The organism is Pedobacter psychrophilus, assembly GCF_001652725.1.
In the GTDB taxonomy this organism is placed as follows: domain Bacteria; phylum Bacteroidota; class Bacteroidia; order Sphingobacteriales; family Sphingobacteriaceae; genus Pseudopedobacter; species Pseudopedobacter psychrophilus.
Genome location: NZ_LWHJ01000022.1, coordinates 115,344 through 173,014, shown reverse-complemented (window position 1 = coordinate 173,014; position 57,671 = coordinate 115,344). Strand labels below are relative to the sequence as shown.

Genomic DNA, 57,671 nt, shown 5'->3' with positions numbered 1-57,671 from the left:
TTGTTTTTACGATTTCCCATTGATCTGTTCTAAATGGTGATGCAGGTAAACCTGCTGAATTATATAAATTTCCTATAAAAAAATCTTGAAATCCATAACGCACAGCAACTGGTTTTTTTACTTCATCACTTTCAATAATCAATTGATTTTTAGAAACTATTTTTGCTTTGGCAGGATAAAATTTTTGATCCTCTCCAGCTATCTCGAAATTTGACGAAGACGATGGATTCATTTCTAATCCATTAGCAACATTTACAAATTTGATAACTGCTTTATCATCATTCATCTTTACTTTTTTAACTTCTGGACCAAGCCAAACCACATTTTTTTGGTGATAATCATTAGCTAACGCTATCTTCAATAAACGTTCAGCAACTTTTGTCTTATCCGGCGGATGGATGGATTTATTAGAGCCAATATCTGCAGTGACAGCCATCCCCGTATTTTTTATAAGGTGAGAAGCTTTCAGTTGAGATTCTCGAAGATAAGGAGATGACATGTACGGATCTGATGAATATAACCAAGGGGCAATCTGAACAAAATAAAATGGCAATTTCTCGTTATTCCAATCACTTCTCCAACCGTTAATCATTGCCTCCATGAGGTATGGATATTCCTTATAGTAATTTTTATGGTCATTTTCTCCTTGATACCACAGAAATCCTTTGATGCTATATGGTGCTAAAGGAGCAATCATTCCGTTATATAAAACAGATGGATTTGAGGGAACCTCTCCTTTGTTTTTCGCTGACATATCAGGAAATTTTTGCAGCTCATTGCTACTCATCCAAGCTCTTATGGGAGTGCCGCCCCAAGCAGATTGAATAATTCCAACAGTAACGTTTAATTTTTTACTTAGCATACTTGCAAATTGATAGCCTAAAGCACTAAAATCTTTGGCATTTGCAGGATTGCTTTGAACCCACATTCCCTTAACATCTTTTTGTGGTTCGTTTGATATGGTTCTTTCGGCTTTAAAAAATTTAATTTGTGGGTTGGTAGAGTTTGCAATCAATGAATCGCTGTTTAAAATAGGTTGATTTGGTTTGCCAGAAAGTGCCATCTCCATGTTTGATTGTCCTGAGCACAACCATACCTCTCCTATCATCACATCTTTTAAAATAATATTTTGATTACCAGATTTAAAAGTTAGCGTATATGGGCCACCAGCAATTGGAGTTTTTAAATTAAAAGTCCATTTATTATCTGTTGCTATTTCAGAAGTATATTTTTTATTATCCCAACTAGTTGTTAATTCTACCTGTTGGTTATCATCAGACCATCCCCATAATTGTGTTTTTGCTTTTTGTTGCAAAACCATTTGGTCTCCAATGATAGATGGCAAATGAATTTGTGCTTTTAAATAAAATCCACTCGATAAAAAAATGAACAAAAAAATTATTCTTTTCATATTATTTCAATTTGAGATGATTAAATCGCTTTCAATTCTTCGAAATGGAAAATTGATATAACGATACAGTATGATATTTTTTATCAGGATTTAATACTGTTGAAGGAAATGATGGTTGGTTTGGAGAATCAGGGAAATGTTGGGTCTCTATAGCAAAACCAGAACGATAGGTATCTCTAGAACCATTTTTCAAAGCATCTTTGCCTTTTAAATAATTTCCACTATAAAATTGCAATCCGGGTTCATCTGTGTAAATATCTAACTGAATACTAGATTTATCTCCAACAACAGTGGCTGCATGTATTTTACTATTTACTTTTTTACCATTCAGCACAAAATTATGGTCATATCCTTTCCCATACTTTAACTGCTCATTTTCTATATTTATTTTAGAACCTACGGAAATTGGTTTTGTGAAATCAAATGGGGTGCCTTTCACATTTGCTAATTCTCCAGTTGGAATTAACGCACTATTAACCGGCGTATATTTATCGGCATAAATAGTAAGTTGATGATTAATTATTTCGCCAGAGCCTTCACCGTTTAAATTGAAATAAGAATGATTAGTTAGATTTACGATGGTTGGTTTATCAGTTGTTGCATCATACTCTAATTTAAGAGCTCCTTTATCCGTAATAGAAAAAGTCACTTTAGTCTTTAAATTTCCTGGGAAACCCTCTTCACCATCTTTAGCGAAATAAGTAAGAATTAATTTAGTAGAATCAGGCTGTTGCACATCCCATACCTTATTGTGAAATCCATTTTTGCCACCATGTAAAGTGTTGCCTCCGCTATTGATATTCAACTGAAAGTGCTCTCCATTTAAATCAAACTGTCCTTTTGCAATTCTATTTCCAAACCTACCAATGGTAGGTCCAAAAAATGGTTGATTTGCCTGAAGATAATCTTTAACAGTTGCAAGCCCTAAAACAACATCAGTAAGAATACCGTTTTTATCTGGCACCCAAAGACTAACCATTCTAGCTCCATAGTTTGTGAAAGTAGCCTTGATTAATCCATTTTTAATGGTATAAATATCAATTTTCTTCCCTTGTAAAGTATCTAAATCCCCATAATTAATTACATTTTTAGGGTTAGAAACTTCAGTATTAAATTTATGGTAGTTAAGATTACAAAATCCATTGAGTGCAGCAAAACTTAAAACTGCCATGCAGATTAATGGTCGAAATCCTTTTGAACTCATCATGTTACTTCTTATTGTTTAATTGCTTAATCAATTGGATTTCGTCTAATCTATAAGGCGTACCATCTCTCTTAAAAACATCATGAAACCATTCAATTGGCTGTTCTCCATTAGGATATGGGGAATCCCAAGCATAAATGGTATTGGTTTTACCATCAACTAAACCCCAGCTAATTGCACCAACGTTTTCTTTTTTAAGTAAAGGCATAATATTGGCAAATCGGCTATTAAGTGTTCTTGCCATATATTCTGTGCAAATTAATGGTCTGTTATGTGTTTTTAGCAAAGAAATTACTCTTTTATGCCAATCTGGTTCTTCATAATCATGATAGGTGATGATATCTGAATTTATAATCTGGAATGCATTCAACTTTTCAAAATCCCATCTCCAAATTCCGCTAGTAATTGGCTGGGTAGGATTTGACTCCCTAGCCCATTTAAATACATTGCTCAGTAAAGGGAATGAGGTTTCTAATTTTTTAGAATTTCCTGGTTCATTATATAGATCCCACATCAAAACCCTTTTATCTTTACCAAAAGTTTTTAAAACGTCTTTGACATATTTTTCCAACTCTGGATATATGGTTGCGTCTTTATATCCTTCATTAGGAGGGTCTTGTATCCATCCAGAATTATGGATACCAATTTTAGGTATGGGCTGTTTACCTATCTCAGCTTTGTCATTCCAGCAATCATCAAAAAATACAAAAATGGTTTGGATGTGATGTTTCTCTGCAATAGTTAAATATTGATCAACTCTTTTTTTGAAACCCGCAGGGTCTTGTTTCCAAGCTAAACTATATAAAAATACCCTCATGGTGTTAAATCCAATTCCTTCTGCCCATCCTAATTCTCTATCAATTGTTGTAGGATCAAAGGTGTCTGCTTGCCACATTTCTAACTGATTAATGGCAGAACTAGGAATAAAGTTGGCACCACTCATCCAAGGATGTTCAGCATACCATGAATTGGCTTTTTCTACCGACCATTTGCCAGGAAGCTCTTGTGCTTTTAAAGAAAGTGCAGTCATTAAAAAAAGGACTACAATTAAATAATAGGTTTTTTTCATATTTTCTATATTTCTCCCGAAGGTTTTTTAATTTTTGTTCCGGCTGGTAATGGATTGCCAAAAATTGGATTTCCAGCTTTATCCCAATAAAATTGTTGTAATCTTAAATCTCTTTTCCAACCTGGTGTTTTATCAATTTTACTATGATAAAATATCCACCATTCCTTATCGTCTGGAGATTTGGTAAAGCTAGCATGCCCTACCCCATAAACTTCTGGGTTACCCATAAAAACAGGACCTGATTTTATCCAACTTTCTGCCTTCATTGGATCTGCATTAGTTTTTAACCTTAACTGACCTAAGCGATATTGTGGTGTCCAAGATTCTCTGGCAGAATAAATGATAAAAACATCTTTACTATGAATAAGCAACTGCGGGCCTTCATTTAGATTTAAAGGTCCGCCAATTTCCCAACCTTCACTTGGTTCTGATATTTTTACCCTTTCTGAGCTAATTAGAGTTGGGCTATTCATCTTAGCAATGTATAAATATTGCTTCGTCTTATCTGATTTTTGGTTGTTTTCCCAACCAGACCAAATTGCATAAAGTTGTCCTCTTATATCAGAAACAGTTAAATCTATAGCCCAATAGGTCCCACTAAAATCATTTTCATCTGTTCCTGTTTTTAGCATTCCCTTATCAACGTATTCACCTTGCGCATCATCGCTAACAGATTCTAACACTCCACTTCTTTGAAAAGCATAAGGAGGCCCAGATTTTCCCGCTGCATAATAAATATACCAGTGATTCCCAATATGATGAAGTTCAGGCGCCCAAACATTGGTGCTGTTCCATTGATTTTTTGGTGCTTTCCAAACCTCTTCTCTCTTGCCCATTTTAATTAAGGAGCTAGATTTTTTTATGGTAATTACATTTTCTCCAGCTTTATTCAATCCGCTTTGACAGACATAATAAAACCCATTATCTTTTATAACCCATGGATCTGCCCCTTTCCCAATCGGATTAGTGAAATAGTTGGAGGAATCAATAGCGATTGATGAGTTATCATTTTGATAACTAAAGCTTGTTGAAAGATTAGCTATACTGAAAAACATCAGTAAAGCAAAAAATGTAATCTTAAAATTTTTCATCTATTCAAATATCACCAAGATTTTAAATCTTCTTTTCATCAATATTTTGCTTTCACCTCTTTTCTCCAATCTTCTAATTCTATGGCGAGCTGTTTAACCTTATCGGGATATTGAGCCGCAAGGTTGTTTTTCTCTCCAATATCATCTTTAAGATTATAAAGCTCATTGGTATGATCATCAAAAAATTCAATCAATTTCCAATCTCCATCTCTAATACTCCCTGCAGATCTGCCACCGAGAAAGTGAGGATTGTCTAAAGGATAGTGCCAGTAAAATTTTCTCTCAGGAAGTTTTGCTGAAGTATTTTGCAATTTTTTGGTGATGTCTATTCCGTCTAATTTTTGTTGATTTGGTTTAGCTCCAATTAAATTCATAAAAGTTGGATAGAAATCCATATTTACAGCAGTTTGATCTACAATACCTGGTTTAAATATTTTAGGTGCCCAAACAATACAGGGTTCAGTAACACCACCTTCATAAAGCATACTTTTTCCGCCTTTTAATGGAAGGTTATTGGTGATGGTTAATTCACCACCGTTATCACTTGTAAAAACAACTATGGTATTTTCATCCAGACCTAATTCTTTTAGCCTAGCCATGATCATACCTACACCTTGATCTACTACAAACAGTTGCGCTGCTAAATGCGGATTATTTCCTTTCGATTTTGAATCTGCTGGCCATCTTTTATAAGGATCGTTTTCCTCATTTCCTTTAGTTGGTGGAGAGGTCCCTGCCCCTGCTTTGTTTCTAAAATGATCCACCAGTTCAGGTTTACCATGAACGGTGGTATGTATTGCGTAATGACTTAAATAAAGAAAGAAAGGTTTGTCTTGATTTCTATCAATAAATTCTAATGCTTCCTCATTTTGTCTATCAGTTATGTATTCATGGTCTCCAGTGAGTTTTTTCTTAATCTCTTTATTAAATTGATAAGGATGAAAATACCAACCTTCCGCAATCCCTCTGTTCTCGCTTACCATAACTTCATCAAAACCGTGTTGATCTGGGAGAGTTTCTTCTGCCGCACCTGCTTTGGTATATCCTGAAAGATGCCACTTACCTACGATACCCGTATGGTAACCATTTTGTTGAAACATTTCTGCCATGGTGGTATGTGATAAAGCCAAATGATCTGGCGCATCCGGACGAAGATAGTCTGTAATACCCACTCTTGCTGGATATTGACCAGTCATTAAACCAGCCCTATACGGTGAACAAACAGGTGCTGGTGCGTAAAAATGATTGAACTTTACACCTTGCCCAGCCAGCTTATCTATATTTGGAGTTTCGTTAAATTTATTGCCATAACAACCTAAATCAGCATAACCTAAATCATCAGCTAAAATATAGATGATGTTATATTTTTTTTCTGACTTTTCTGCTTTTGTAGAATTATCAACCTTTAATGGAGAGCATCCACCAATAATCAATAACATTAAGCAAAAGCCTAACTTTTCAAATAACTTCATAATTGGTTTAATAAGTAGTTATAGTTTGAAAAACTAATTGTTTTTCAATTTAATCATTAGAAATTATATAAGCCAAAATCAAATTGAGAATCAGCTTCAGAATTTTTCAATTCAAATCCTAAAACGTTTTTTCCTTCTTTTAACAAATTTTGATAATCGCTTATGTTAAATTCATCGTAATGTCTTTTGGTTAAAATCTTATTATTATAGATTTCTGTACCATTTAAGTAAATCTTTAAATCTCCTTGGGCTAAAAGTTTCATAGCCATTTTTTCTGGCTTACCCTTTATTATAAAACTATTTACCGCCCACAAATCTTCTCCTTTCTTTACACTATAAGGCCCTTCATGAGATTTAAAATGAGCATCAAACGGATTATGCAAATTCCAGCCATCAGCAGGTTTCAATTGACTTATTAAAAGAGTTGAGTTTTTTATTTCAGAATCATTGATTACAAAATTGGCTTTTTTAACTGTTTCAAATAACGGCTGAGACAATTGATACATTTCTTCATTTGTGATTTTTTGAAATTTTCTATCATAGGTAATCAATCCGTTAACTTCTCCTTCCACATCAGAAGTTTGAGTGTAAATAGCAGCAGAAAGTCCTCGTGATAATAATGGATATAGATTATTTATTACTTTGCTAAACTCATTATGAAAAGTGCTCTTATCAAAATAAGTTCTATAACCCCAATTTCTTTTATCTTCGTTCCATAAATGTCCTTTAACTGGCCATCCCAAACCTCCAAATTCTCCTAAAACAACAGCCCTGCCTTTGTTTTGAATAGTTGGCTCCATAGATGGACCAGGATATTGATGGGCGTCAAACATATTTCCAACACCTCTATCGGTCCAACCGCTTGTGGCATCCACCAATCTATCTTTATCATATTTTTGAGTCCAGTCGGTAACTTCTTTTGTTTGAAATTGTCCCCATCCTTCATTAAAAGGCACCCAAACTACAATTGATGGGAAAAATCTTAGGTTATCCATGATAGATTTCCATTCCGCTTTAAAATCTTTTGCTGAAGCTTCTGGACGATCCCAATCTTTTTCAGCATCAAACTTTACATGTTGCTGAGGATCGTTTATAGATATAAATCCGGTTGGCATATCTTGCCATAACAGCATACCCATCGTATCCGCATGATAATAATAACGAGCTGGCTCAAGTTTAATATGCTTTCTAATCATATTAAAACCCATGCTTTTCAGCATTTCCATATCATATTTCATCGCTTTATCACTTGGGGGAGTTAGTAAACTTTCAGGCCACCATCCTTGATCTAAAGTTCCCCATTGAAAGTATGGTTTGTTATTGAGTTCTATTCTCGTAAATCCATTCTTATCTTCTCCTAAAGAGATTTTTCTCATCGCAAAATAAGAATCAAATTGATCTAATTTTTTTTCATTTCTTGAGATGATCATCTTCACTTGATATAAGTTAGGTTGCTCTGGAGACCATAATTTTATATCATTTAACTCTGCCTTTAAATTTGGCAGGTAATTAGTTTTAATTTTTTTTATCTGCTTCCCGTGATATGATATTTCTATCTCTGCTTGTTCATCACCTTTAGAATTATTTAAATTAGAATTAAATGAAATGATACCATTATCTATATCTGCAACAGGATTTAAGACAGAAATACTTGTTGTATTAACAGGTTCCATCCAAACTGTTTGCCAAATACCAGATACTGCTGTATACCAAAACCCTCTTGGATTTAATGTTTGCTTGCCCCTTGGTTGTATATCACTATCCGTAGGATCAAAAACTTTTAAAGCTATTTTTTGGACGCCAGTTGTATTTAAAAAAGTGGTAATATCATAGGAAAATGGATCAGAACCACCAGTATGTTGTCCAACGTGTTTTCCATTCACATACAAGTCAGATTGCCAATCAACCGCCCCAAAATGAAGTATGATATTTTTCCCTTTCCAATCTGCAGGAACATTTATTTCTTTATTATACCAAAGTTCTTGTTTGGGGCTCAAACTTTTTTGAACACCAGATAAACTAGACTCTATACAGTAGGGAACCAATATCTTACCTTGAAAGCTTGCAGGTTTTGCAGTTCCTTTATTAACCACTGCATAATCCCACAATCCGTTTAAATTTTTCCATTCTTCCCTAACAAGTTGTGGCCTTGGATATTCTTGCCATGCATTGCTTTCATTAATTGAGGAAGCCCAAGGAGTAGATATAGAAACAGGTTTCTGTTGATATTGAGCATCAACGGAAAAAAACAAAGTGCAAAGCGAACTCGTAATAAATAACTTCTTAAAATTAAAATACATCTGATCTATAATTAGTCTCAAATAAATCTTGAGGCCAAGATTTATGAAAACAATATTAATACAACGGCATTTTAATCGTTGTCAATTTTGTAGCCGATATTAATAAAATTGTGTTTAAAAAGATTTAATGGGTAAAAAAGCTAGAAATCTAACATTTAATAATAATTTCTTATCAGTTTTATAAATGATTATTATTTTCCATAAAATAAATTCGCCCGTTCCAAGTCAGGTCTTAGTTTGTTATTTTCCCATTTCACTGGCACAATTGCTGGTCGGCAGGTCACAGGAAATTTAGCGCCCATAATTCCTCTCGGGTTAAAAAATGTAGTAGACCACCATTCATTTTTATCATCCTGAAATAAATTGTTATGACCTCCTTGTAAAATTGCTGGGTACCTTTTACCATAAGGGCCATAAATATGATCCGATTCTGCAACAATTACGTCATAACTATATACATTGTTTTCATCTTTGGGCCTAAGGTAAGTGTAGCCACCTCCAGGTTTTGGTACTGACCATACTGTTTGAAGAAGCTGATATTTATTATGATGTTTTACAATAAAAACACCTTCAATATAAGGCTCGGGTTGGTAAGGGGTTTCTTCAATTCGTTTAAATGGCTCTTCAATATCACTTAAATCATCTTTCATTTTGGCTATGAAATGATTATGACCTATCAAATAAACTTCACCATCTGTATCTTCAAATATGCCAAGGTCAATTTGATTGAATATTGGCTTATCCTTGCATCCTTCTATATTTCTATATGGACCTTCTGGTTTACCAGAAATACTTTCTAAAACAAAAGAGCCATTTCCATTATTCATGCAGGCTGCTATTAGCCATTTCTTTTTACTTTTTATATAATGAAGTTCTGGTGCCCACAGAGCCCTTTTAATTTCGTCTTTGGCATCATTTTTTAAAGCATTTGATGCCAAAGGTTTACCTCTTTTTTGCCAATCTGCACCATCATCAATAAATGACCAAACCTCACCCATTGCAATCCAATTTTTCAAATCAGTAGATTTCCATAATCTCACTCCAGTATTGTAATCTTTGGAATTTGCTTTATCCTTATTAGTTTCATCCATATTAACAGTACCCGTCATGTAATAATAACCGTCAGGTGCTCTCATGATATAAGTATCACGCATCCAAACATCTAAGATTGGCTTAACAACTTGGGGAACAGTTAATGTAGTATCATCAATAGGAGCATTGGGATCACTAAAACTATCATTAATGGCTTGTGCATAGCTTCTATAGCTGATAGAAGTTATTATCAAAGTAATTATGCAAACATAAATCCAAGCAGATATTTTAATCATGTTATTATCTTAATTAAACCACTATTTAATATTTATGAAAACCGATGGAGCGTATTGAAAGTTACTAATAATATAAATTTTCTAAAATTATTCTGAACAAAATGTTCAACGTTTAGAAAATAGGTTTTATAAGCCTATAATTTAAATTTAAGAAAGTCCTCCAATAGAATATATATCATGTGTTGTGTTTTTCTCTATTAATACACTTTTATAATTATCAAATACTTGCTGATGATAAATTATTAAACAATAATAGTTTAAGATACTTTATAATATCATTTATTCAATTAAATTAATTATCTCAATTTAATCTCCTTCTTCCTTTTTTGATTTTGCCTGTTTCCCAAATTCAACATCCATAGCAGCACCTGAATCTCCTTGTTCTTTCATCCAAGCAGCAAGCTTGATCTTAAAATCCTTTATTTTTGCCTGATACTTTGAATCATCGGCCAGATTATTCAATTCATAAGGATCTTTTTTCATATCATAAAACTGCACAGCTGGTCTCTTGATTATTCTATTTGTTAGCACTTGTGCCTCAGGCGATGTTTTTGCCTTTTCAGTCCAGCTAGCCCAGACAATTCCATTGGGATTCATTACATATTTTAAGAAATAATCATCTTTTGAATTCAAGTTAAGTATCATTTTAAAATCATTATCTCTTATACTTCTCATAGGATATGCTTTCCCTTCAGGAATGTTATTATATATCCCATATGCGTAATCTCTATGAGTTTTATTCTCTTGCTTAATCACTTTTAAAAAGCTATTTCCGTCTAAAGAATCTATTACTTTTCCACCTGCAATGTCTATTAAAGTTGGAGTAATATCCTCGTACTGAACAATTGCATTACTGGTAGTCATTGGTTTTACGGTTCCCGGCCATCTCACAATCATAGAACTTTTTTGACCATAATTCCAACTATTCCATTTACCTCCAGGAAATTGCGGTCCTTGCTCACCTAAAAATATAACTACAGTGTTTTTATCTTTACCTGTCTCTTTTAACAGTTTTGTAATATCACCAACTTGATCATCCAACCTTCTAACTTCTGCCAAATATTTGCAAAATTCTACCCTAGATTCTTTTGTGTCGACCCAGTTTGGTGGTAAAACTAATTTTTCAGGATTAAATTTTGAAGGATCTCCGACCGTCCATGGTGCATGTGGATTTATGCTCATTACAAAGAGACAGAATGGTTTATCATCCTTTGTGATGTAATTTTTAATACTATCTAAAAAATAATCATCTGTTTTTGAAACGCAATTTTCTTCAAATCCTTTGATGATATCAAAAGGGAATGTAGACTTTGGTTTGGTACTATGGTCTTTACCGGTTAACCCTACTTTATAACCCAAATTATTTAAATACTGATTAACGCTACTTTTAAAATAAGGATAAACACTTTTATGATTTTGATAAGAACCATGCCTCGCAGGATAAACACCTGTAAACAAAGAAGCCCTGGTAGGGATACATATCGCCTCAGAACAATAAATATCATTAAATAGCATCCCTTCTTTTGCTAACGCATCAATATTAGTAGTCTGTAGATTCTTACCACCATAACAACTTAATTGCCTCGTATCCAAATCATCTGCCATTACAATGACCACGTTTGGACGAGTTTGTTGTGCCAATGATAAGATTGGAGATAGCATTATTAAAATGCCGAAAAACTTTTTTAGATGGTTGATAATCATAGTTATTTATTATAATATCTCTGAAATCCTGAACCCAGTAAATATTAAGGTTTACTTTTTAACAATTTAAAATTATTTCAAGGTTAAATTAAACCTTGAAATAATTTTTTTTACTTTGAAACAGAAAACTCATAAAGAGAAACCGTATGATATTTCTCGCCCGGTTTCAAAAGAGTTGATGGGAAAGAAGGTTGATTTGGAGAATCTGGAAAATGTTGTGTCTCCATTGCAAAAGCTGTCCTAAAATCATCCTTCGAGCCATTTTTAAACGTATTTTTACCGCCCATAAAATTACCACTGTAAAACTGCAGTCCAGGTTCCTCAGTAAAAATATCCATCTGAATTCCAGATTTATCCCCAACTACCGAAGCAGCATGAAACATCCCATTTTCTTTTGCCCCTGTTAGCACAAAATTATGGTCATATCCTTTTCCATTTTTCAGCTGTTCGTTCTCTGTCTCAATCCTTGCGCCTATCGTTTCTGGTTTGGTGAAATCAAATGGGGTATTAGTAACAGTTACCAATTGTCCAGAAGGTATCAATGTGCTATCCACTGGATTATATTTATCAGCATAAATAGTAACATTATGATTTAAAATAGTTCCAGAACCCTCTCCATTAAGATTGAAGAATGCATGATTGGTTAAGTTTACGATGGTTGTTTTATCAGTCGTTGCCTCATATTCCATTTTCACACTTCCATCATCTGTGATAGAATAAGTTACTTTGTTCATCAAGTTTCCAGGAAAACCTTGTTCACCATCTTTTGATACGTAGGTAAAGACAAGACTGGTGGAGTCTGGTTGTTCAACATCCCAAACTACAGCCTGATAACCCTCTTTACCACCATGTAAAGTATTTGGGCCATTGTTTACGCTCAATTGGTATTCATTTCCATCGATGCTGAATTTCCCTTTTGCTATCCTATTGCCGTACCTTCCGATAGTCGCACCAAAATAAGGTTCTGAAGAATTCACATAATCTTTTACGCTTCCAAAACCAACTACAACATCCGTTGGTGCTCCATTTTTATCCGGTACTAAAAGGCTAACCAACCTTGCCCCATAATTTGTGAAGTAGGCAGTGACCGCTCCCTTCTTTATCATGTACAATTGTGTTTCCTTACCGTTGATGCTATCGACAAAATTTTCCTTTTTCAAGTTCCCGCTCAGATTTTTCGACTCGTCCTCATTTTTTGAGGTTTGCTGGTTACAGGCTACACTTGCCATTATTAAGCAAGCAATAGCTGATGAAAAAATGGGTCTGATTAGTTTTAAGTTCATGATGTTTTTTTCGTTTTAATTCTTATTTAATTGATTTTTATTTATCTAATGATTTTATGCTAATCAAATTTTGTAGGTTGCTCATCATCAGGAATTATGCCCTTTTCTCATGCACCTTTTTAACAGACTCAACATCAGCATTTTTTATACCTATTTCTTAAGCTGAAACTTGCCATCTGTCTATCATTTGTTCTGACTTATCTGCTTATAATCAGCTAAATTTTTGGTCTCCCTTTATTTTGGAATATATCCTAAAGCTCCCAATCGCCACCCTTTAAGACGCCTATCTTTTGTATCCATACTTATTTTATTGACCATTATTTTTAAAATTTAAAACAACCAATCCTACTACATAATTATTCATCATTATTTACTTTCTTCCGTTTTAATTTTTCTCCATTTATATTAGATAATGGAGTACTCGGCCCACTGTAGGCTAAAGATGTTTTGGTGGCATCATCCATTTTTAAGCTATGAGTTCCTTTTCTTAAACCAATTACTCCATAGCGTTCATCTTGTTCATTAGCTTTCAATTCTGTTTTTACAACCTCTCTATTATCAACTTTTAATTGCCCTTTTCCATTAATATAGAAAGTGTAGTAACCGTCAACAGGAACTTTAATGTAGTTAGCATCTGCTAATTTTAATGGTTTTTGCATCACAGTATCTATCACCACCTTAAAACCGGTTTCGTTTTTTGGCATGTGCTCAAAAGCCAACAGCTCAGTTTTAATTCCATTATCTCCAGTTTTCTCCATCCAGAGTTTCAATTGCTTTTTTAAATCGGATTTTACTGTTTGAAGTTTGCTATCGTTAATTAAGTTAAATTGATTATATGGATCTTTTTCATCATCAAATAACTCCTCCTTTGGTCTGTATATGTATTTATCAACTAAGGCTTTTGTTTTTGGATTTTTCTGAGCATCTTTTATCCACTCTCTAAAAAAAGCACTGTTATCTACAGCGTTATGAAATTGTACATCTGGTGTTAGGTTGATGATATAACGATATTTACCATTGCTTACCGAGCGAATTGGAAAATAGTCTGAACCTCCAATAACGCCTCTAGTGGTCATTTGACCGTAACTGTATTTCTTATGTTCTGTTGTTTTACCTGTAAGTACCGGAACAATACTTTTACCATCTAAACTATCAATCGCCTTGCCTCCGGCTATATCAATAAAAGTTGGAGTAATATCTGAATATTCTACCAAAGCATTTGAAACAGTATTTGGTTTAACTTTCCCTGGCCAACGGACAATTAATGCAGATTTTAGCCCTACATTATAACAAGTCCATTTAGCAAATGGAAAAGAATTTCCTTGTTCACTTGCAAAAACAAAAATCGTATTATCAGAAAGACGATATTTTTCTAAAAGGTCTAAAGCTTGTTTTACCTGTCTGTCCATATAATTAATTTCAGTTAAGTAAGCTTTAAAATCAGAACGTGTTCTTGGTAAATCAGCATAAAATGGAGGAAGTGTTAATTTATTTTTATCGAGTAATGTTGTATCACCTTGGTTCCAGGGTGAATGAGGCTGATTAGACATTACAAAAAGACAAAATGGTTGTTTTTGAGTTGAAGCCTCTTTTAAGAAAATATCAACATTATTAAAATTAGGATCAAGGTCTTTTCCTTTCGCTTTACCTAAATATTCTAGCGGGAAATTTTCTGAAGGGCCATAATGTTGTTTACCGCTTAATGCTACCCTATATCCCAATGGTTTTAAATATTGAGCTATGCTATTTACATTTCTATTTACATTGGTATGGTTTGGATATGCTCCAGATCTGAAAGGCGATAAACCCGTTAATATGTTTTGCCTTGTGGGAGAACACATTGGAGATGATTGATAGCATTTTGTAAACATCATCCCTTGTTTTGCTAAACCATCAATTGTTGGTGTAATGGCATCTTTACTTCCATAAGCACCTAAATCCCATGAGCTACAATCATCGGCCATCATATAAACAATGTTAGGCTTTTGTTGAGCTGAAAGTTTTAGTGTAATCGCACCTAAAACTAAAATTAACTTGATTATTTTATTTGTCTTCATTTTTAATTTTCTTATTTATTTCATTTTATACTTATTGAAGATGTTATTATCAATGAATCCTCCTCATTTATTTAAACTTAGAACCTCAATTTCTGATACACCTAATTCAGTATTTGAGCCATTTCCCTCAAGTATTAACTGAAATCCCTTTGTATTTAAATTTAAAGGCATTTTAATGATTGTTGCTTTACCAATGGTTTTGCTTATGCCGATATTATCAATCACTGTCCCATCGTCTATTAATAGTTTAGCTTTTTCAGCTTGTCTATTTGGGACTATTGAATTGTATAACCAAATTTCTTTAATTGCCTTTTTAGCTTGCCAAGCAAATGAAATGGTAGCTTTTTCCCCGGTTGCAACCCATTCATATTTTTCGAAACGTTGATACATGCTAAACTCACCATCTGTCAAACCATTAATTTGATAACCGTTTTTTGTTTGCATTGAGCTTACGTTTGCTTCTTTAGCTATCATCATGAAGCCTTGTTTATTTGAGGATGGATATAATTGATTTTCTTTGGTTGGTCCGTTTACATACATGGTCCCATCTTCGCGAAATCCCATTCTGTCAATGTTCATCATCCGTTCTGATCCTTTCTTCTCTAAATCTATGTGTGAATGATAAATGATAAGTAATTCTTTATTATCTGGAGATTTTACAACCGTATGATGGCCAGGTCCTGAAACTAAATCTGGTACACTTTCATTGCTTAAAATTGGATTGTTTGCATATTTAACAAAAGGCCCTAATGGACTTTTGGAGGTAGCATAACCGACAGAATAATCACTTCCACAATAACAATTTGCAGAATACATCAGATAATAGATATTTTTATTTTTTAGAACTACTGTCCCTTCATTCCACATCATTTTTGCAGATGGACTGTATTCCCAATCTTGAACAGGCTGTGTTAATTTTTTTGCTGATCCAATAGTTCCTAATAAATCTTCTTTTATTTGAACTACCCAAATTTCACTGGCTTTTTGATTTCCTATCTTGTTAGATGAAGCAGCATTAGAATAATACATGTAGATTTTACCATCATCATCAAAGAAAATATGAGAGTCAATCACTGACTTAGGAGGCGTTGAATAAAAGCCTTTATCATCAATATCTATAAATGGACCGGAAGGACTATCCGATATTGCCATTCCTATTCTTTTAATCCCGTCTGCTGCTTGCCCTGTATAATGGATATAATATTTTCCTTTAAACTTGACAACTTCGGTTGCCCAAAAATCGCTTACTGCCCATTTATATCCATCCTTTAACATGGAGGGTCCTAGAGAAGTCCAATTGATTAAATCTTTAGACGAATAAACTTTAAATCCTTTTAAAGTATGGTATAGATAGTAGGTCCCATCATCATCTTTGAATACAAATGGATCAGCAACGTTTTTAATTAAACCATCATTATGATAAACATTAAAGTTACTACCTAGTTGATTCTGATTAATATTCTCAGATTCAGATTTTATTTTTTTTGAATTGCAAGAAACTATTATTGCAGATAAAATAAACATCGCGAGATTTATTTTAAAGGCCAATTGTATATTTTTTAAATAATAATATATTTTCATTTAATTGTTAAATAAGTTTTACCAGATTCAGCAGGAATGTCTCAATCGTCATTTGAATCTGATTTCCCTATCATCATCATGAATCAGTATTTAAAAGGATTAACATTATATTGTCATATACTTTTAGATTCTTATAATTGGCGTTTTCTCATTTAAAAAAAATCAGAATATTTTCCAGCTTGGAATATAAAATACACCATCAGAAAATAGAAATTTTAAAAGTTCGCTAAAAGGTTTGCAATTCTCAAATTTAACACCCTTTTCACTTTACTTCTGTTATATTTATTCCTAAAGCTGTAAAATTTGTAGAATGATTGATGTATCATCTTTTAATTTATCTAGATTTTGATTAACATAATTTTCTTTAAATGACACACGTAGAAAGGATTATTCATAAAAAGATTCAATAATCACTCACCAGAATTATGATAAAATTGAATGTTTTGGCATATTCATTAAATAAAAAAACCTACAATCATTTGATTTGTAGGTTTTAAATATTTGTTGTTTTTCTAAGTAGCCAGTAAAGTAATTGAACTTTATTGATCTCATTCAAAATTTTACAGAGTAAAACTTAAATTACTTAGGATCTTCAAAAATTGGTTTTGCAAATTGATGTTGAGGGACGTTTTCGAATTGGTTGGGTAAATTTCTTTTTTGAAGATACGGCGAAAATGTAGTAACAGTCATTTTATTTTCTTTTACCGAAAATGTCATCATCCTAAGATAACCGTTCCCACCATTAGTCATTTCTGTAGTTCCATCGCTAGATAATGATTGAAAATCTGAAATATAAGTTCTTACCGGGTTCATTCCTTCCCTTGGGATAGAAAAATAATTTACGTCCCCAGTCTTATTTCCTACATGACCTCCAAGAATTATTGCCAAATTTGGTTGACCTTTCAACAAATCATAAAACATTTGGGCTTGTATTCCTAATTTCTTATCTCTGATGTTACCTGCATCATGAGTGGAAATAATCGCAGTACGATTAGGATATTTTTTTAAAATACTCAAAGCCCAGTTGTTACGTTCAGCATCGTCTTTTATGTTTTCTGTTCTATCAATATCAAATTCAAGATAAATTACAATCCAATCTTTTCCGCCGGCGCTAAATAAATCGTAATGATCATCATAGCTATCTTTTTCTCTGCTACCACCAAAAAAAGATTTTCCAACAAAGCGAGATTTTCCTTTTCCTTGGTTTACAAACCATTTGTAAAATAGAGAGGTGCTACTTCCAGTAGCATCTCCTTGATAAGGAAACTGATCATGATTGCCAACAGCCACTCCGTAAGGTATATTGGCCTTATCTAATGGGCTCATAATTGTATCACATGCCCTAAATCTTTCTGCACTTATTTCACGGCATTCTTCCATATCTAAAACTGCATTGGTGCTTTTAGACATGTTTATACTTTGACTTAAGTCTCCTAATTGTGTAACATAAGCAATATTGTATTTTCTCTGATTAGCAACTATCCATTCAATTTGATCACGAAACATATCGCGATTAGCTACACCTCTTAAATTTTGGATATAATTCTGAGTGTCTGGAAGTACAATTATGGAAAATTCATCATTATCCACCTTAATAGCAGCCTTTGTTAGATCTTCTGGCTTTACACATAAAAAAATAATCATAGGCACTATTAACCAATGGAACCCAGATTTTTTCGCTGAAAAAGCAAGGTTATTTCTTTTGTTGGTTTTCATCATTTTCAATTTTATATAATTTAAATTTAATTAATTGTTGTTAAGGGATTATGAAAAAATATTAATCTTAATATTATTTGTATCAAAAATTATCGCTTTAAAATTCTTATTAAAACATGTGCGTAATTATTGATTTTCATAAAATTATTCAAAGTGTATTTTACCAAAAAATTCAGGAAGATGAAAATTTGGCTCAGGAGCATTTATCATATTCCAGCATAAAAAATGAGGTTTTGGCAGGTCATCTCCACACTTATAAAAATTACAGCTAAAGATTTGGCCAGCTATTTTTAAATCTTGTCGATGAATAAATATATCTATAGGAATGACTGTGGTTAATTCCCAATAAAAGTAAGAGAAGTTGCTATTTGGCTTATGTTTTAGCATATATGATGTTTTTATTGTTTCTAGTATTTCGATAGGTAAATTTTGCCTTTTGGTTTTATCTTCTCCATAACCTACCAAACAATTGCCGATGTAATTAAATTCTATGTTGTAATAACCCTCACCAAAAGAAATAAAAAATTCTACACAGGTATCACGATAAACCGCATCATTTATTTTTTTATACTCTGCTTTAATATTGTCTTCGGATACATACCATTTAACGAAAATATTATTGTGGTTATGTGCAATACAGAAGCTAACGTCTGGTAGGTATGGAAACTTACTTTTCCATGGAGAATTAGCAATTTTAGATTTTTTGATTTCATCTAATTTTGCAGAAATAACATCAGGCGTAATATCTGCACTATCCAAAAATGGTGCATAAAGCGCTTCCTTAATATCGATATTATTTAGAGTTAACACCAAGTTTTAAATTTACTGATTCTCATTTCCTAATGTGCGACTGCAAAAGTTTAATTTATAATAATCAAATTATCTTTAATTGGATTACCAAATACAGCGCTTCCGCTTAATATGAATAAGATAAAGTTTAAATAAATTATCATAAATGAAATCCGTATTTTAATCTTCATGATATCAAATTTATTTACATGTGATTAATCACTTAATTGCTAATTTTAAAGTTGATAATATGAGAACTCTTAAGGGAAGTTGATTTTGATTTCAGTATAATGCGTGAAACACTTTCTCCCCATACATTTTTTAATCGTCCGGGATCAATTTCTTTTTTTTCTATTTTAACGTCAAATAGCTTTGGGTCAAATTCCATTATAATTGATGAAGAACTATCGCCAAATTTTACTGTTCCTTTTTTAAGTGTCTCCACTTTTTGGTCTGTCATAAAATTGAGCTCAAACGGACTTATCAGTTTTTTTAGTATATAATTTTCTTTCAATTGAAGTTTGCTATTTGCAGGAGAAAAAACAAAAGTTCTTTTCCAATTCTGCACCTGAGCATCTTCAGGATATGCATCTGAAATATCCATCGAAAATATTTCATCTCCTCCTTTTTTTACATACTCTACATCCTTTGCCGCAAACTCACGACCATTTTGTTGCTCCACTCCGTTTATTGTAGGACAGTTATGCCATGCAGATTGCATGTTCCATAATTTATAACGGTCTTTACTAAAAGTTTGCTTAGTATATGTATCTACGCCCAAATCTATAATCACGGGCTTACCATCAAGGTAAAGAATAAAGTTTCCGATATCATTATGATTATGGCTCTCGGCGTTGTGTCCGCCTTTAGCTGCAAAGGTAAGTCCATTAGTATCTCCTGCTTTTTGCCTCAATGTTAATACCTGTAAGTCGGGTAAAAAGTTCTCCGCCAACAGTGGTGCTACAGCTTTTTCTTTACTAATTTCATCTGCAGTTTCAAGATTTTTAATAAAGATATTAAGATTAGAATACCTTAAGCTAGCCCCAAGCTCACTATTATCCTGCAATTGACTCAGGTAAGCTGAAAATTCTTTCAAATATTGGTCGTTAAAAATCCTACCAAAAGTGTAAACCGTTGCAGGTGATGGAATATTCTCGGCAAGCGCATCTGAAAAGTTAACAAACTTATTATCAGCAATATGCATCTTGTAGATATAAGTCCCCATGTTATGAATAAGCTGATTATCATTCCATCTTAATTTATTGTTTGAAGCTTCGGTTAATAAATTAACGAATTGGATTAGTCTACCTCCCGCTTCGCCCCAATAGGTAACTCCTTCATCACAACCACCATCATTAGGATACCTATTCAGAAAGTTGTCGGCACTCCGGATGGTTTTTTCTATTACCTTATTTCTAGTTTCTTCATCATCAACTGCAGTTATAGCAGTAATCAAAATATTTGTATTGATCCAAATATTCCAATTGTTAACTTTTTCTGGACCATATCCGAGCCAGTGTAAATCATTCCTGTTAAGAAACGGAGAGATTATTTTCCTGTTTAATTCGAAATCTATCCTAGATAATAATATTGGAGAAACTACCTCCAACTGCTCACGAAACAAGAATTTTATCCAAGCTATCATTGCAGAAACATCTCCCGACATTAAGTCGATAATTTGATCATTGGGATCTGGCAGACCTTCCCCTTCTTTCTGCAAAAAAATATGATGTGGAGATACCCAAGTGCTTTCCTCAAGCATTAACCAAAGCCCGTTCGCTATTTCCGGAAGGTATTTCCCTTTGCGGCCACTTACAAGTTCTCCTATTACTAAGTTAGTTAAATGAGTTTTTCTTTCACTGCTTGGGGTATAATAAGCCAAGAGATTCCCTTCGTTTTTATACTTAAGAAAATCGGTAAGCCGAAGCGAGGGCCAGTCTTTTTGCAAAGCTTTATCTGCCGAAGCTAGAATTGCTTTCTTTTCCTGATCCGGTAGCTCCGAAATTTTCTTGTAAAGGTTCTCTACCTTGCTCTTCCTCCAATCGCTAACATTTAAACTGCCAGCTTCTCCTTTTTTTTTATATTCGGTTAAAAGGAAGTTGCGTTCAAGATTTTGAGCAAACACCGTAGTGAATGTTAGTAAGGTTAACACAAATACTGTAAATCCTTTAATATATTTCATTTCTATAAACTGTTGCCCATTAATTTTAAAAATTAACCCAAATCAATCATCACTTTCTTTTTCTTTACCTAAAGCAGTCCATGCCTGTGGTGGTAATTTCTTTTTCCAAGCTAAGAATTTATCAGTAAGATTTTTCGCAATAGCAGGTTGCTGTTTAGCTAAATCATTTTTTTCAGAGATATCGTTTTTAAGATTGTGCAGTTCCGCAGGCTGATCCCGAAAAAATGACATTTTCCAGTCGCCTGATCTGATTGCACCTTGTCCATAACCAATGTCCCAATAGAAATCTCTTTTTAATAATTTCTTCGAACTTTTTGCATTTAAAATAGTCATCAAATCTTTACCTTCTAGTTTTGGAAATTGTGATGCTTTACCGCCTGCTGCGTTTATAAACGTAGGTAAAAAATCGAGTGTAGTTACTGGAACTTCTGACACAATACCTGGTTTAATTTTTCCTTTCCACATTATTGCCATTGGCACTCTAATACCGCCCTCATAAATCTCCCCTTTTCTCCCTTTTAAAGGATAATTATCTGCAAAACTCTCAACTATTTGTCCCCCGTTATCATTAGTGAAAATGACCAATGTATTATCCAGAAGATTAAGTTTTTTCAATTTCTCCAAGATTCGACCAACGTTTTCATCCAGACTTTCGGTCATTGCAGCGTTTAATGCCCTACCTTTAGGGCTAAATTTGTCTTCATACTTTTTTAGCACTTCAGGCTTTGCCTGCATGGGTGTGTGAGGCGCATTAAATGAGACGTAAAGAAAAAAAGGATTTTGAGCATTTTTCTCTATAAATTCTAACGATTTATCCCCTATCGCGTCTGTCATATAGGGAATATTTTCTGCGGGAATATGACTATTATTTTCTTCTACAAGTTTCGCCTGACCTGCATAATAAGGACTGCTTCCCCATAAAAAACCCCAGAAATAGTCGAACCCACGGTTGTTTGGATGAAAACGTTCAGAAAAGCCTTCATGCCATTTACCTACAATTCCAGTTGTATAGCCACAGGGTTTAAGGTATTCCCCAATCAGCTTCTGATTAGTTGGTAATCCTAAACTATTAAGAGGAATAGTATATTTAACATTTTGGACAAAATTAATTACATGGCCAAAAGTTGCCTGATTTACTCCAGTAAGAATACCAGCTCTTGAAGGACTGCATACTGCTCCTGTTACATAAGCGTCGGTAAATTTCACTCCTTCCTTAGCTATAAAATCGATATTAGGCGTTGGTATTAAACGGTTACTTTGAAAACTAAAATCTGCATATCCAGCATCATCTGATAGAATTAGAACAATATTAGGCTTTGAAGTCTTAACTTGCGAATTAACTTCAGGGATAAGACTTAATAATACCAGCACTGTTAAAACCAGTTTCAAATATTTAATTAGGAATAAATTCACTTTCATTATTTTAATTTGACCATCCGGGATTAGGACCTAATTTAGGATTACGTTCAATTTCAACTTGCGGAATTGGCCATGTATATAATTGATCCCCTAAATAGGTATAAGACCACTGATTTACCCCCCAAATATCTTTAGCACCGTTTCCTGGATAAAATACTTTTTCTTTTAATGACTTCCAACGCATTTCATCAAAAAAACTAATTCCTTCCGTTGGAAATTCACGCCTGCGTTCATCTCGTATTTTTTCTTTCATAACCGTTTGGTTATTAACATAAGTTGGTAGTGAAGGATTAACAGATTGGAGGATTGCTACACCCGCTCTACTCCTAACCTGATTAACTAGACTAACTGCTTCTTGAGTGAAACCTTGTTCATTTATAGCCTCAGCCCACATTAATAAAACGTCGGCGTAACGTATTACTGGCATATCTGTTGGTGAAGCTGAACGATCTACTATTTCAGAATTTCCCTCGTATACAAATTTACGGTGTAAATAATAAAATGTTGGTGGATTATTTGTACGAATATCTTGGCTAGGTACGTTATCTGATCTATAAGGAAAACGTGAAGTTAAAGTTACATTAACTGCACCAAATACTCCATTGTATGTAGAATATGGCGTTATTACATTGGCAGCCAAACGTGGATCTCTATTTGTATAAGCTCTTATTACTCTTTGTTCATTACCTGTTGGAAGGTAAAGTGTCATTTCTGCCCCTCTATTTCTTGCAGCATTGATCTCTGCGGTTGTTAAGTTATTTCTTAAAAAGAAAACTTCTCTTTTGGCCAGACTCATTGTTGAATAGCCTGGAAGTATCGCATCCCAATTAAAAGGAGATCCATCAACATTTTCATAAAGTTCAACAAGATTTGGAGATATCAAATAGGTATTAAAACCTGATCCAAATGAAGATCTAGTTCCGAGACGCAATTGAGACTCACTTCCGTATCCGGTAATATTCAAATTTTGAACTGAAAAAATCATTTCATCGCACTGCTCATTTACCTGTTTAAACAAGTTCAAATAATTATTAAACAAGCTGTAACCAGCGTCCTTTACTTTATTGAAATCTGCCACGGCTAGCGAGTTTTGTGAGGTGTATAAATAAGCTTTACCTCTTAAAGCATAGGCAGCACCTTTAGTTACATGTCCGAAATTAGCATCTCCTTTAGCATACTTTTGAGGCAAGTTTGGCTCATTAATACATTCAGTAAGATCTTTGATAATTTGGGCCCACACTTCAGCTTCAGATGATCTACCTTTTATAGCTTCAGTATCTGAAAATGGTTCAAGGTATATTGGAACGCTTTTCCACAGCTGTGCTAATCGGCTATAAAAGTATGCTCTTAAAAATTTACATTCTGCTAGATATCTAGCCTTCTTTACATCAGGAGTGGGTGATTTGGGAATATTAAGTATGGCATCATTAGCTCGTTGAATTCCCTCATACAATCCCTGCCAATTATTGCTAAAAAGGCCATCTGAAGGTGTTATGGTTCCTGTTAAGAAATTTTGAGCATTTCGATGCTGGCTACTAAAAGAATATTGATCCATTACATATAGCTCCTTACCCGCTACTGTAAGTTTAGTATCGTTTAACGTAGCATATACACCAGTTACTCCTAAATCGGTCAAATTTTCAGAGCTCCACATGTTACCTGAAGCAAGTGAATCATATGGTGAGGTATCTAGTAAATCTTTTTTACATCCTGTTACAATGGTAACGGCTAATGCGATTATAAATATTTTTTTCATTGCAATTTTTTAAATTATATTAAAATGAAACATTCAATCCTAAAGAGTATTGTCTGGCTGTAGGGTAATTTACACTAGCTCCAATTTCTGGGTCTAAGCCCGGATAATCTGTTATGGTTAACAAATTCTCACCAGAAACAAAAATTCTGGCTCGGCTCATTTTTATTTTCTTCAGAAAAGCATCTGGAATATTGTAACCCAACTGCATGTTTTTAAGTTTTATATATGATGCATCGTAGAAATAAAAATCGCTAGGGATATTATTTTGAGAGTCCGTTGTATTCTTTAAACGCGGATATTTTCCATTAATGTTATTGGCTGGATCACTCGGATTAGTTTCATTGTAATAATAGTGATTACCTGCTACCAAAGAGCCCACTCCATCTGCCAACTCAACTATAGAATTATTGAATGCTCTTTCATTCCAGTAATATTTCATCCCGGCACTGCCAGACCATAACATAAACAAATCGAAATTATTCCATTTAAGATTTCCCTGAAAACCAAAGTTATATTTTGGAGCTGCTGAAGCACCTGTAAACTTTCTATCGAAAGTATTTCCATAAGAACCATCCCCATTAGAATCAGCATAAATAAAATCGCCATAATATATATTTGTTTTCCCAACCGTGTTAGATGGTAAAAATTTATATCCGGCTGCAAGCATTGCATTTAGCCAATCTAAATCAGCAGGTGTTCTTATCATTCCATCAGTAGGCCCACCGTTTATATTTACAGAGCCATCTGCATTTTTATAATTGCCGCTTCCTTTATACACTGGGTATAAATAGAACTCATTTATTTTATGACCTTCCACAATTCGCTGATTACCGCCACTAGATACTTCGCCTAAATTTGTACTATAAATACCAGCATCGGAATATCCTTCATTAAGTTGTCCTTTATATTTTTGAATGTTATTATAGTTATAAGCGAAATTACCGGAAACAGACCAATTTAATTTGCGAGAGTTATTCTGATAGCCAAGTTGTAACTCTAATCCGCGATTAATAACTGCGGCGATGTTTCTTGTGGGAGCTGCGGCAGTTCCTACAGTTAAAGGAATTGTAGGGACAAAAAGAATACCATCAGTTAATCTATTATAAGCATCAATTTCAAAGTTGATGGCACCTTTAAACAAATTCCCATCTAATCCTAAGTTTGTAAGTGTGGTGGTTTCCCATTTTAAATTTCTGTTTGCAATCTTATCTTGCGCCAGACCCGCCAATGGAGTATTGTTGAAAGAATAGTTTTGGGTATTATAGGTAGATTGATAATCATAGTTTCCTGAGGCATTGTTACCTGTTTGCCCGTAAGAAGCCCGAAGTTTTAAATTACTCACGAAATCAACATTTTTCATGAAATTTTCTTGGGATATTCTCCAACCAGCAGAAACAGCTGGAAAGAATCCCCATCGGGTTTCAGGAGCGAATCTTGATGAACCGTCATAACGAACAACTGCCTCAAAAAGATATCGTTGATCAAAAGCATAATTCAGACGCCCAAACCAAGAGCGAATTGCTCTATCGTTTTCTCCGCCACCCACTGCTAATGCTGATGTAGCTGACCCAAGAGTAGTAATACCCGCATCGATCAGACCTCGCCCTGTTGCATTAAAGTTATAGCCATGAAAATAGTTTTGATTGTAGCCTGCAAGTAATCCGATATCATGTTTTGTGGCAAGTACCGTACTGTAGCGTAAAACATTATCAAATATCACTGTATAATTCTTATTCATAGAATAACTGGTGTTAAGGTTTTCTGGCAATGAGGCAGGGACTCTTATTTGATTTGCCCCAAAATCCCACCTCTCTTGCGGAATGGCATATATATTTTTTTCACCAAGTGCTTCTTGATAATTTACTCGAGTTTCAAATTTTAGACCCTTTATAATATCTAAATTAGCAAATAAGGTAGAGTTAAAACGTGTAGTATTATCATTACCTCCCAAATTTCTTAACGAACCTAAAGGGTTATTAGTTAAAGCTTCTTCAGGTGCTTGTGCAAATCCATATCTACCATCTAGATAAGGATATTGGCCTGGAACGGCTGCGTATAAAACGTCGAAAGTTGAGGAACCTCCTAATCCACTTGATTCTCTAGAAAGGAATGTTTGAGTCCCTACGGATAAAAATTTAGTTGCTTTGGCTTGTAGGTTTCCTCTAAATTGATATCTGATATTTTCTGTATTCTCCATCACCCCTTCATTTTGCAGATACCCGCCTGAAAGTAAAAAATTTATTTTTTCGCTTCCGCCTATCATGGAAAGGTTATGATTTTGTAGAACGCTATTATTAAAGATTACGTCGGGCCAGTCTGTGTTTGGATAAGCAATATAATTTGGAACACCTATTGAATTAGTTCCATTAGGATTCAATTTAGCATTTTCCCATGCATCTATAGTAGCTTGGGTATATGCGTTAGGCTGTCCAAGGTTTCTAAACCCTTCATTCACAAGATTCATATGTGTTGCGTAATCAGATACCATAGAAGGTATTGCGGCCGGCTGCATCTGAGATAAAATTCCTGTATAATTTAATGCCATTTTATTGGCAGATCCCTTTTTAGTAGTAATTAAAATAACACCGTTTGCAGCTATTGATCCATAAATAGAAGCGGAAGCTGCATCCTTTAATATAGATATGCTTTCAATGTCATTAGGGTTAACCGCATCTATTGATCCCTGTATCCCATCAATAATAACAACTGCATCATTATTATTTAATGTTCCGGTACCTCTTATTCGAATTGTAGCACCATCAGAACCCGGTCGCCCTGAGCCTTGCTGTACTGAAACTCCTGATGCTAGACCTGCCAATGCGGATGAAACATTAGTTACTGGCCTGTCTTGAATTGCTTTTCCATCTATTGCTGCAACAGCACCTGTAACATTGACCTTTTTTTGAACTCCATAACCAACAACAACTACTTCATATAAGTTTTCGGTTTCTAAATCAAGGTTTATGTTCATTACAGAAGCGCTTCCTACAACCCGTTCAACAGTTTTATATCCGAGATAAATAACTTGAATAGTATCAGTAGGTAATACATTTATCTTAAACATTCCGTTAGCATCTGTGCCTGTACCATTGGATGTTCCTTTAACTTTTACTGTAGCACCTATGACGGGTAGCGAACGTTCATCAGAAATTTTGCCTGTTAATAGCTTAGTTTGCGCTATTAAATGATTTGGCAAAAAACATAAAATCGCAAAAACTAGTAATGAATAGGCTATTGAATCAATAGTTTTTTTTCGGAATAAGTTAATTTTTTGATTGAAAAAACCGAAAATTCCTTTGTAAAATCCTCTCATAATAAATAATAATCTTTAGTGTTAAGAACCTTATAATAAATCTCTATTAAGATGATTGAAGTTAAATCTTAATTATTTTCTATTCGTATTTTAGGGCACACAAACGTTTGTTTATTAATTATTTATGTCTATAATTAAAAAAATGAAAAACGCCCAAAACATTACTATGCATTTCTAATTCAGGTATTGGCATTTAAGGTTGGATGAAAAGAAATTTGAAATAGGTTATAAATTCGACTTCACTGAAATAACTAAGGGCAGATTAATGTTTAGAAAATCATCAAAACAACAAAAAACTCAGGCAAATTATTAATCACACCTGACTTATTTTAACCTATATATCATATTAAATTATTGTTTTCTATTTAAATTTATCTTAGGTAACAAATAATGATTATCTAATTTAATTTTTTATAGCGGTAAGGCTGAACATTTTTCAAACGTTAGTTACTTTATAAAGTATTATAAGTATTTAAACTTATTGCATTGAACTTTATTTAACGCAATGTTTAGATAATATTCCTAATATTTTGTTTTATAAAACAAACAAACGTTTGTGTTAATACATTAAAATAAGATTTTCTACCTTGTATATGTTAATGGTCCACGAAAAAATAACCCCGATTCCATATTCATGAAGAAATTACTGTTACTATTTGCATTTATTCCATTGGCATGCTCTCACTCCGTAATTTTTAATGCTGAAAAAGCAAACCAAATTATTGCCAATGACTTTGCAATAGCAGCCAAACAATATCATAAACTTCTTGAGGTATCTACCGATTTGACCAAATATCCACGTGGAGATGCTAAAGACGGAACTTTGCGCTTTGTAGGAATAAACGACTGGACAGGTGGATTTTGGCCTGGCGCCTTATGGTACATGTACGAATACACTGGCGAACAGAAATGGCGTGATGAGGCTGAAAAGTGGACCAATTCATTAGAAGAAAATCAGTTTAATACCAAGCATCACGACATTGGTTTTATGATGTATTGCAGCTACGGAAACGGTTATCGACTTACCCATAATGAAGCTTATAAGCCTATACTTATTCAGTCTGCTAAATCGTTAATGGTGAGATATTCACCAGAAGTTGGCAGTTTCATGTCATGGAACCCTCGTAAGGCTATCTGGGCTCAGAACGACTGGGAATTTCCAGTAATCATTGATAATATGATGAATTTGGAATTAATGTTTTTGCGAGCAAGATAACGGGTGACAACACTTATAAAAATGCGGCAATCAAACATGCTGAAACGGTAATGAAAAACCAAGTACGCCCTGACTTTAGCGCATACCATGTTGTAAGTTACGATTCGACTACTGGAGCAGTGAAATATCGCCAAACAGCACAGGGATTCTCAGATAACTCGGCTTGGGCAAGAGGACAAAGCTGGGGGATTTACGGCTTTACGGTTTGCTATCGTGAAACAAAAGATATTCGCTTTCTTAATACTGCTGTGGGTATGGCAGATTATTTTCTGGATAACGAAACACTTCCTTCAGATAAAATTCCATTATGGGATTTTAATGTGGGACAACCTGGTTTCAATCCCGAATGGCAGTTTGATCCATTAAAGTATAAAGAGATTCCGAGAGATGCCTCGGCGGCAGCTATTACCTGCTCGGCTTTACTTGAATTGAGCAAATATATAGATAAAGATAAAGCATTTAAATACAAAAAGGCAGCTAGCCAGATGATCAGCTCCCTTAGTTCTTCCGCTTATATGGCCCAACCAGGAACAAATAATTATTTTATATTGAAACACAGTGTAGGTAGTTTTCCGGCAGGAGCAGAAATAGATAGCCCGCTAATGTATGCTGATTACTATTTTTTGGAAGCACTGCTTAAGTATAGAGACATAGCCAAATAATTGAAATGAAATTAACATCATTAACTAAAATTTTGCTTTGGCTGTTGCCTAACTTATTCTTTTTTGCTGATACTGCTTATTCGAGACAAGGCCAATCTAAAAACAAACCAAATATTGTTATTATTTATACGGACGATTTGGGCTTTGGGGATATCAGCGCAAATGGAGCAACCAAGATAAGTACACCAAATATAGACCGTATTGCTGCGGAGGGATTACGTTTTACTAACGCACATGCTACATCTGCAACTTGTACACCATCCCGCTTTTCTCTGCTTACAGGCAAATATGCTTGGAGGAAATCCGGGACAGGGATTGCTCCCGGTGATGCAGCGTTAATTATACCAACAGATAAAGAAAGTATGCCAGGCATGCTTAAACGAGCGGGTTATAAAACAGCAGCAATTGGTAAATGGCATTTGGGACTTGGGCCAAAAGGTGGCCCTGATTGGAATGGAGATATAAAACCAGGACCTTTAGAAATTGGCTTTGATTATACATTCATTATGCCTGCAACTGCTGATAGGGTACCTTGCGTTTATCTGGAAAATCATAGAATTGTTGATTTGGACCCTGCGGATCCAATTTTAGTTTCATACCAAAATAAAGTTGGTAAAGAGCCTACTGGAAAAGAAAATCCAGAACTTTTGACAATGAATACTTCTGACGGCCATAATGGAACAATTATAAATGGTGTTAGCAGAATAGGTTGGATGACAGGTGGTAATAAAGCCCGATGGATTGATCAGGAAATGGTAAATGTGTTTACCAATAGGGCAACAAACTTTATTGAAGAAAACAAAGACAAGCCATTCTTTCTTTATTTTGCTACTCATGAAATTCATGTCCCAAGAATTCCGAATTCAAGATTTCTTGGTAAAAGTGGCATGGGAGTTAGAGGCGACGCTATTTTGGAACTAGACTGGAGTGTGGGTGAAGTGTTGAAAATTCTTGACAAACTGAAAATAGCTGACAACACCATCCTAATATTTACGAGCGACAATGGCCCCGTAATTGATGACGGATATGCAGATAAAGCTGCTGAGTTACTTAATGGACATACACCTTCTAGTATGATGAGGGGTGGGAAATATAGCGCATTTGACGCAGGTACACGCGTTCCATTTATTGTAAAATGGCCTGCAAAAGTTAAAGGAGGTAAAATATCAGATGCCTTATTTAGTCAGGTTGATTTATATTCTTCAATAGCTGCGTTAACCAAACAAAAAATAAATGATGACAATGCGCCTGATAGTTTCAATTGTTTAAACACTTTACTTGGAGGTAAAAAAAATAGGGATTATGTAATTGAACAATCCTTAAAAAGTACATTGGGAATTATTATAGGTGACTGGAAATATATTGAGCCTAGCGATGGACCGCGAATGAATATAGGAACAAATACAGAGTTAGGCAATAACCCTAAACCACAGCTTTATAACTTGAAATATGATATTGGCGAGAAAAATAATCTTGCAGAAACATATCCAAAAAAAGTGCGAGCATTATCACAAAAACTTCAACAGGTAAAAGAAGCAGATGTTACAAGAAAAAGTGTTTCTAATTAAATAGAAACACTTAGGTAAAAACCTATCAAGTTTTTTTATTACTGAAATTTAAAATTGTCACTAGTTCTAATATAGTTTTAGTGAAGCAACTTATTTAAATTTCTAAAACCCACTATCATTTAGCGCAAAAGTATTTTTTCGTTCTTTCCATTTTCCCTTTGTAAAATCTGGGAATTCCTGCGGCATATTTCCTGATGAGATAGATTTCTCAGACAAAGGAGTGATTACACTCATTGTTACAGAGTCATAAACATCAATTGGGGTTTGCTTTTTCTGCTTAACTGCTTGTATAAAGCCGTTAAACACAAACCAATCCATCCCTCCATGGCCAGCTCCTGTTGCTTCTTTCTCATACTTTTTCCAAAGTGGATGATCATATTTATCAAACCACTCTTGTGCTGCATCCCATTGGTCATTCTTTTTTGACTTACCCTCAATGTAAACTGATTTTGCAACATCCATCCAAATCCCTTTTGTACCCTGAACACGAAAACCAAGTGAATAAGGTCTTGGCAAATGGGTATCATGTGATAATAATACCGTCTCGCCGTTGGCACAATTAATCACAGTAGTGGTCACATCACCGTTTTTGTAGTTGATATTAGCATTTGGATTTCCAGGCGACAGTTCATTTACATACGATGAAAGTCCTCTTGCTTTTGAACTAAACGAACTCAAGCTAGTAAACCTATTTCCCGCATTAATATTGACATAATGCATTAGAGGTCCTGCACCGTGAGTTGGATAAATATCTGCATTCCGATCAATATTATATTGTGTTCTCCATTGCGCTTCACTATATCCGTCTGGGCCAAATTTTACGCCACCGCCAATGGCTTGCTTTCCGTTATTAAATAAAACCGGACGCAAATCATGCTGATATCCACCTTCCAAATGCACAAGTTCGCCAAAAACATTTTGACGGACCATGTTTAGAGCCGCCATTACATCTCGTCTATAACAAACATTCTCAAGGGTCATGTAAGGTACTCCTGTTTTTTCGTGGGTTTTAACTATATCCCAATGGTCATCCACAGTTAAACCGGCAACTACCTCACAACCAACATACTTTCCAGCTTCCATGGCGTCTATTGACTGTTGGTGATGAAATTCCCACGGAGTGGCAATAATCACTGCATCAATATCTTTTCTTTCAAGGAGTTTTTTATACGCATTAACACCTCCGGTATATTCTTTTGCAGCGTGTTTTCCTGATTTGGAGATCATTTCCCTACAATGCATTAAAGAATCTTCCTGTGTGTCACAAATTGCAACAATATCTACATCGCTTCTTTGCAATCCCATTTCTATGTGATTGCGTCCACGTAAGCCAACTCCAATATATCCAAGCCTTACTTTATCCGTCCCGGCAAAAAGTTTCAAGTTTGGCATAAATGCAAAACTGGTTGCGGCAATTGCGGAATTTTTTATGAACTCTCTTCTTTCCATTATAAAAAATACTGATTTAATTAAACCTGTTATTTGTGAAGATAAAAAATTTATCTGCATCAATAAATGGAGTTGGTCATGTAAACCAACGCAAACGTTTGACTTCTCAGTAAAATTTTCCGCCTCAGACTTTGCTGAACAGAAAATTCTTCTGACATTAAGCTCAAATTAGTTACTATGACAAATAAACCTGCCACAATTAAGGAGATTGCGAAAAAACTTGGTGTTTCTACTTCTACTGTTTCAAGAGGATTGCATGATCACCCGAGCATTGGTCTCACTACTCGTATGAGAATTAAGAAAGTGGCAGAAGAATTAAATTATACGCCTAATCAAACAGCAATTTTTCTTCAGAAAGGCAAAACATTCACTATAGGAGTTATTCTTCCCGAGCTTTCTGAAGCTTTTTTTTCTGCTGCAATAAGTGGTATTGAAGATACAGCAAATAAAAAAAATTATCATGTTTTAATGGCGCAATCCCATGATAATGCAGAGAAGGAAAAACATTTGGTTGAAAAAATGAAAAGCCATAGAGTTGATGGCCTCATTGTCTCGGTTTCAAAAGAAACTTCCAGCTTTGATCATTTCACTAATCTTCGCAAACATAATATTCCGGTTGTTTTCTTCGACCGTATCCCATCGCTTGATAATGTGCATTATGTAGCGTGTAATATGGAAACTGGAACTATAGAAGCAGTAACTTATCTTTTAAAAAAGGGACACCGAGCAATAGCAATGATCAACGGCCCTTCAACACTTTTAGCAAGTAACGAAAGAAAAGAAGGATACATAAAAGCCCATACAAAAAACCGTTTAAAATATGATCCCAGTCTTATTGCTTCATGTAATCTTACAGAAGAGGGAACGATTAAAGCAATGGATGAATTGCTTGCCAATAAAAGAAAGCCAACCGCAATTGTTGCATTTAATGATTATGTTTCCCTTTATGCAATTAGATATGCAAGGCGGCTTAACCTAACTATCAATAAAGATATTGAATTTGTGAGTTATGCCAACCTACCACTGATTAACTTTATGGATCATGTGCCAACAGCATCGGTAGAGCAACATCCTTATCTGCAAGGACAAAAGGCAACAGACATACTTCTTGATTTGCTGAACAATCCTGATAATGCACAACAGGCATTTTATAAAGTTATTATTGAATCGCAACTTATTGAGAACAATAAGACTATAGGTAGTATTTAAAATAAGACAATCGTTTGTGTTGGTTAATGACACTCGCAATACTTAAATTTAACAATTATTTAAAGTTCACTTTATATCTCTTTATAGGTTGGAAAAAATAGTTGAGGCTTTTGGCTTTAATCAAAGCAATTATTCTGTTGAAAAAATAGAAAACGGACTTATTAATCATACTTGGAAACTGAAATCTGAAAATAAAGCATTTATCCTTCAGAAAATCAACCATCATATTTTTAAAAATCCTGGAAATATTGCCAAAAATATTTCGATGATTGGAAATTACCTTTCCAAACATAGCCCTTCGTATCTATTTATTTCGTCGATTGGAGCTAAGTCTGGTAAAAATTACTTTCAAGACACTGATGGCTATTTCTATCGCCTCATGCCTTTTGTAATGAAATCACATACCATTACCACGGTTGAAAATATACATCAGGCTTATGAAGCAGCAAGACAGTTTGGGAAATTCTCTAGGCAGTTATCAGACTTTGACACTTCCAAGTTATTTATAACACTACCTGATTTTCATAATCTTACGCTTAGATTTGAACAATTTAAAATCGCTTATAAAACTGCATCAACAGATTGTCTAAAATCTTGCGAAGAATATATTAGGTTAGCATTTAAATATCAATCAATTGCAAATCAATATTCTGATATCATTAACAAATCAAATATCCCGAAAAGGGTAATTCATCATGATACAAAAATCAGTAATGTTTTATTTGATAAAGAAGATAACGGGATTTGTGTGATAGATCTTGATACCGTTATGCCTGGATATTTCTTTAGTGATCTTGGTGATATGATGCGTACTTATCTTTGCCCTGTAAGTGAAGAAGAAGAAGATCTCTCCAAGATAAATATCCGTTTAGATATGTTTGAGTCGATTGTAAAAGGCTACTGTTCTGAAATGGGTGATGTGCTTACTCCCGAAGAAAAGAGTTTATTTACTTACTCGGGCAAGTTTATGATTTACATGCAAGCTATTCGCTTTTTAACCGACTTTCTTAATGGTGACACTTATTACACAACCACCTATCCCGGTCAAAATCTCATCAGAGCAGAAAATCAATTTTGCCTGTTGGAAAAATATATTGCCCAAGAATCAATCCTTACTGAGATTTCCGCAAGTTATTGAGAGGTTTAAAATTTGAATCATCAATTAGAATTTTGACAAGCCGTATTTAAAAAAAACTAAACAAATATGTCAACCACCAACTCTATATCATCTAAAAAAGGTATTAATCCAGTCATCATTATCGGGGCTTTGTTTTTTGTATTTGGATTTGTTACTTGGCTTAACGGTACTCTTATCCCATTTTTGCAACTTGCATGCGAGCTTACTACTTCACAAGCTTTGTTAGTTACTTTTGCATTTTATATGGCCTATTTCTTTTTAGCCATCCCCTCCTCATACATATTAAAAGTCACAGGTTTTAAAAAGGGAATGGCCTTAGGTTTAATAGTTATGGCAGTAGGCGCTTTGTTTTTTGTACCGGCCGCAAATATGCGTAGTTATCCACTATTTTTAATAGGCTTATTTGTACAAGGAATGGGATTAGCATTATTGCAAACTGCATCTAATCCCTATATCACCATTGTTGGTCCCATAGAAAGTGCAGCGAAAAGAATTAGTATTATGGGTATCTGTAATAAAGTTGCTGGCGCTTTAAGTCCGTTGATATTAAGCGCATTGGTATTAAAAGATGCACAGGCTATAGAAGATAAAGCAAAAAGTATTATAGAACCAAGCCAACGCGAAATTTTGCTTTCAGAACTAGCCCAGAGAGTAATCACTCCATATATTATTATCGCCATTGTACTTTTTGTATTAGCGTTGCTCATCATTTATTCATCATTGCCAGAAATCAATACAGATGAAGACGAATTAGGCCTAGACGGAAACTTAGTAGCACCAAAAGCCAGCGTTTTCAGCTACAAGAATTTAAACTTGGGTGTAATCTGTTTATTTTTGTATGTAGGTGTTGAGGTGATGGCTGGCGATGTTATAGGTACTTATGGAAAATCTTTAGGCATGAGTTTAGACCAAACTAAAATATTCACCTCATATACTTTAGCTTCGATGGTATTAGGTTATATCATCGGTATAATTTGCATTCCTAAATATATTAAGCAAGAAAAAGCCCTTATGCTATCGGCAATTGTAGGGGTTTTATTTACTGTGGCTGCTTACTTAACAACAGGTTATACCAGTATTTTTTTTATTGCTTTATTAGGTTTAGCAAACTCTTTAATGTGGCCAGCAATTTTTCCATTATCAATAAAAGGATTAGGAAGATATACCAAAATAGGTTCAGCACTTTTGATTATGGGTATTTCTGGTGGGGCAATTGTCCCACAGGTTTATGCACTATTAGAACATACAATGGGCTCGCAGCTAGCATTCTTACTAAATATGCTGCCTTGTTATCTTTACATTTTATACTACGCAGTTAGTGGTCATAAAACTGCTACTATAAAATAAAATATAGTCTTAACATTCTGTGAATTCAAAAATTTTAATGTATGAATTGTTATCACTTAAAAAATATCTTTTTAATATAATTTTCAATACTTACTTCACCATTTTAGATGATAAATTATCAGTTACTTTTGTTTCTCCCTTAAATGAGGCTTAAATTGTCAAATAAGTGCTTTTCATTTATTGATTTTAATTTTATTAAAACTAAACCTTAACAAATGTCTCGTTTAAACCTTTTAGAAGAAACCCGTTTTGAAAAAATACCAGTTTCTATTTTTCCTAATGAAAATCAAGCATCTATTGCCGCTGCTCAAAAAATTGCAAATCTCATCCGGAAAAATAATAATGGTAAAAAACCTACTGTTTTAGGTTTAGCAACAGGCTCCACACCTATTAAAGTTTATAAAGAATTAATTAGGCTCCACAAAGAGGAAAACCTAAGCTTTGAAAATGTAGTTACTTTTAATTTGGATGAGTACTATCCAATGAAAAGCGATGCCACTCAAAGCTATGTTACTTTTATGAATGAAAATCTTTTCAATCATATTAACATCGAAAAACAAAACATAAACATTCCTGATGGCACACTCGAAGAAAAAGACATTGCAGCATTCTGTTTAGCTTATGAAAAGAAAATTTCAGCATATGGAGGGCTAGATTTACAATTATTAGGTATTGGCAGGACAGGGCATATTGGATTTAATGAACCAGGCTCGGCACCAAACTCAGGAACAAGATTAGTTACACTAGATGATTTAACTCGTCGTGATGCTTCAAGAGATTTTGGAGGAAAAGAAAATGTTCCGACGAAAGCTATAACAATGGGTGTTGGAACCATCTTTAAAGCAAAAGAAATTATTTTATTAGCTTTTAATAAAAAGAAAGCAAGTATTGTTAAAAAAGCTTTAGAAGGTGAGATTTCTCCAAATGTACCTGCAACATATTTGCAATTATCGGATAACGTTGAGTTTATTTTAGATGTTGATGCGGCATCAGACCTAACCAGGTTTGACACCCCATGGCTAGTACGTGATTGTGATTGGAATATTGAAACCATAAAAAAAGCAGTAATTTGGTTGGCTAAAAAAATAAATAAACCGATTTTAAAACTTACAGAAGATGATTATAATAGCAATGGAATGGCGCAGTTGGCAACTGAAAAAGGTCCTGTTTATAATTTGAATATTGATATTTTTAACATACTACAACATACTATTACTGGCTGGCCTGGCGGAAAACCTAATGCAAACGACAAGCAACGACCAGAACGGAGAGAACCCTCATTAAAACGATCAATTATATTTTCTCCACACCCAGATGATGATGTTATTTCCATGGGTGGTACATTTATACGCCTTGCAGATCAAGGTCATGAATTACATGTAGCTTACCAAACATCTGGAAATACCGCAGTTTGGGACGATGACGCTTTGCGTTTTTTAGAGTTTAGTATAGATTTTAATAGAATGCAAAATTTGGACGTTAGTGTGCTAGAAAAAACTTACCAAAATATTCATGCGTTTTTAAAGACTAAACAGCCAAACCAAACAGATATGGCAGAACTGCTTTCTATCAAAGGTTTAGTTAGAAAAGGAGAAGCCATTGCAGGGGCAAGATTTGCAGGTGTTCCAGATAAACGCATTCATTTTATGGACTTACCTTTTTACGACAGATTTAAATATTCAAATTTTTCTGGCCTTGAAGATGATATTTTGCAGACTATGGATTTATTGCGAGAAATAAAACCTCATCAAGTATTTACAGCTGGTGATTTTGAAGACCCACATGGAACTCATAAAGTTTGTTTTAACATTGTTTTACAAGCCTTACAAAGGTTAAAAGAAACTGATGATTGGGCTAAAGATTGCTGGTTGTGGCTTTACAGAGGTGCTTGGCATGAATTTGAAATCCATGAAATAGAAATGGCAGTGCCCTTATCCCCAGCAGAGGTAAAAAGAAAACGTTTAGCTATTTTTAAACATCAATCGCAAAAAGATGCTCCGGTTTTTCCTGGAGATGATGCAAGAGAATTTTGGGTAAGGGCAGAAGAAAGAACAGCAGAAACTGCAAATGTTTATAACCAATTAGGGTTAGCGGAATATGCTGCAATAGAAGCTTTCAAAAGATATCATTTTTAAATGCTAATTAATTAAAAACCATAAGCGGAACTCAGGATTATCGCCAATTAAATTTGGATAAACAATATTTAAATGATGAGGGATGAAAAATTAAACTAGGATTATTAGGCTTATTATTTACTTGAGCATAAACGTTGAAATATCCGAAAATAATCAACATCGTAAAACATAAATTCTTCATGGTTGATACTAAATGTTATGAAACTAACCTACAAATTATACAATTAAACTATTGCAATAATATAGAGAACCTAATTAATATTTAAACCTATTTCTTTTATATACCCTAACATAATCTACATCCATACTTATGCTGTCCTAGAAATTTAATTGATTTAATATCCAAATAGATTAACATTTCATTATTTATGATTTATTTATTTTCAGATACTCTTCTTTTTAGCTGTGCATCATATAAAGATAAAGGATAAACTTTACCTTTATTTAAATTCTCTGTATAAATCCATTGGTTATTCAAATCTGATGTATCTCCGTTTATACCTATTTTAAATTGGGGTTGATAAACACCTACCAAAATGCTTTTGGGATACATTTGATGACTCAAATTTTTATTTACTAATCCATTTATAGGCAATCTCCAACTATAAAAAAGCTCAGAATTATTGGTGTTAAAATCGGCTAATTCAATATTCCACCAAGTGTTATAATTTGCGGTATGAGGCAAGTTATTTGCTGCTCCACCACCACTAATTTTATTCATCCCTTTAATATTTTCAAATAAGTTCTCTGCCGGAGCAGAAAAACGCCTGTCGTTGGTTCCATGGAAATCAAAGAAACCTGGTTGACCGCTTAAAGCTTGATAATTGATATTTCTAAAAACATTGCCATAAGCATTGCCTTCGCCACTTAAAACATGTGAAAAGCTATTTCTAAAACTTAAGTTTTCTATTAAATTATCACAGGCATGACTGTAAATTTTAATACCACTATGACCATCAAAACCTAAAAAATTCACATTTTTAACTGTTACATTTCTACTATCTAATAAATAAATTGGGCTGGTAAAGTTTTCTAAAGTCACATTTTTAATCCAACCGTTTGCTACTCTGCAAAAATTAATCGCATTCCAACCGTAATCCATTTCCTCGCTTTGGTATTTAGGACTTCCCTCGCAACCGTGGTGACAATAATATCCTGCCCAGGCAGATTTAATATAAATATCCTCCACTCCTATTTCGGTCAGCATTGGTGCTTTAGCTAAAACTGGCTTGTATTTTAAGTCGAAATCTCTTCTTAAAGGCTGCTTTAAGGTAATGCTATTTTTATTTACAGATTGCACTTGAACTAACCATTGATAAGATGGCGCACTACTGGGTCCGGCTTCTTTTGCGGATGCCTCAAAGTCGTAAAATTGTTGAATAGGTTGTAAAATATTTTTGATGAGGGTTCCGGTGGTATCAATATTATAGAGACCTAATAAAATATAATCGTTACTCTTTATACCTTCAGTGCTTTTTAATTCTAGTTTTTGATCGCCTTTTTTTGCTCCTTTAAAAATTTGAGTTAGAACTTCTGCAACCTGGATTCCTTCGCTTACCACACCTGCATTAGTCGAAATTGCTTTAGAGCGATAGGTGGCATCTGCCGGATAATCTAAACCCCAAAAACTTTTTGTGTTTTGTAAATTAAACCCTGTTTGAATAAGGGCAGGAGATAACCAAGGACTTCCATCATTTTGCGTAAGCTGATTTCCATCAAAAAAAACAGTTCCATCCACAGTGTTTCCTTCTCCTCTTAAAACTATATTGCTATAATTAATTTTTAAAGAACGCTTTTCTCTGGGGTCCATGTTAAAGTAATAAGTGCCTTTCGGAAAAAACAAAACGCCACCACCTTCTGCACCAATTTTATCAATTAATTTTTGAACTTCTTTGGTTTGGTCTTTCATGGAGTTTGCTTTAATACCTTGTTCAGTTACGTTTATTACATTCTTTGTAACTGAGGGTATAGCCAGCTCTCCATAGTGGTAACCAGCATAAGAAAAATCAGGTAAATTACTTTTTTGGCTGTTCTTAACAAATTCCCTGTAAATATTGGCTTCTTGTTGAGCAAAAACCGCAAAACTGCTAGCGAATAAAAATACAGTTATAAAAAAAAGTTTCATGTTATTGGGTTGTGTTGATTTTAAAACTTATTAAGTTTGTTTGTATTATAACTCGTAAAATTCAATAGGGAGTTTATCAGGGTCGGCAAGAAAAGTAAAACGCTTACCTGTAAATTCATCTACCCTTATCGGTTCTACATTAACGCCCTTTATCTTTAATAAGTTTACACTTTCATCCAAATTATCTACCCCAAAAGCAATATGTCTTAATCCGGCTGCTTCTGGTCTTGATGGACGATCTGGTACATCGGGAAACGAGAATAATTCGATTAGATAAACCCCATTTAAAGATAAATCCAATTTGTAAGATTGTCTTGCTTCTCTATAAACTTCTTGCTTAATTTCAAATCCTAAAACTTCTGTATAAAATTTTTTTGATTTATCATAATCACTACAAACTATGGCTATGTGATGGAGGCTTTTTATCATGATAAATATAATACTGCTTTGAAAGAGCTTAAATCAATTTAATTTTTTCTTTGAGACAAGCTTAAATTTTTAAGCTTTCTATTATTTAAACTAAAAAAGCCAGATAATAACCTGGCTTCACTTATTATAATTCTATTTCTTTTTTAATCTGGATATTATCTGAGGAACTTCCAATCATCACATTAACATTGCCGTCTCCTAAAACCCAATCCTTTTTACCCTCATCATAATATTTTAAATCCTCTTTTGAGATTTGTAGCTTTAAGGTTTTAGATTCCCCTGCTTTCAAAAACACTTTCTCAAATGCTTTAAGTTCTTCATTTGGCATTTTAACTATTCCGGGTTTTTTCACATATACTTGAACAACCTCTGCACCATCTACCTTACCAGTATTTTTTAGCTTAACTTTAATTTGCAGAGATTCCTTTTTTGCTTTAATTTTTGCATCGGAATAGTTAAAATTTGTATATGATAAACCATGTCCAAAAGCAAATTGAGGTTTAACATTAAAAGTTTCGTAATAGCGATAACCAACAAAAATATCATCCTTATAGTTTACAATTCCATTTGTTCCGTGAAACTCTCCTAATTTATGAGCGGGAACATCTTCTAAAACTTTAGGAAACGTCATGGGTAATTTCCCAGATGGGTTTACATCTCCAAAAATAATTTTCGCTAATGCATTACCGCCTTCCATGCCAGGGTACCATCCCTGGATAATTGCTGGAGTTTGATTTACCCATTTCGACATATCTATTGGGCCACCTCCAATTAATACAATAATAGTTTTTGGGTTTGCCGCCAAAACCGCTGCAATTAATTTATCTTGTTCAAAGGGCATTTTCATATCTGGCTTATCCACCCCTTCAGCATCAAAGGTGTTATCGCCCCATTTGCTATAATCATAACCATGTGTCCAACCACAATAAATGATGGCAACATCGGCACTTTTTGCTGCCTTAACCGCTTCGGCAATCAAATCATCATCAGCTTTTTGTTTTTTATCTATCTTATATCCTCTTGCATAGGTGATATTAGTAGTTGCACCTAATAGATTTTTTAATCCCTGTAAAGGAGTAATCTCATATTTTGCTTTTACCTGAGAAGAACCTCCGCCCATAGAATTTTCACGAGTTGCATTTTCACCTATAACAGCAATACTTTTGATGGATTTGCTTAAAGGCAATAAGTTCTGTTGATTCTTTAATAACACAATTCCCTCCTCTGCTACTTTTAAAGCAACTTGTTGATGTTGTTGAGAATTGTATACTCCTTTCGATCTTTCAGTACTATCCATCATATTTATGGCAAACATCACCCTTAAAATTCTTGCTACTTTATCATCAATAATAGATTCAGAAACTTTACCTTGTTTTACCATATTTAAGGCAGAATCAGCCATGAAAAATCTGTCGTATATGCTTTTGTTTAGGGCTTTTCCTGATGCATCTGATTGAGAAACGCTGTTGTTCATTAAGCGTAAATCTGTTCCCATTTCTAAATCTGTACCATTATATAAAGCCTCTTTTACATTATGTACCGCTCCCCAATCGCTTAATAAAACACCTTTAAAACCCCATTCTCCTTTTAGAATGGTATTAACTAGATATTCGTTATGGGTTGCAAACTGACCTCTAAATTTGTTATAGGAGCCCATTACAGAATAAATATTTCCTTCCTGAACAGCCGCTTTAAATGCAGGAAGGTAAATTTCTCTAAGCGCTCGTTCGCTCATTTTTACATCTACTGTATTTCTATCTGCTTCTTCATTATTGGCTGCAAAATGTTTTACGCTAGCAGAAACACCTTGTTTCTGTGCGCCTTGAATATAGCCAACTGCCATTTTTGATGTTAAAAATGGATCTTCACTTAAGTATTCAAAATTTCTCCCATTTAACGGCGATCTAATGATGTTTACCCCCGGTCCTAAAATCATATCTTTTCCACGGAAACGGGCTTCTTCGCCCAATACAACTCCGTATTCATATCCTAATTTTGGATTCCATGTTGATGCTAAATTTATTCCCGTAGGCAAATAAGTCCCGGCATCATCCACACCTTTATCTAAAACCCAGTCTCTGCCATGTTCAGGTCTTACCCCATGAGGACCATCAGACATCACCAATTCTGGAATTCCCAATCTTGGAACTCCAGCAGATGTAAAGGAAGAATTGGCATGGATCATTCCAATTTTTTCTTCTAATGTCATCTGTTTAAGCAAAATCTTTATCTTATTTTCTGTTTTTTGATTCTCTTTTTGTTGAGAAAAAGTTGAAGTTGCAACTGCAATTAAAATAAGTGCAGTCAAAAAGGAAGATAGTTTCATAAGTTTTTAATCGAAAAATTTTATTTGTTTTTGTTTTTTAGAACTATAAATAGAGGTTCTAAATGCTTATTGTTTTCATCACTGCTATAATATCCATTTCCCAAAACAATATCTAACTTTCCATCTCCATCTAAATCTGCAACATCCATTGTTATTCCTTTTTCAAAAGGAGTGTTAAGTGGTAATTTAAAAGGAGAAAAAAGATAATTTCCGTTATTTTTTAAATAGTTAAAAGCTTCTTCTGGCTGTAAAGAGGATGGGAAAAAACTGATAGCTGCAATGTCTATATTTCCATCTTTATCAAAATCCCTTGCAATAGCTTTGTAACATCCGTTTATAGGATAAAAGTACTTTTGAGAAAAATTGTTCTTACCGTCATTAAGAAAAATATATACGCCGTGGTAAGGTTTTAGAATTGGTGTATAATCTGCATTATCACCACAAGTATAAATAATATCCGGATGACCATCTTTATTAAAATCTACCAAATCAAACCATGTTGAACCATAACTTGGAGGAAAACTTAACACTTGTTTTTCTTCAAATTTTCCTTTTCCTTTATTAGTAAACAAAAATACACCTTCGTTACCTTGCGCAAATAAAGCCCAAATATCTTTTAAGCCATCTTTATTATAATCAAAAGGTATTGTGTTTGAAACTCCAGGCACATTTTTGAGAACAATTTGATCATATGCATCATTGCCTTTATTAAGCATTAAAGATAGGCCTCCAATTACATTACCAAACTCAGATGCTAACAAATCCAGACGACCATCATTATCAAAATCTGCATGAGTTATTTTTATAGGACGAGCAAGTTTATCGAAAAGAATTTTCCCTTTAGATACTTCTCCCTTTTCATTTATTTTTAATAACCTGATATTCCCTTTTCGCTGGTTATTTCCTTCAAGGGTTTCACCTATATTACAAGCTAAAATTTGGTTGGCATTAAAGTCTAAATCGGTAATCAAACCTAATCCATTATTAGCTTTTAATAGGTTCAGATTTTTATCAAAAATAAGTAGCTTTTGTGCAGATGCATCATGAACAATTACCCTATGTGGATTAACGGTGGTATCTATTTTAACAAAAGTTGTGGTAGATATTTTAACAAAAAAATCTTTACTCTCAGGCATTTCTACTTCAAAAAAAGGAAGGACTTTAACTTTTGAAATATCCTTATCTTGATTAGGTAAAAATTCTGGAGCTGCATTATAATAATAATCTGATATTTTTTGCCATTGCAAAGAATCTAATGTGGGTTCAGACGGAAAATAAGAGGCATCAACATCTTTAATTTTATGATAGGCTATACCTTTAAAAGAATTAATGCCAAAAAATGGACCCATGGTAGGCATTGCACCTTCTATCCAAATTTGTTTTGATAACAATGAGGGATTAGGTAATTTATGGCAAGATTGACAATATTGAGCTGCCAAAACTTCACCTTCTTTAATGTTAGTAGTTAATTGATCTTTTGGTTTTTTATTACTAAAGACGAAATAGAAAATTAAGCAAATATTAGCTATTGCTAGAATAGCTACGATCAATAAATTCTTACTTTTTTTTTCTTTTAACACTTCTTAAATCTTTATAAATAAAAAATAACCGGATGTAAACAATACATCCGGTTTTAATCAAATTAACTTAAAAATTAAGTTATTTGAGATTTAATTTATTCACATCAATTATCACAATTACATTACGAGCTAAAGGATTTAAAACATATTTTGAAGGATTTGAAATCGAGATACAAGCTGCAACTTGTTTTCCTGCAAAAGTTTTTAATGTTGCTTTATCAATAACCATATTAAAGCTAGCATTAGTTTGACCAGCAGCCAAAGTAATATTTGCTGGTATAGTGAATGCTGTTGATGGCAATAAGAGATAAGGTTTTCCGGCAGCTATTAACTGATTAATAGTATCCGGTCTTAAAGTTATATCAACCGAAAATGGTTCTGTACTCTGTTCGCCTGATTTGGATACACCTAAAAACACGTTAACTTTATTGTTTGCGTCATCATCTTTAAAATTTACTGCATTACCATAATTTAAAGTTCCTGGTACTGCATGATCGTTATTGCTGGTTCCGTCTGAAAAAGCTTGAGGAATTGAAATAGTCTCTATTCCAACATTTATTTCACTTAAATCTTTTTCACAGGCTGCAAATGCTATTCCTGCGAAAAGAAATAATAAAATGTTTACTCTATTAAATAGTATTTTCATAATTATAATTCTATAAATTAATATCCAGGATTTTGTATCAATGTACCTTGTGAGTTTACTATTTCTGTCCTTGTAAATGGATAAAGATAATTAGTGGGTGCATTAAATTTTCTGGTTGCCACATTTACTTTCTCATAAGACCAAACTCTAGGAGTGGTTGTTACCTTAGTTGCTATTACACCTACAATTGGCTGATTTAGAACTGTACCTGCATCTTTCCATCTTAATAAATCCCAATAACGATGTCCTTCAAAAGCAAGCTCAATTCGTCTTTCCTGTTTTACTGCAATTTGAAATCCGGTTTTTGAAGTCGTAGCTATTAAATTAACAGGGGGCATTACTACAGTCGGGCGATTTCTCACTTCATTTATTGCTTGCCTAGCCGTTTTTGCATAACCATTATTATTATCGGGACCATAAGCCTCGTTCATGGCTTCTGCATAATTCAATAAAACTTCACCATATCTAAAAACTACCCAATTATGTTGGGCTGTACCATTTTGTACCAAGTTTAAATTATCATTTAAAAATTTCTTCAAATAATAACCAGTTTTACTAGCATTAGGTTTGTTCATATCATCAATTGATCCTGCAGATTGATCTATAACTCTGCTGTTCCAAGTACTTCCGTTATAAACAATAGTTGCATCTAACCTTGGGTCACGATTGGCATAAGGGTTATTAGCTACAGGTGTGCCTTTATATTCATAAGCCGACACTAAATTATCTGTAGGGGAAATACTTCCTTGCCCACCCGGTGTTGCAATAGGATAATTTTGCCTTTCTAAAGTGTTGTTTGCTGGTTTTCTGATAGCAAAAATAGTTTCGTTACTTGTTAGCGTTGTTGATCCTAAAAAATATGGACCATAAGATGTATTTAATGAAAGGTTTAAACCAGTAGTTGTCATTAAATCATTACAAGCAGCGGCCGCTCTTTGCCATTTGGCCACCTCATTTGTAGGATTATTTAAAGGACTAGCCGCATATAATAACACCCTTGCTTTTAAAGCTAACGCTGACCCAAGAGAAAATCTACCGTCAGATGCTACAAAAGCGGAAGTTTTCCAGTTTACTTGCAAACCTGATTTATAATCATCTATTTGTTTAACAATAAATTCTACAACCTCATTATAACTTGATTTTGGTATTTGAATTTTTCCAGAATTATCTAAGGTTTGGGTAACAATTGGAACGCCGCCATATCTTTTAATTAATTCTGCATAATAAAAGGCAATTGCAATATGCGCCTCTGCTTGAAACCAAGCTACATTTTGTTGATCCTGAGCAATTGCTACTGCATCTGCAACAGGATCTCTACCTTGTAAAATAAGCCTGCCTGCATTTTGAGAATAATCCAGGTAGCTGTATGCAGCTCTAATCCCTTCATAATAGGCTCTATAAATAGACCCATCAGGATTAATAGCATCACTAATTAAACTTTGGTTAAAATAAAGTGCATTGTATGATGGAAGATTATTTTGTGCTTCATCACTTACTGTAGCAAACAAATTGTTATCAATTGCTGTAAAACCTTCTCTTAATGGAGTATAAAATGACCATGCCGATGTGAAAAGGGTGTTTCTATCTGTTGCAATTGTTTCAGGAGTTGGTAGCGTATTTAATTTGGTATCTAGAAAATCTTTATCGCATGACACGAATAATAAAGAAATGCTAGCCGCTATAGTCACAATTAAATTATTTTTCATATTCTTCATTGTATTTCGTGATTAAAAAGTTGCAATTAAACCTGCAGTGTAGGATTTAACAGTTGGATAACCGCTATTAAATTCAGGATCAAGATTATAATCATCCATAATTTTGCTCCATGTTACTGGGTTAATTGCGTTGACAAAAAGTCTTAGTTTTTGAAGTCTAAGTTTAGAGTTAACTAGCTTATTAAAATTATATCCTAACTCCATATTTCTAATGCGAAGAAAGTCTCCATCTTTTATCCAAAAAGAACTAGATGTACCATAATTATTAGCATTTGCATTGGTAGTTAAACGAGGATAGGTAGCAGTAGCTCTGGTATCAATACCTTGTGCTGGATAATATGCCCATGCTCCTTGCGCTATTGCAAAAGCGTTTCCGTTATCAACAAAAGCTATATTTTGTGCTTGTAAAAAACTACTCCCAATTAAATTAATTGAGTTACCAGTCACTCCTTGAAATAATACAGACAGATCAAAGCCTTTAAAATCTACGGTGCCACCAAAAGAATAATTAGTAGTTGGTAAATAAGATTTTCCAATATCTGTTACATCAAGCCCATCTATCTTTCCATTACCATCTAAATCTTTGTATTTTAAGTCACCTGGTTGTATGGCGCCAAAAAGTGGTGTTGGTAATCCTGCTTTTAATGTACCATCAGAATTAAAATCTTCTAATTGATAAAATCCATCAGAAACCAATCCTATTTGCGTACCAAAAGGTCTTCCGGTTCTTGCATTGTAAGCAAAAGCGGGTGGTATTTCAGATTGAAAATCTATCTTATTTTTATTTAATGATACCATACCGAAAATTTGATAGCCTACCCGGCTAGCTTTTCCGCTATAGGTAGTTGACACCTCTAAACCTTTATTTGTCATTTTACCTATATTATCAAAGTAGGTATAGTTACCAAAACTAGAAGGGAAAGAGTTATCTTGAGTTAATATACCGCTACGTTTATCAACATAGGCATCCAAAGTAATTGATAAAGATTTAAACAAGGTTATATCTGTACCTACATTATACTTTAAACTTTCCTCGGGACCTATGTTAGGATTAGCCAAGAATAAAGGCGTTAAGTTGCCATTACCTGCTGCAGTACCATTACCTGTATAAAATGTACCGCTACTGCCATAGAATTGTTGATACAAATATCTACCGCCAGAAGCATAACTACCTGGCCCACCTGATAAGTCTGTTGCAGATTTACCAGCCGATGCTCTCAACTTAAAATTGTTTACAATGACATTATCCTTTAAAAAATCTTCATTTGAGATGATCCAGGCACCAGAAATTGTTGGATAAAAATGGAATCTATTTCCTTCCGCATAAGCATCAGAACCAAAATAAGAGAAGCCAAATTCTGCAACATAACGATCGTTAAATCCATAATTTACTCTACCACTTATATTTTGATAATTTACTCTATAACCAAACAAACCATCTCCAGCATACATATATTGATGATAATTAAGTGCAGAATTTAAACTGCTTTTTCCAAAATCAGCATCATAGCCAAGAGTTGTTGTGAATTGACGCAGATCAAACTGACCAGAAGCTCCTAAAACTGATGCTTGAATAGGAGTGTTTTGAGCGGTTGTTGTGGTTGAACCACCAAAATATCTGGCATAACTCCTTGTTTTATTATAAGTACCTAAATCATAACTGTTAAAAGACAAGGTCTCTTTTAAATAAAGTCCTTTTGTTAAAAAATCTAATTTTTCTTTTAATGCAAAGTTACCTTGCAAAAAACGTGTACGACTTGATTTCCAACCCAAACCTTTAATGGAGGCTATTGGATTGTTAGGGAACAAAGCAGTACCAGAAAAGTTAGTGTTATTTACATTATCATAAGGTGAATAGATATTTGAAGGATAATTATATAAGTCTGAAAATAATGTTGATGTAGAATAATTTGGCGACTTTCTATCTTCTAACCTTCCATTTAAATCAACACTTGCTTCAAAGATACTCCCAAGGTTAAAATCTAAATTAGCTCTTAAATTATAACGTCCAAATTTCTCATTAGAGGTAGTATCTGTATTCGCGACATTTAACAATCCTTGACTATTTGCATAATCAAAAACAACATTATACTTCGCAGTATTATCACCACCAGAAAAAATTAAATTAGCATCAGAATATGGAGCATTACTGGTTAAAGTTTCACCAAACCAATCCACATTTGTTCCAGTACCGTCTTGATAAGATTGGAGCTGTGCCGCAGAATAAGTTGGGGTCCAAACCCTTCCATTATCATTGCTTTTAGCCTGATTGTATAAATTAGCAAAATCAAAAGAATTTAAAGGTTTGTTAATGCCAATTGGGCTTTGTAAACCTGATCTTGCTTGAAATGTGATGGTAGATTTACCTATTTTACCACGTTTGGTAGTTATCCAAATTACTCCATTTGCACCTTTCATTCCGAAAGTAGCTAATGCTGCAGCATCTTTAAGTACAGAAACACTTTCAATTTCTGAAGCAGATATGTAATTGAAATAATCTTGACTCACTTCAAAACCATCAACAAATATGGTAGCTACATTATACCCATTTCCATTTGTAAATCCGTAAGAACCAATCCCTCTAACGTTCAAATCTGCTTTTTCAAATCCTGGTTCCCCAGAATTTAGCTTCACATTTAAACCGGGTAATAATCCAAATAATGAATTAGTTATGGTAGGTGAAGGCGTATGATTTAATACATCTCCTCCTACAGTTGATATTGCTGCTGTTGATTTGTTTTTATCGGTATTAAAAAAGCGACCAGGTATTTTATTTATATGTAAAGTATCCGGATTTATCTGTTTTCCAATATAAACACTGTCCTTCTCCTGCGCTTTTAGCTGTATACTAGTTATAGCCAAAGCACTACAGATAATGATTGCTTTAATATTATATAATTTATGCATTTATTTAATCTTTATAAGTGAATGATCAGGCTTAATATCCTGGATTTTGAATAACAGCATTTTTATTAATTTCTCCTTGAGGGAATGGCTCTAAACGCATTCTATCATTCCAAAAAGCAGTATATACTTTTGCCATATAATAGTTTAATAAAGAGCCTTGAAGATTTTTATTTCCCGCTAAAGAAGTTTGAAACTGGAATTCAGAAATATCTCCACCTACAATACCATTCCCAATATTTGGAAGCATCCAATGTCTTACATCAAAATAACGTTTGTTCTCATCATAAAATTCAACAGCCCATTCACGTTGTATCAATGCTTTTAATTTTATTTTATCAGTTTCAATTATACTAGGCAGACCTGCTCTATTATGTACTATGTTTAAATTAACTAATGCTAAAGCGGGTTGGTCAGTCTCATTATATGCTTCTGCAAGGTTAAGGTATAGTTCTGGAACTCTAAATAAAGGCAAATGCAACCATATCCTATTGCCTGCCTTATAATAAAATTTAGTTTGGACAGCACATCCATATCCATAACTGTAAATAGGACGATTAGTGGTTATACCTGCAATAGCTGCAGTTCCATAATTTCCCATATTCTGTCCCCAACTTGTAGGGCCCCATTTCGCATCATTAGGATTATTTAAAGCTTGTACGCCAGGACCGGCAAAATCTGCTCTGAAACGAGGTTCCATTTGAGCAAATCTAGTAAAGTAATCAGACGCTGGTCTTGTAGGATCTCCTACTTTTGGCCAATTTTGCTCTGTACCATCTGCTTTTTGATAATTAGGCAAAAAGTTGCCCAAAAGCCCGTGAGCAAAGTTATTAAAAGGATTATTTGTCCAATAACCTGACTCGTTTCTATATCTTGCTGCTTCCGTTTCTTCAATTTGAGAAGCTAAAATAACTTCGTTATTCCCAGGAACAGAGGTTGCTGTAGCGTAATCATCAAAAGCTTTTGTATTTGGAACACCTGTGGTGCCTCCAGTATTAATTATTGCGTATCCTGCAGATGTAGCTTCTGTTAGCGCTGCTTGTGTAGCAGTGATAGCATCTTGCCAACGTTGCGCACTAGGGCTGCCATAGCTTATTAATTTATTATTTGCACCTAAGCTTAAATATGGTGATGTTGAATTAAACAATGGACGAGCCGCAAACATTAACGTTTGCGCCTTAATTGACAATACCGCACTTTTTGTTAAGCGACCTTTTTGACTGGGATCCCAGTTTGATGGCAAAGTAGCTAAAGCTTCATCACAAAGTTTTACTATAAATTTTACTGTTTCATCAACACTTGCTCTAGGAGCAGTTAAATCATCTGAAGGATCGAAAGTTTTTTCTACAATAGGAATACCTCCAAAACCTTTTAAACCATATAAATATTGATAAGCAATAAGGCCTTTACATTCGCCTTTAACACGAGATTTAAGGTCTGCATCCATATCGGGCACTTTATCAATATTTTCGTAAACCGTCCATAAAGTCCTTACGTTATTAAAGATACTACCGTAATTTAAAACTGATCTGTTAGCGGTAACACCTCCATCTGCGATATCAGATGATGGATGCCAAAGTCTACCTTTGCCTCTTTCCCCTGAAACAACGCCTAAAGTGCCATACACAAGATTGTAGGTTGCATATTTATTTTCATCTGAACTTCCGTAGCCTAAGGTTCTACGGTATCCATTAAAAAGTGCAGCTTCTGCATTTAACCGAGTTGAAAAAACTTTAGTTAAATCTATATTTCCTGTAGTGTCTGGTACTTGCAAAAAATCTTTTTGACAAGCATAAAACAGTAATAATGATAAGCTGAAAGCTAAAAGATATATTGTCTTTTTCATATTAATAATTATTTAAAATTGAACGTTTAATCCGAAATTATAAACCCTTGTTAGAGGGAAGAAATAACCTTGATTATTATTTCTACCCGAATTTGTATAGTCTGAAGTTTCGGGATCAAGACCAAAAACTTCTAAGTCGTTTTGAAAAGTAAATAAGTTATTACCATTTGCATAAACCCTTAAAGAACTTATATTAAGAGCTTTCATGAATTTTAAATCACGTAGGGAATAACCAATCTCGATGTTTTTGAGTTTTACAAAATCAGAAGACTTAAGCCAAAAGTCACTTTTTACAAAGTTTGAATTAGCCGTTGTTGTATTAAGCTCCATTCTAGGGTAAGTAATTTTCTCCCCATTTGCAACTCGTTCTGGTGTCCATTCTCCATCAACCTGCCACTGATAAACATTTCCATTTGCTTTAAAGAATGTACCTACCATATTTTGCGGAACATAAAAAGATCCTCTTGCAGTGCCGTTAAATAAAACACTCAAATCAAAGCCTTTATATCCAAAATTAACACGAGAGTTAAATGCATATTGTGGTAAATTAGAATAACCAATACGGCTAACATCCTGATCATCAATAACATTATCTCCATTTAAATCTTTATAACGGATATCACCTAAGGTATTTCTATTACTTGCATATGTATTATAAGGTCTATTTGCTAACTCTTCGGGTGTATTAAAAAATCCATCGCTAGTTAAACCAAAATACTGACCTATTGCTGCTCCTGTAGCATTTTGCCACTCGTTAGCAAATGGTGCTTCTGACCTAAAAACTACCTTATTTTTTGTATAACTAATTGCTCCATTAATTCCGTAATTAACTTCTCCAATTTGATCTCTCCAACCTAAACTCAATTCATATCCTTTGTTTTGAGTTACACCTATATTTACCGGAGGGATGTTACCACTTGGTACTCCGAAAGTTGCGGGAATTATACCTAAATTACCTAGAATATTATCTCTGTCTTCCTTAAAAAAATCAAGTACCATAGAAAGCTTATCAGAAAAAAATCTTGCTTCCATGCCTATATCTGTCTTCTTAGAACGTTCCCATGTTACTAGCGGATTTCCTAATACGCCTTCTGTAGTTATGTTATATCTTGGTAAAAGATCTATACCGTTAGACGTTCCTAGATAATAGGTCCCTTGGTTAAGGTTATAAGTGTTAGGTAAGAAAAGATATCTTCTCACTGAATTAAATTGATCGTTACCTAGCTCTCCATAAGATCCTCTAAATTTTAAGAAAGTGATGTATTTATTTTTAGGAAAAAATGCTTCACTAGAAGGAACCCAACCTACCGAATAGGCAGGAAAAAACCCAAAGCGTCTGCCTTCAGCAAAATTTTCTGTTCCGTTGTAGCCTAAGTTAAGTTCGGCCTGATATCTTTCTTTATAGTTATAAGTTAAACGACCAACCAAACCCATAATACCTGATGGCGTGTTGTACTGCCCTTCTGGAAGCGTATACCTATTGGCCTTGCCTAAAACAAGCGCAGTAATAGCACTGCCTCCTATTTTCCTTTCATAATTAATACCTGCATCAAAATAAAGCTTATTATAAGTTTTAGAATAAGAAGTACCATTAAAATTTACCGGAGGAATAGTACCTCCAAAGAATTGCAGCTCATTAAGATTTGCTGGATTACGCCTTACCTTATAATTGGGAATAGTAGAACCTATGGTGATAAATTTACCAAATGAATCATCATAATTAGCAGTACCTCTTATTGATAATCCTTTTGTAAGATAATCTAACTTATGGTCTATTTTAACACTGGCAATTAATAAGGTTGTATTATATGTTCCTTTATCACCATTTAAAAGAATAGATTCTGAAGTGGCTAAGGCGGTTTGCTTTATATCTAAAGGATTAGAAGGTGTAACTCCTCCAGCTGGTTTTGTACCCCTGTGACTAATTTTCCGTCTATAATACCAGGAACTAAAAAGACATTTCCTTCTTGCAAGTATTGCATCATTTGCTTATACCTTGTATTATCGTCAAATGGATTGACGCCAAAAGCAGGTCCTTCAATTGCGCCAAACTGACCTGCAACATTTATAGATATTGTGGTATTATTTAGCGGTTTGATATCAAAGTTAGATCTAAAGTTAGACCTATTGAAATTTGAGCCTGTATGTGACCCTTGTAACTGGTAGTTTTCTAAAATACTGCCTTGATTAAAATAACCAAGAGAAGTATAGTATTTAACTTTCTCATTACCTCCTCTAATATTTAAATTGTATTGTTGTTGAGTTCCTGTATTATCAAACTGATCTTTATAATAATCATGGCTTCCATAATATAAAGCAGGCGAGTTATTTAAACTTGCTTTTTGATCAGCCGTTAAGAAAGAAAATGATGCTACTTCCGCTGGTGTATAATCTCTGTTATTTTGAAATTTCCATAATTCATCGGCAGTAAATAATATTCCGTTATTATTAGGGTCGTTAAGATTTTTGTTATTAGCATTGATAGCTCTGTTTCTTGAAATTGCATAATCGTAAGAAGATGCAGATTCAGTTAAATCTGTAGCGTTTGTTGCTCCAAAATTTGTAGAAAAACTTATAACAGGTTTGCCAATTGTACCGCGTTTGGTGGTAACAATAATAACTCCATTTGCTGCCCTAATTCCGTAAACTGCTGTAGATGCTGCGTCCTTTAAAATACTTACACTTTCTATCTCGTTTGCATCTATTCCATTTAATTGCTCATATGGTCTTTCTGCTGGTTGTTCAATACCATCAATAACAATTAATGGATCAGAACTTCCTGAATAAGTAGATAAACCTCTAATATAGATTTTTGTACCATTACGTCCTGGTTCTCCACTTTTTTGCAAGCCGCTAACGCCAGGTGCATTACCAATTAACGCATTAGTAATATTACCTACCGGTGATGCCAAGATGTCTTTAGCATCAATAGTAGAAATAGCTCCTGTAACATTTACTTTTTTCTGGGTTGCAAATGCTGTAACAACAACTTCGTTTAAAGCGCTGGTGCTAGGCGAAAGTTTTATGGTTAAAACTCCACTTTTACTGTCCACAGCTATTGTATAGTTATTGTAACCTATAAAACTAAAATTAAGATTACCACCAGCATCTGGGACGTTTAGAGTAAAATTACCATTCAAATCTGTTACTGTACCAAAAGTTGTTCCTGCTAATTGTACACTTACACCTGGTATTGGTTGCCCAAGCTCATCCAAAACTTTCCCTTTAACAGGAAAATTTGCATTTGTAGCGCTAAGTTTTAATAAATTAAAATTTGAATTGACACCTGCTTTTGTATTTTCTACAAACAGGGTCATAAAGATTAAAGTTGCCAGCAATGTTAAACATGGCGAGCAAATTTTCTGCATGCTTCTTAAAGGAGCAAAAAACTTCATATTTTTTATAGTTAAAGTTTAAAAAAATTGGTTGTTCTTTTACAAGAGGTGTAAAAGGTTTTTATTTGGTTAATAAGTAAGTAAATTTCACGACATCAAAGACTCCTTTCTAGTTTAATTTTAATTGGTTTTGGTTTATAATAAAGCTTGTTATTATTAAGGCTAAATTAGATAATGTTGAGCCTGCAATAGGCTACATTTGTACATAAATTAAATCTCATTTGTACAATAATCTTTAATTTTTTTATAAAAAATTGTTGCGTATTCCACCGCCTAAAATGCTGCAGTAGGATCTTTTGTTACTTTAATGTTATCGTATATGATATAACTATCAACATTAGATTCCCATTCTACGCCTTGCCCACCTCTAAAAGTTTGGAACATTAGTGTTTTGATTAAACCTTTGTTTTTTCCACCGGTGTTATCACCCCAATTAATGGTGTTACTATTTAAGATTTCTAACCCATTCACCTTAACTAAGATGGAACCGTTAGCCTTAAAATCTGTATTACTTTTTACACGTATTTTTATGGTATACCAGGTGTCGTCAGTTAAACTTCCTGTTTGTGGGAAAAAGCAGAGCTTACTACATTAGTACCAAATTGGTCTGGCATTCCTTCATAATATAGGTATGGTTTAAAAATCACTTTCCCTGTTGATGTTTTGTTCCACATTATTCTGGCACTTCCTCCATTTCCATTGGTTGCATTTCCTCCTGCTATTACATCTCCAATACCAAAGCCTACACCTAATTTACCGCCTAAAGACCAATCAAAGCCCTTTGCAAATTTCAAATCAAAGGTTACTTCATAACTTGTACCATCCACAATGTCAAATTGAGGGTAAAAGCCTTGGTTAACATCGCCTGGCATTAATTTAACACGCAGAGCTTTATCAACTATTTCTGCTCTACTATCTTTCCAGGAAGAAACATTAGTTCCATAAAAATCATTACGAGCCATTGCAGAAGAGTAAATTCCATTAGGATAACTATCAAATGTTATCATTCCTGTTTCACCTGTTGGAGGTTTGACATCTGGAATATTTGTGACTGGGTAAACAGGAGCATCATCTTTTTTACAAGAAATCACAACGGTTAAACTTAAACCCAACATAAGGCAAAGCGAAAGTTTTGTTTTATTGAAATATTGACTCATTTTTAATTATGGTTTTTGAACAATGCTCTTTATTCGATAGACGAAACAGAAACATCACTTATAAAAGGTTATGCTAAAGTAGGGTGGTTTGAGATTTTAAATAGATAACATTTGTTACTATAATAGCATACATTTGTTCAAAACCTCTTTATATGGTGTTAAAAGGCTAATAAATGATGTTGTAAAGACTTTTTTTTGTGTCTTTAATACAAAAAGCAATACTGATGAAATGTTTACAATTGGGAAATAATTCTATTCTATTTTCTTAAGCGTTAGATGATCTAAATAAATGTAACCAGTATTATCAGTCTTCCAATCATTTCCACTGCCTCCTCTAAAAGTATCATTAGAGAGTTTATTGATAAATCTTTTAGCATTATTAGCTGTCCATCTGATGGGTTGATCAAGAACTATATTTCCATCGATAGAAACTTTTATCATGCCATCTTTTTGATTGGCATTATTGCTCTTAACATATATTTTTATATTGTACCATTTACCTTTTTCTATGCTTCCTTCTTTTGGATAAAAAGCATTTGAAACCATATTATCCCCACAATTCTCTGGCATATCAAAATAATACATGTATGGTTTAAACTTAGTGGTTCCATCGCTGGTATACCACATTAATCTAGCACTCCCACCGTTGCCATCGTTCGCTTTATCGCATCCGGTATTTCCATCTCCCACTCTTAAACCAAAACCAACTTTCCCGCCTTTTCCAAAATCAAAATCTTTATCAAATTTAACATCATAAGTAAGTTCGTAAACAGTGCCTTCTTCAATTAAAGTTTTAGCCACTAAGCCACCATAACCTGATAGTAAGTTTGGTAAAAGAGTAACTCTAAACGTACCATCTATTATATCTGTACGACTTGGAGCCCAGTCTATTATTGATCCGAAATCTTTTACTGCATTTGAATAAGAATATGGTCCCGGCTTAGATTTATCCCAATTTAAATCAATATTTGATTTCAGAGAATTTGCTTTTTGACTTACTGATTGAGCAAATAATGATTTATTGCTTACACAAAGAAATAAAGAGACAGAATATAAACTCCATCTTAATATGGTTTGATTAATAGATTTCATTAGATTTTATTGTTATTCTTCCTCGTCGTCGTTTTTTGCAAAACCTGTAGGTGTATA

At 34.0% G+C, this 57,671-nt stretch carries 38 protein-coding genes and 1 pseudogene (2 of these 39 cut by a window edge); 7 read left to right on the top strand and 32 right to left on the bottom strand.

The annotated features are described in order from the left end of the window. From A5893_RS05570 to A5893_RS05490, 17 genes are all read right to left on the bottom strand, one after another. On the bottom strand, positions 1-1,411 hold the 5' portion of the coding sequence (locus A5893_RS05570) for a sialate O-acetylesterase (RefSeq protein ID WP_068821568.1). Its footprint begins 8 nt before the window's first position; only the first 1,411 of its 1,419 coding nucleotides appear in the window; its start codon is at positions 1,409-1,411; its stop codon lies off the left edge, out of view. A 31-nt stretch (positions 1,412-1,442) separates the two neighbouring features. Beyond that, a complete protein-coding gene (locus tag A5893_RS05565; RefSeq protein WP_232456811.1) occupies positions 1,443-2,582 on the bottom strand; it encodes an aldose epimerase family protein in 1,140 nt (379 codons plus the stop codon). Between the two features lie 37 nt (positions 2,583-2,619). Next, positions 2,620-3,684: a cellulase family glycosylhydrolase gene (locus tag A5893_RS05560; protein WP_068821566.1), complete on the bottom strand. Its 1,065-nt coding sequence runs from the start codon at positions 3,682-3,684 to the stop codon at positions 2,620-2,622. Between the two features lie 5 nt (positions 3,685-3,689). After that, on the bottom strand, positions 3,690-4,775 hold the full coding sequence (locus A5893_RS05555; protein ID WP_068821565.1) for a glycoside hydrolase family 43 protein: 1,086 nt from the start codon (positions 4,773-4,775) through the stop codon (positions 3,690-3,692). A gap of 38 nt (positions 4,776-4,813) precedes the next feature. Next, a complete protein-coding gene (locus tag A5893_RS05550; protein WP_068821564.1) occupies positions 4,814-6,247 on the bottom strand; it encodes a sulfatase in 1,434 nt (477 codons plus the stop codon). A gap of 56 nt (positions 6,248-6,303) precedes the next feature. Continuing rightward, positions 6,304-8,499 (bottom strand): glycoside hydrolase family 2 protein, encoded by a 2,196-nt coding sequence (locus tag A5893_RS05545; RefSeq protein WP_232456810.1) that lies wholly within the window; start codon positions 8,497-8,499, stop codon positions 6,304-6,306. Between the two features lie 239 nt (positions 8,500-8,738). Beyond that, positions 8,739-9,875 carry a family 43 glycosylhydrolase gene (locus A5893_RS05540; protein WP_068821562.1) on the bottom strand — a complete coding sequence of 379 codons (1,137 nt, stop codon included), beginning with the start codon at positions 9,873-9,875 and terminating at the stop codon, positions 8,739-8,741. Positions 9,876-10,181: 306 nt separating this feature from the next. Continuing rightward, positions 10,182-11,537: a sulfatase family protein gene (locus tag A5893_RS05535; protein ID WP_232456809.1), complete on the bottom strand. Its 1,356-nt coding sequence runs from the start codon at positions 11,535-11,537 to the stop codon at positions 10,182-10,184. Between the two features lie 152 nt (positions 11,538-11,689). Next, positions 11,690-12,862, bottom strand: coding sequence for an aldose epimerase family protein (locus tag A5893_RS05530; RefSeq protein ID WP_094336705.1), 1,173 nt, complete (start codon positions 12,860-12,862; stop codon positions 11,690-11,692). A 356-nt stretch (positions 12,863-13,218) separates the two neighbouring features. Beyond that, positions 13,219-14,919, bottom strand: coding sequence for a sulfatase family protein (locus tag A5893_RS05525; protein WP_082911348.1), 1,701 nt, complete (start codon positions 14,917-14,919; stop codon positions 13,219-13,221). A gap of 63 nt (positions 14,920-14,982) precedes the next feature. After that, the gene (locus A5893_RS05520) at positions 14,983-16,500 is read right to left on the bottom strand and encodes a glycoside hydrolase family 43 protein (protein WP_082911347.1); all 1,518 of its coding nucleotides are present in this window, start codon (positions 16,498-16,500) and stop codon (positions 14,983-14,985) included. 579 nt (positions 16,501-17,079) lie between these two features. Further along, complete coding sequence (locus tag A5893_RS05515) at positions 17,080-18,216, bottom strand: metallophosphoesterase family protein (RefSeq protein WP_068821558.1); 1,137 nt, start codon at positions 18,214-18,216, stop codon at positions 17,080-17,082. Positions 18,217-18,360: 144 nt separating this feature from the next. Beyond that, a complete protein-coding gene (locus tag A5893_RS05510) occupies positions 18,361-19,026 on the bottom strand; it encodes a carbohydrate-binding family 9-like protein (RefSeq protein ID WP_157687476.1) in 666 nt (221 codons plus the stop codon). Positions 19,027-19,228: 202 nt separating this feature from the next. Then, on the bottom strand, positions 19,229-21,187 hold the full coding sequence (locus tag A5893_RS05505) for a heparinase II/III domain-containing protein (protein ID WP_068821557.1): 1,959 nt from the start codon (positions 21,185-21,187) through the stop codon (positions 19,229-19,231). A gap of 42 nt (positions 21,188-21,229) precedes the next feature. Beyond that, positions 21,230-22,600: a sulfatase gene (locus tag A5893_RS05500; RefSeq protein WP_198342280.1), complete on the bottom strand. Its 1,371-nt coding sequence runs from the start codon at positions 22,598-22,600 to the stop codon at positions 21,230-21,232. A 10-nt stretch (positions 22,601-22,610) separates the two neighbouring features. Further along, positions 22,611-24,362 carry a RagB/SusD family nutrient uptake outer membrane protein gene (locus A5893_RS05495; RefSeq protein ID WP_068821555.1) on the bottom strand — a complete coding sequence of 584 codons (1,752 nt, stop codon included), beginning with the start codon at positions 24,360-24,362 and terminating at the stop codon, positions 22,611-22,613. A gap of 19 nt (positions 24,363-24,381) precedes the next feature. Continuing rightward, positions 24,382-27,675 (bottom strand): SusC/RagA family TonB-linked outer membrane protein, encoded by a 3,294-nt coding sequence (locus A5893_RS05490; RefSeq protein WP_082911345.1) that lies wholly within the window; start codon positions 27,673-27,675, stop codon positions 24,382-24,384. A gap of 634 nt (positions 27,676-28,309) precedes the next feature. Between A5893_RS05490 and A5893_RS18025 the strand changes: the two genes are divergently transcribed. From A5893_RS18025 to A5893_RS05480, 3 genes are read left to right on the top strand one after another with little or no spacing between them, the layout of a single operon-like run. Beyond that, positions 28,310-28,891: a glycoside hydrolase family protein gene (locus A5893_RS18025; RefSeq protein ID WP_232456808.1), complete on the top strand. Its 582-nt coding sequence runs from the start codon at positions 28,310-28,312 to the stop codon at positions 28,889-28,891. A 50-nt stretch (positions 28,892-28,941) separates the two neighbouring features. Then, positions 28,942-29,553, top strand: a complete 612-nt coding sequence (locus tag A5893_RS18020) for a hypothetical protein (protein WP_232456807.1) — start codon at positions 28,942-28,944, stop codon at positions 29,551-29,553. A 5-nt stretch (positions 29,554-29,558) separates the two neighbouring features. Continuing rightward, on the top strand, positions 29,559-31,121 hold the full coding sequence (locus A5893_RS05480) for a sulfatase family protein (RefSeq protein ID WP_068821554.1): 1,563 nt from the start codon (positions 29,559-29,561) through the stop codon (positions 31,119-31,121). 102 nt (positions 31,122-31,223) lie between these two features. On the opposite strand, the gene A5893_RS05475 is transcribed toward A5893_RS05480, so the two are convergent. Beyond that, entirely contained in the window at positions 31,224-32,570 is a 1,347-nt protein-coding gene (locus A5893_RS05475) for a Gfo/Idh/MocA family protein (protein WP_068822092.1), read from the bottom strand. A 177-nt stretch (positions 32,571-32,747) separates the two neighbouring features. Here A5893_RS05475 and A5893_RS05470 point away from each other — a divergent pair, with 177 nt between their 5' ends. From A5893_RS05470 to nagB, 4 genes are all read left to right on the top strand, one after another. After that, positions 32,748-33,779, top strand: a complete 1,032-nt coding sequence (locus A5893_RS05470) for a LacI family DNA-binding transcriptional regulator (protein ID WP_068821553.1) — start codon at positions 32,748-32,750, stop codon at positions 33,777-33,779. An 88-nt stretch (positions 33,780-33,867) separates the two neighbouring features. Next, positions 33,868-34,917, top strand: a complete 1,050-nt coding sequence (locus tag A5893_RS05465; RefSeq protein WP_068821552.1) for a phosphotransferase enzyme family protein — start codon at positions 33,868-33,870, stop codon at positions 34,915-34,917. A 66-nt stretch (positions 34,918-34,983) separates the two neighbouring features. Next, positions 34,984-36,264, top strand: coding sequence for a sugar MFS transporter (locus tag A5893_RS05460; RefSeq protein WP_068821551.1), 1,281 nt, complete (start codon positions 34,984-34,986; stop codon positions 36,262-36,264). A 215-nt stretch (positions 36,265-36,479) separates the two neighbouring features. Continuing rightward, positions 36,480-38,399 (top strand): glucosamine-6-phosphate deaminase, encoded by a 1,920-nt coding sequence (gene nagB / locus A5893_RS05455; RefSeq protein WP_068821550.1) that lies wholly within the window; start codon positions 36,480-36,482, stop codon positions 38,397-38,399. Between the two features lie 373 nt (positions 38,400-38,772). Here the strand turns inward: nagB and A5893_RS05450 are convergent, their stop codons facing one another. From A5893_RS05450 to A5893_RS05385, 14 genes and pseudogenes are all read right to left on the bottom strand, one after another. Next, positions 38,773-40,524 (bottom strand): glycosyl hydrolase family 28-related protein, encoded by a 1,752-nt coding sequence (locus tag A5893_RS05450; protein ID WP_068821549.1) that lies wholly within the window; start codon positions 40,522-40,524, stop codon positions 38,773-38,775. Positions 40,525-40,569: 45 nt separating this feature from the next. Further along, on the bottom strand, positions 40,570-40,953 hold the full coding sequence (gloA2, locus tag A5893_RS05445; protein ID WP_068821548.1) for an SMU1112c/YaeR family gloxylase I-like metalloprotein: 384 nt from the start codon (positions 40,951-40,953) through the stop codon (positions 40,570-40,572). Between the two features lie 124 nt (positions 40,954-41,077). Next, positions 41,078-43,279, bottom strand: a complete 2,202-nt coding sequence (locus A5893_RS05440; protein ID WP_082911344.1) for a glycoside hydrolase family 3 C-terminal domain-containing protein — start codon at positions 43,277-43,279, stop codon at positions 41,078-41,080. Between the two features lie 20 nt (positions 43,280-43,299). Then, on the bottom strand, positions 43,300-44,859 hold the full coding sequence (locus tag A5893_RS05435; protein ID WP_068821547.1) for an FG-GAP repeat domain-containing protein: 1,560 nt from the start codon (positions 44,857-44,859) through the stop codon (positions 43,300-43,302). Positions 44,860-44,938: 79 nt separating this feature from the next. After that, on the bottom strand, positions 44,939-45,505 hold the full coding sequence (locus tag A5893_RS05430) for a DUF1735 domain-containing protein (protein ID WP_068821546.1): 567 nt from the start codon (positions 45,503-45,505) through the stop codon (positions 44,939-44,941). A 17-nt stretch (positions 45,506-45,522) separates the two neighbouring features. Continuing rightward, positions 45,523-47,211, bottom strand: coding sequence for a RagB/SusD family nutrient uptake outer membrane protein (locus tag A5893_RS05425; RefSeq protein WP_232456806.1), 1,689 nt, complete (start codon positions 47,209-47,211; stop codon positions 45,523-45,525). Between the two features lie 21 nt (positions 47,212-47,232). Beyond that, positions 47,233-50,127, bottom strand: a complete 2,895-nt coding sequence (locus tag A5893_RS05420) for a SusC/RagA family TonB-linked outer membrane protein (protein ID WP_082911343.1) — start codon at positions 50,125-50,127, stop codon at positions 47,233-47,235. 31 nt (positions 50,128-50,158) lie between these two features. After that, positions 50,159-51,970 (bottom strand): RagB/SusD family nutrient uptake outer membrane protein, encoded by a 1,812-nt coding sequence (locus tag A5893_RS05415; protein ID WP_068821544.1) that lies wholly within the window; start codon positions 51,968-51,970, stop codon positions 50,159-50,161. 12 nt (positions 51,971-51,982) lie between these two features. Next, the gene (locus tag A5893_RS18160) at positions 51,983-53,806 is read right to left on the bottom strand and encodes a SusC/RagA family TonB-linked outer membrane protein (RefSeq protein WP_262497029.1); all 1,824 of its coding nucleotides are present in this window, start codon (positions 53,804-53,806) and stop codon (positions 51,983-51,985) included. A 35-nt stretch (positions 53,807-53,841) separates the two neighbouring features. Beyond that, positions 53,842-55,365: a SusC/RagA family TonB-linked outer membrane protein gene (locus tag A5893_RS18155; protein ID WP_068821542.1), complete on the bottom strand. Its 1,524-nt coding sequence runs from the start codon at positions 55,363-55,365 to the stop codon at positions 53,842-53,844. 273 nt (positions 55,366-55,638) lie between these two features. Then, a pseudogene (locus tag A5893_RS05400) lies at positions 55,639-55,905 on the bottom strand (polysaccharide lyase); the annotation flags it as partial. An 11-nt stretch (positions 55,906-55,916) separates the two neighbouring features. Next, entirely contained in the window at positions 55,917-56,522 is a 606-nt protein-coding gene (locus tag A5893_RS05395) for a polysaccharide lyase (RefSeq protein WP_157687474.1), read from the bottom strand. Positions 56,523-56,774: 252 nt separating this feature from the next. Then, positions 56,775-57,614 carry a polysaccharide lyase gene (locus A5893_RS05390; RefSeq protein ID WP_068821539.1) on the bottom strand — a complete coding sequence of 280 codons (840 nt, stop codon included), beginning with the start codon at positions 57,612-57,614 and terminating at the stop codon, positions 56,775-56,777. Positions 57,615-57,626: 12 nt separating this feature from the next. Further along, positions 57,627-57,671 carry the final stretch of a hybrid sensor histidine kinase/response regulator transcription factor gene (locus A5893_RS05385; protein WP_068821538.1) on the bottom strand. 4,056 nt of this gene lie beyond the right edge of the window, so only the last 45 of its 4,101 coding nucleotides appear in the window; the start codon falls outside the window, past its right edge — the gene reads right to left on this strand; its stop codon occupies positions 57,627-57,629.

Excerpts from the sequence above, each read along its gene's own strand:
- A5893_RS05565 (WP_232456811.1), bottom strand. The coding sequence starts at position 2,582 with ATGGCAGTTTTAAGTTTTGCTGCACTCAATGGATTTTGTAATCTTAAC.
- A5893_RS05560 (WP_068821566.1), bottom strand. The coding sequence starts at position 3,684 with ATGAAAAAAACCTATTATTTAATTGTAGTCCTTTTTTTAATGACTGCA.
- A5893_RS05555 (WP_068821565.1), bottom strand. The coding sequence starts at position 4,775 with ATGAAAAATTTTAAGATTACATTTTTTGCTTTACTGATGTTTTTCAGT.
- A5893_RS05550 (WP_068821564.1), bottom strand. The coding sequence starts at position 6,247 with ATGAAGTTATTTGAAAAGTTAGGCTTTTGCTTAATGTTATTGATTATT.
- A5893_RS05540 (WP_068821562.1), bottom strand. The coding sequence starts at position 9,875 with ATGATTAAAATATCTGCTTGGATTTATGTTTGCATAATTACTTTGATA.
- A5893_RS05535 (WP_232456809.1), bottom strand. The coding sequence starts at position 11,537 with ATGCTATCTCCAATCTTATCATTGGCACAACAAACTCGTCCAAACGTG.
- A5893_RS05530 (WP_094336705.1), bottom strand. The coding sequence starts at position 12,862 with ATGAACTTAAAACTAATCAGACCCATTTTTTCATCAGCTATTGCTTGC.
- A5893_RS05525 (WP_082911348.1), bottom strand. The coding sequence starts at position 14,919 with ATGAAGACAAATAAAATAATCAAGTTAATTTTAGTTTTAGGTGCGATT.
- A5893_RS05520 (WP_082911347.1), bottom strand. The coding sequence starts at position 16,500 with ATGAAAATATATTATTATTTAAAAAATATACAATTGGCCTTTAAAATA.
- A5893_RS05515 (WP_068821558.1), bottom strand. The coding sequence starts at position 18,216 with ATGAAAACCAACAAAAGAAATAACCTTGCTTTTTCAGCGAAAAAATCT.
- A5893_RS05505 (WP_068821557.1), bottom strand. The coding sequence starts at position 21,187 with ATGAAATATATTAAAGGATTTACAGTATTTGTGTTAACCTTACTAACA.
- A5893_RS05495 (WP_068821555.1), bottom strand. The coding sequence starts at position 24,362 with ATGAAAAAAATATTTATAATCGCATTAGCCGTTACCATTGTAACAGGA.
- A5893_RS05490 (WP_082911345.1), bottom strand. The coding sequence starts at position 27,675 with ATGAGAGGATTTTACAAAGGAATTTTCGGTTTTTTCAATCAAAAAATT.
- A5893_RS18025 (WP_232456808.1), top strand. The coding sequence starts at position 28,310 with ATGAAGAAATTACTGTTACTATTTGCATTTATTCCATTGGCATGCTCT.
- A5893_RS18020 (WP_232456807.1), top strand. The coding sequence starts at position 28,942 with ATGAAAAACCAAGTACGCCCTGACTTTAGCGCATACCATGTTGTAAGT.
- A5893_RS05480 (WP_068821554.1), top strand. The coding sequence starts at position 29,559 with ATGAAATTAACATCATTAACTAAAATTTTGCTTTGGCTGTTGCCTAAC.
- A5893_RS05475 (WP_068822092.1), bottom strand. The coding sequence starts at position 32,570 with ATGGAAAGAAGAGAGTTCATAAAAAATTCCGCAATTGCCGCAACCAGT.
- A5893_RS05470 (WP_068821553.1), top strand. The coding sequence starts at position 32,748 with ATGACAAATAAACCTGCCACAATTAAGGAGATTGCGAAAAAACTTGGT.
- A5893_RS05460 (WP_068821551.1), top strand. The coding sequence starts at position 34,984 with ATGTCAACCACCAACTCTATATCATCTAAAAAAGGTATTAATCCAGTC.
- nagB (WP_068821550.1), top strand. The coding sequence starts at position 36,480 with ATGTCTCGTTTAAACCTTTTAGAAGAAACCCGTTTTGAAAAAATACCA.
- A5893_RS05450 (WP_068821549.1), bottom strand. The coding sequence starts at position 40,524 with ATGAAACTTTTTTTTATAACTGTATTTTTATTCGCTAGCAGTTTTGCG.
- gloA2 (WP_068821548.1), bottom strand. The coding sequence starts at position 40,953 with ATGATAAAAAGCCTCCATCACATAGCCATAGTTTGTAGTGATTATGAT.
- A5893_RS05440 (WP_082911344.1), bottom strand. The coding sequence starts at position 43,279 with ATGAAACTATCTTCCTTTTTGACTGCACTTATTTTAATTGCAGTTGCA.
- A5893_RS05430 (WP_068821546.1), bottom strand. The coding sequence starts at position 45,505 with ATGAAAATACTATTTAATAGAGTAAACATTTTATTATTTCTTTTCGCA.
- A5893_RS05425 (WP_232456806.1), bottom strand. The coding sequence starts at position 47,211 with ATGAAAAATAATTTAATTGTGACTATAGCGGCTAGCATTTCTTTATTA.
- A5893_RS05420 (WP_082911343.1), bottom strand. The coding sequence starts at position 50,127 with ATGCATAAATTATATAATATTAAAGCAATCATTATCTGTAGTGCTTTG.
- A5893_RS05415 (WP_068821544.1), bottom strand. The coding sequence starts at position 51,970 with ATGAAAAAGACAATATATCTTTTAGCTTTCAGCTTATCATTATTACTG.
- A5893_RS18155 (WP_068821542.1), bottom strand. The coding sequence starts at position 55,365 with ATGAAGTTTTTTGCTCCTTTAAGAAGCATGCAGAAAATTTGCTCGCCA.
- A5893_RS05395 (WP_157687474.1), bottom strand. The coding sequence starts at position 56,522 with ATGAGTCAATATTTCAATAAAACAAAACTTTCGCTTTGCCTTATGTTG.
- A5893_RS05390 (WP_068821539.1), bottom strand. The coding sequence starts at position 57,614 with ATGAAATCTATTAATCAAACCATATTAAGATGGAGTTTATATTCTGTC.